Here is a 55834-nt window from a genome sequence, read left to right as displayed (position 1 = left end):
GTGACCCGGAGCATTCCCGGCCGGCCGGCCCGTTCGACGATCTCCGTGCCCCGGAACAGGGTGGGGTCGGCGGTGCGGCGCACGGCGTAGGGGATGGGTTCCTCGCGCACCTCGCGCATGCCGGTGACGCGCAGCACGGTGACGGTCTGCCCGTCGCGCGGGAAGCTGCCGGGCGGCACGGAGGTGGTGTCCTGGCCGCGCAGGGTGACTCCGGCCTCCTCCACCGCCCGCGCGACGGTCGGGGCGTTGGTGCGGATGGTGCGGGCGCGGCCGTCGGCCATGATCGTGACAGAGCGCTCGGTGCGCACGTCGAGCGTGATTCCGGCGTGCCCGATCCGACGGGAGCCGGGGACCGACAGATACGCGCCCTCGGCGCGCACTCCCCATTCCCGGAGCGCCTGCTCGACGGTGCGAGCCGTCGTCCACAGCGCGTGCCGCTGTCCGTCCAGGGTGAGCCGTACCGGGTGCCCGTGGCGGACCGCGATCGCGTCGCCGCTGGTGAGCGCCGCGCCCGGGGCGGGTGCCACCGTGTCGTGGGCCCCGACCCGTACGCCCTGCTCGGCCAGCAGTTCGGAGACGTCGTCCGCGAAGGTGTGCAGGGTGCGCGGGCTGCCGTCGACGCTCAGCTCGATCGCCTTGTCCTGGGCGACGAACGCGGTGGTGCCGCCCGCCAGGAACGCGACGACGAGCGCCTGCGGCAGCAGCCGCCGCACTCCTGTCTCCACGCCTTCCGGGGGGCGCGCCCCGCGCCGCCCGGCCCGCCGCGCCCCGCCGCGCCGCGTATGCCGTGGCCCGGACGGCTCCGGCCCACCGGTCTCACGGGTCCCGGCGGTCTCTTCGTACGTTGCGTACGGCGGGCCGCAGGGCTCGTACGGTCGGCGGTGCGTCTCGTACGGCGGGCTGCTCACGCAGGCACACTCCACAGGGCTGGGGTCCGAGGGTCGTGTCGGAGCCCCAGAACCTAGCGGAGCGGTCGTCACTCACCAAAGCGGCGCGACTACGGACGGTATCGAAGTGACCGTCAGTAGGCGAAGGCCCGGGCGGTGTTCGTGGCCAGGGCCGTCGCCAGCGCGTCCTCGTCGATGCCGCGCACGGCGGCCATCGCGCGCACCGTGACGGGGATCAGATACGGCGCGTTCGGCCGCCCCCGGTACGGCGCCGGCGTGAGGAAGGGCGCGTCGGTCTCCACCAGGACCAGCTCCAGCGGAGCGACGGCGAGGGCGTCCCGCAGGTTCTGGGCGTTCTTGAAGGTGACGTTGCCGGCGAAGGACATGAACCAGCCCTCGCGGGCGCAGATCCCGGCCATCTCGGCGTCGCCGGAGTAGCAGTGGAACACCGTCCGCTCCGGAGCGCCCTCCTCCTTCAGGACGCGCAGGACGTCGGCGTGGGCCTCGCGGTCGTGGATGACGAGAGCCTTGCCGTGCCGTTTGGCGATCTCGATGTGGGCGCGGAAGGACCTCTCCTGCGCCTCCTTGCCCTCGGGCCCGGTGCGGAAGTGATCCAGCCCCGTTTCGCCGACGCCCCTGACCTGAGGGAGCGCGGCCAGCCGGTCGATCTCGGCGAGTGCCTCGTCGAGGGCGGCGTCGCCACCGGGCCGCCGCGCGCCCTGCCGCGACCAGCCACCGTCGGGGTCGCCGTGGACGATGCGCGGCGCCTCGTTGGGGTGGAGGGCGACCGTCGCGTGGACGCTCCCGTACGCGGCGGCCGTCTCGGCGGCCCAGCGCGAACTGTTGATGTCGCAGCCGACCTGGACGACCGTGGTCACCCCCACGGACGCGGCCTTGGCCAGGCCTTCCTCGACCGTGCCGGACTGCATGTCGAGGTGGGTGTGGGAGTCGGCGACCGGTATCCGGAGGGGCTCCGGAAGCGGAGGCGCCGCGTTCTTGTCGGCATCGGAAGGCATGCCCCCGATCCTACGAAAGGGACCTGCCCTCACGGACCCGCCGACGCCGCCCGGCCCGGTGGCCGGGCGCGACCCGTCCGGGGGGCGGTCGTGCCGCGGGCCGACCGCCCGACCGGTCCGTCAGCGCCCGCCGGCCCGCCGGTCGGTCACCCCGCCTTGCGGTGGTGGAACGGGTGCAGCAGATCGGACAGGTGCCAGTGGTGCGGCTCCGGCCGCTCGGTCCCCGCCTCCTCCCCGGGCGCGGACTCGGGTGCCGGGTCCAGCACGGGACCTGCCGGGTGCTGACGCCGGTGCTCGCGTTCGTGCAGATGGCTCTGTGCCGAGGACACCCGGCCCGGCCGCATGATCCGCACGACGTGGTTGCCGCAGTTGCGGCAGCTGGGCCTGGACAGCGGCGACGGCACGACCCGGCCGTCCGAGACGTACAGCACGAAGTCGTTGCCGTCGGCGTCCGTGTGGTGCTCTATCTCGAACGACTGCTCCCAGCCGTGCCCGCATCGCATACAGGCGAAGGAGTACGACTCGTTGACGACGGCGGCGGCCGCGCCGCGGTGGCCGGCCTGCCCTGTGATCTCGCTCATGCCAGCTCCTCGCTTCCGCTGGACGAAGGGACGGTTCCGTCCCCGTCTCCAGTGGACGCCGCCGACGGCGTCCACGCAGCAGGCCTGTCGAGTGTTGGAGCCGATTTGGACCGCGCTTGCCCAAGGCTCACCTGAACGGCAGGTGCCGCTTTGCCATTCGAAAATGATCTTTGCAAGCCCATGGGGCGCCCGCTCAAGCGAGATACGCCCTGCTCACAGGGGGTGTGAGCGCCGCTTCGCACCCCGTGCGCGGCCTGTCCGCGTCAGCCCGCGTGCTTCGCCGCCACCACCGCGTCGAACACCTCGCGCTTGGGCACACCGGCCTCTGCGGCGACCGCCGCGATCGCCTCCTTGCGCCGCTCGCCGGCCCCCTCGCGGACCCGCACCCGCCGCACCAGCTCCTCGGCGCCGATCTCCTCCGGCCCCTTCTCCGGCGCTCCCTCGACCACCACGGTGATCTCGCCGCGCACCCCCTCCGCGGCCCACGCGGCCAGCTCGCCCAGCCCGCCGCGCCTGACCTCCTCGTAGGTCTTGGTCAGCTCGCGGCACACGGCGGCCCGCCGCCCGGGACCGAACACCTCCGCCATCGCCGCCAGGGTGTCGTCGAGGCGGTGCGGAGCCTCGAAGTAGACCAGGGTGCGCCGCTCGTCCGCGACCTCCCGCAGCCGGGAGCGCCGCTCACCCGCCTTGCGCGGCAGGAACCCCTCGAAGCAGAAGCGGTCGACCGGCAGGCCGGACAGCGCCAGCGCGGTGAGCACGGCGGACGGTCCGGGCACGGCGGTCACCCGCACGTCCTCGGCCACGGCCGCCGCGACCAGCCGGTAGCCGGGGTCGGACACCGACGGCATGCCCGCGTCCGTGACCAGCAGCACCCGCGCCCCGCCCCGCAGCTCCTCGACCAGCTCCGGCGTACGGGCGGACTCGTTGCCCTCGAAGTACGACACGATGCGCCCGCGCGGTGTCACGCCGAGTGCCTGCGCCAGCCGGCGCAGCCGCCGGGTGTCCTCGGCGGCGACCACGTCCGCGCCCGCCAGCTCCTCGGCGAGCCGGGGCGGCGCGTCCTGGACGTCGCCGATGGGGGTGCCGGCCAAAACAAGGGTTCCACTCACACCGCCCATCCTCTCAAGTTCCGCGTGCCGCCCCGCCCGGAACGTCCTCGCAAGGCCGATCAAGGGCCCGTGAGCAGACGCATACCCCCCGGTACCGCCCATGCACGGGACTCGCACAGCCCGGTTCCCTACCATGGCGCGGTGACCAGTACCGCGTCCTCCACGGACCCCCGGCAGGACCTGGCCCCCCACGACCAGCGGCCGTCGTGGCAGTGGCGGCTGCGCCGCTTCGGCTACGCGGCGGGCCCCGCCAGCGACGTACGCGACCGGCTGGTGCCGCCGTACACCCGGCCGAGCCCGCGGCTGTGGGCGGCCCTCGGTGTGCCGCACCCGCTCGCCGACCGCCTCCGGCGCTGGTCGGGCTGGGGCGGGCCGCTGCTGGTCACGCTGCTGGCGGGCGTGCTGCGGTTCTGGCACCTGGGCAGCCCGAAGGCGGTGATATTCGACGAGACGTACTACGCCAAGGACGCCTGGGCGATCGTCCACCGCGGCTTCGAGGTCAACTGGGACAAGAACGCCAACGACCTCGTCCTGAACTCCGGCGGTCACGTCACCCTGGCACCCGACGCGGCGTACGTGGTGCACCCGCCGGTCGGCAAGTACGTGATCGGCCTGGGCGAGCTGATGTTCGGGTTCAACCCGTTCGGCTGGCGTTTCATGACGGCGCTGCTCGGCACGCTCTCCGTGCTGATCCTGTGCCGGGTCGGCCGCCGGCTGTTCCGCTCCACCTTCCTCGGCTGCCTGGCGGGCACGCTGATGGCGGTGGACGGTCTGGCCTTCGTGATGAGCCGCACCTCGCTGCTCGACGGCGTGCTGATGTTCTTCGTGCTGGCCGCGTTCGCCTGTCTGCTCATCGACCGGGACCGGGCGCGCGCGAGACTCGCCGCCGCGCTCCCGGTCGACGCGGACGGCCGGGTGCGCCCGGACGCCCGTACGGCGGACACCTTCTGGCTGATGTGGCGCCCCTGGCGCTGGCTGGCCGGCCTGCTGCTGGGCCTGGCGATCGGCACCAAGTGGAACGGCCTGTTCTTCCTGGTGGCCTTCGGTGTGATGACCGTGCTGTGGGACGTCGGCACCCGCAAGGTGGCCGGCGCCCGCCGCCCGTACGTGGCGGTGCTCAAGTACGACGTGGGGTTCGCCTTCCTGGCCATGGTGCCGGTGGCGCTCCTCACCTACCTGCTGTCGTGGACCGGCTGGATCCTCTCCCCGGCGGACGGCACCGGCGGCTACTTCCGCGACTGGGCGGCGACCGCCGGCAGGGGCAGCCACTGGAGCTGGCTGATGCCCGACTGGTGGCGCAGCCTGTGGCACTACGAGCACGAGGTCTACAAGTTCAACGTGGGCCTGTCCTCGCCGCACACGTACCAGTCCAACCCGTGGAGCTGGATCGTCGACGCCCGCCCGGTGTCGTACTTCTACGAGTCCCCCTCCCCCGGCACGGCGGGCTGCCCGGCCGACGCCGGCGAGAAGTGCGCCCGCGAGGTCCTGGCGCTCGGCACGCCGGTGCTGTGGTGGGCGGCCTGCGCCGCGCTGGTGTACGTCCTGTGGCGCTGGTTCCTCCGCCGCGACTGGCGGGCCGGCGCGATCGCCTGCGGCGTCGCGGCCGGCTGGCTGCCCTGGTTCAACTACCAGGAGCGGACGATCTTCTTCTTCTACACGATCGTCTTCGTGCCGTTCCTGTGCCTGGCCGTCACCATGCTGATCGGCGCGATCATCGGCCCGCCCGGCGCCACGGACACCCGCCGCGTCGTCGGCACCACCGGCGCGGGCGTCCTGGTCCTGTTGATCGCCTGGAACTTCATCTACTTCTGGCCGCTGTACACGGGCACGGCCATCCCGATCGACTCGTGGCGGTCGCGGATGTGGCTCGATACCTGGGTCTAGCTGGGAAGATACGACATGAGGGCATGGCGGCACCCCAGGCCCTCATGGTCGTTGTTGGTCGTTAGCGGCCGTCGCTGGTCCCCCTCGGACGGCCCGGAGACGGCCCGGCTCTGCACGTCGGCAGATCTACAACCTGGCGTAACTAGCGCACGCACTTCGGCACTGACCTGCACAAACAACATGGTCAGCCGTTCGAATCTCCAGGTCGTCCACGCCTCGTCCAAGACAGGGAAGAGTCCGCCAGAAGAAGTCAACTCGCTCAACTAGGTGTAAAGTTCATCCGGCGTGTGTCGTTTGGTGACCTCAATTGCACACCTGGGGGACGTGGGGTGGGGGAAGAGCTACTACCGCGCAACCATCAATACAAGGTTGTGCGCGCAGCCCTTGAGGAGATCATGTCCGCTGGCGGCTGGTCACTCCGCAAGGCCGGGCACTGGGGCAGCCTCATATGTGACGCTGGCTGCCACAGCATCCCCGTCAGCGGCACGCCGCGAGTCCCGGAGCGGCACGCTCGCGATCTCCTGCGACTAGCGAGGACCTGCCCACTCCCCGATGATGATCCCCGGAGCAAGAAGCGATCCGTGGCTTGACATCGCGCTTGACGGCCCAGTACTGGGGTAGGTTACCGTTGACAGCCGTCAACAGGTCCATCGACCGGAGGGGGAGCGCCGATGACGACCTACGCACTGAGCTTTGAGGTACAGCCGCCGTGCGACGTAGCCGCTGTCGAGGCAGCGTTCTACGAGCACTTCGACGGAACAGTCGCTGAATCTTTCGGGCGCTCCCTCATCACTATGTACATGGACGGCCACGACAATGGAGTGAGCGCCGCTAAGCATGCGGCGATGGAGCTCCAGCGCAAGCTCGATGTCGTCGTCTGCCGCATGGATCGCGACCTGGTTGACGCCTCAGAGATCGCTCGCCGCACCGACCGCAGCAGGGAAAGCATTCGCCAAATTATTCACGGCGAGCGCCACAAGCGGGAAGCATTTCCAACACCACTGGGCGCCCCTAACGGAAAAAGAATTTGGGAATGGGGTGTTGTCAACGAATGGCTTCATCGGAACATTCCGGGAAGCGGCGACCCTGAGCGTTACCTCAGCCGGGACGAAATGGCCATCGTAGACGCTTGGCTCCTTCGATGGGGCACGATGCCGCAAGACCAGCATGTGCGCTCTGAGTTCTACGAGATCACAGCGGCGCAAACGGTGAGCACCGAGTTTCAGCATCACAAAGCATCTCATCGCCCGAGTATCGGCTGGGTTTCCTCCTGGAACGTGCGGCGCCAGACGCAGACTCAATCGCTGGCTTCGCGAACTGCTGGTTGAGGCGGAACATTATGCCCTTCGTTCTAGATGTAACCGAAGACGAGCAGAGGCAGGCACTCGGCGTTGCCAAACGAGCTCACCTCTCGGGCATTAGAGTTCTTGAGGCGCACGCGAAAGTGCTCGACGCAGAAGCTGCTGATGAACTCCAACCCCTAGAAGAGCTCTCGACGAAACTCACGGTGGGACGTTCGGAGGGCGGCGTGCTGTACCGCTTCGAACACGATCTCACCATCAAGGGCTCGGACGACAAGGACGCCCTGCAAATTAGCCTTCATGTGGGTGCCTTCTTCGAGTTTCCAGAGGAGGGCACCCCAGATGGAGATGCCAGCGATGAAGCGCTTGCCGCATTTGGGCGCACTACCGCACAAATGGCGGTTTACCCCTACGTGCGCGCAACAATTTCAGATCTGGCAGCCCGTTTGGGGTGCGGGCCTATCACGCTGGACCTTCTAGTCTTGCAATAGGTGGGGCGAATGAGCACTGCTGTCCTTCTGGCTCCTATACACGGGCACGACCATCCCCATAGACCACTGGCGGTCGCGGATATAGCTGGAACCCTAGGTCTAGCTGGACAGACACACTGCGACGGCGCGGCGGTCAGCCGCGCCCTCGTGGTCGTTGTCGGTCGGTGATGGTCGCTGCTGACCACCCTCGGAAGGCTCGGTCAAGGCACCACGGCGGATTTCCAGTGGGCTCTACCCACCTTCCGTGAGGTGCACTTTCCCTCACAGCGGGCACTACCGGGGGACGCCTGGGGGAACCGAGTCGGTGGGCGACCGCGGCCTTACATGTCCAAACCCACCTCGGCACCGTCGCAGTCCACTGCACAGACCGGTGCTGCACGTAACTTCCAGCTGCTACCGCAGACAAGCCCGCCTTGAGTTTGACAAGGCCGCCGAAGCGAGACGGGGCTGCTCGAGCGTGAAGCTCCAGAGCCCGCCGCCCCTCGACCTTCAGGTGCTCCGCGCACCATCCGGCGATCTGCCAGCCGAGCGTGTGCGCCGGCAACTTCCACCGACCGAATGCATCCTTCTGCCAGGTCGGCCCGTGGAACTCGGACTCCAGGGCCTCGATCTCTTCGAAGGTGAGGTCTGCCGATGCGGCCATGTCACCCCCTCGACGGGTTACAGTTCAAGACCTGCGGCGCAGCGCCTGAAGGTGTCGCGGTCGGTAAAGTGCAGCCATGCTTCGACAGTTGAGGTCTGGGGACTTCTTTGGCGCCAAGCCGAAACCGACCAAGATCAAGGAGATGATCGACGAGGTTGCGGCACGCTTCGGTGAGGCAGTGGAGGTCGAGTGCTCAACAACCGGACGCACTTACTTTGCGCAAGCTCGCAGCCTAGATGATCTTGTCGATGAACTTGATGCCTCTATTCGCACCATCGACAACCTGACAGTGACCATCAAAGCCGCAGCAACTCGGGCGGCCAGTGTGCGCATACAGTTTGGTGTAACCCGCGGCTCTTGGAAGATGCGTTGGCGGCTGTTCCCCTACACGACGCGCGGCGTGACCTTCTGGTCAGTCTCCCATCCTGACAGCACCACCGCGGACAAGATCGCGGAGAAAATCAGGCAGCATCTGGCGGCTATGGGAAAATCGTCGTGGCAATTCAGAAGTGGAATTTCAAAGGGTTGGTCTTTGACGTCACTCTTTCTGATCAGTGTCGGCGTGAACGGCCTTGTTAACCCCGAATTGGCGAACGCAGACCTCACGACACGGGGTCTTGCTGCCGCCATGATTGCAGTAGGCTGGCTTGTGCTGGTCCTTCTCTACCCCGGCGAGGAGATCCGGATCAGGCCATCAGCAATCCTTAGCGCATGGTCGTCATGGAACCCGAGTGCGGCAACCGTTGCTAGGAGCACTGTGCTTGCCACCGTCCTCGCCGTACCAGCGCTGATCCTGGCCTTCATCTCGATCTTCCAGGGGTGAGTCACTCCCTAAGCCCGAGATTCTTCTTGTAGTCGGCGATGGCGAGCACGGCAGCGGACTGCTCCTCCGGCTCGGGCCCGTGCACCTCGATGCGCACACGGCGCCGGCCGCCCTCTCTGCGAGGAGGAGCCGCAACTGACAGTGGTCTGGAGCATCTGCCCCGACCCGCTTCCCCGACTTCTTGTAGACGGAGAGGTCTTCGCACAGCGAGTAGGCGAGAGCCCAATCCGACGGCTGGTAGGAGTCGGCCTGCCCGGACTCCCTGAGGTAGTCCGGGCAGGCGCTTCGCGATCGGGTGCCACGTTGGCGGCGGCAGCCTAGTCAGGTTCGCTGCCCTGGGAGCTGCGCAAGCGTTCGAGTGTTTGGGAGATGTCCATGGGCGAATCCTTGAGGTCGTCCCAGCGACTCATGACCGCGGCGGACGCTTCAGCCAGATTGGCGGGCTTCTGGCCGCTGTACACGGGCACGGCCATCCCGATCGACTCGTGGCGGTCGCGGATGTGGCTCGATCTAGCTGGGCAGACACGTGCGCGCGTTCCCCGGGCCGCCGGGATCCGGTCAGCGGATCAGGCGGCGCTCCAGGAGCGCCTTGAGCTCCTCGCGCTGGCGCAGGAAGCTCGGCTCGTGCCACATCGATGTGTCCGACATGGAGTAGCCGTGGGGCGCGTCCGGATAGACCTCGTTGGTGTAGGTGGCACCGGCGGCGTCGAGTGCCTTGCCGAGGGCGGCGACATGCTCCGGGGTCATCGAGGCGTCGTTGTCGGCGTGCCCGAAGACGTACTCGGCGCCCGGGACGATCGCAGTGTGCGGCGAGGTCGGCTCGTCGGTGACCAGACCGCCGCCGTGGAAACCGCCGACAGCGACGACGCGGTCCGGGAGCAGGGCCGCGGTGCGGATCGCGAGCCGCGCGCCCATGCAGTAGCCGGTGGTGCCGAACTTCAGCCCAGGAGCGTACGCGTCGAGCACCTCCCCGTAGCACGGGACGTCGGCCTCGACCCGCTCAGGAGTCAGGTTGTCGAGCCGCTCCATGATCCCGGAGGCGAAGAACGCCTCGCGGGCCTCGGGCTCGCGCAGATCGCCCTTCGGAGCCAGGTCTGCGGCCCGGCCGTCGCGGTAGAACGCGTTCGGCGCCAGCACCGCATAACCCCAGCCGGCGATCTCCTCGACCATGTCGGCGATCCGCGGCCGCAGCCCGATCGCATCCATCCAGAACAGCACCCCTCCCCGTACGTCGCCGTCGGGCCGGGCGACGTACGCCTCGGCCGTGCCGTCAGGGGTCGTGATCTCGATCTGCTCAACCATGCTTCGACGTTATGCCCCCTGCTGTTGTGCACCGCCAACCGGGTGGGGGATACACGCATCTGTGCCGTCGGGCGTGAGCGGTAGCCGCGGATCGGGGACGACCGGGGTACGGCGCCTTCTGATCCGTAGCTCCACGGAGATCGGTCATGGAAGTCACGTTCCCGGGCCTGTACACGCCCTTCGATTCGCTGCTGTTCTTCGGCGACAACGGCGGGGGCGATCAGTTTGCCTTCGTGCCAACGCCTGAGCGTCCGGACATCTGCTTTGCCCCTGTCCACCGGCACCGCGATTCCCATGGATTAGTAGCGGTCGCGGATGTGGCTGGATACACGGGTATGGCACGGTTTGACTGGTCTCGCTTAGGAGAACTTCTGAAAACTACCGTCACAGCAGGCTCCTGCTCCGCATACAGTGCATGACGCACGCAGTCTTTGAACGCGTTCAATAAAATCCGCGGGCGAAGGCTTCACTGGGAGAGCACACGGGGAGGGGAGCGCTCTCATGCGCAAGGGGGCCAAGGCCGCCATAGTCAGCGGTGTCTGCGTCGTACTGCTGGGCGGCGCGGTGTACGGGGGATACAACTTCGTGTCCGCGCTGAACGGGAACACCGTCAGCGGGGGCGGGGCCGCGCCCGTGAAGACCGGGCCGCCGGACGGGGACGAGGTGAAGGAGGCGTCGGCGAAGTTCTTCACCGCGTGGGAGAAGGGCGACGCGGCGACGGCCGCCTCGTACACGAACTTCCCCGAGGCGGCCCGGGAGCTGCTGGCGTCCTACAGCGGTGACGCGCACATCACCCAGGTGAAGATCACACCCGGGCAGGCCACGGGCACCACCGTCCCCTTCTCGGTGAAGGCGACCGTCTCCTACGACGGGAAGTCCAAGCCGCTCGCCTACCGCGGCAGCCTGAACATCGTGCGCGGCGCCAGCACCCACCGACCGCTGGTCGACTGGCGGCCGGCCCTGGTGTACCCCGGGCTGGAGAAGGGAGACACGCTGGTCACGGGCGAGTCCTCCGCCCCGCCGATCGAGGCCGTCGACCGCAACGGGACCGTCCTGACGAAGGAGAAGTACCCCTCCCTCGGGCCGATCCTGGACGAGCTGCGCGCGAAGTACGGCGACAAGGCGGGCGGCACCCCCTCCGTCGAACTGCGCATCCGCCACGCGGACACCAACGCCGCCGAGACCCCGATCGTCACCCTCGCCAAGGGCCGGGCGGGCAAGCTGCCCACCACGCTCAGCGCGAGCGCGCAGGCGGCCGCCGAGCGGGCCGTGCGACGGTTCACCGAGTCGTCGGTCGTGGCGGTGAAGGCGTCCACGGGTGAGGTGCTGGCGGTGGCCAACCACCGCCAGGACGCGTTCAACGCGGCGTTCCTGGGGCGCCTGGCGCCCGGCTCCACGATGAAGGTCATCACCGCCGCCGCACTGATCGACAACGGGATCACCACGGCGAACGGGCCCGCCCCCTGCCCTCCGGACGCGGTGTGGCAGAGCCAGACCTTCCACAACCTCGAGGGCCTCAAGCCCAACGAGCAGGCCACCCTCTCGGAGAGCTTCGCGCGCTCCTGCAACACCGCCTTCGTCAAGCTCACCGACGACCTCGCGCACCGGGGCGGACCGGACGCCCTGACCAGGGAGGCTCAGGACCGCTTCGGGCTCGGCCGGGACAACTGGCAGAGCGGCATCCCCTCCTTCGACGGCTCGGTGCCCGCCGTCACGGGGCCGGACCAGGCGGCCAACATGATCGGGCAGGGCCAGGTGCAGATGAGCCCGCTGAACATGGCGTCGGTGACGGCCACCGCGATGACGGGCCGGTTCCGTCAGCCCGTCCTCGTCTCCCCGAAGCTCGACGGCCGCGAACTCGCCACGGCCCGGGGTCTTTCCGCGAGCACGGTCTCCCAGCTGCGGCAGATGATGAACCGCACCGCCACCAGCGGCACGGCGGCCCCCGCGATGTCCGGGCTGCGCGGCAGCATCGGGGCGAAGACCGGCTCCGCCGAGGTCGACGGGCAGGCGAAGTCCAACAGCTGGTTCGTCGGGTACCGCAACGACGTGGCCGCCGCGGCCATGACCCAGGAGGGCGGTCACGGCGGCGACGCGGCCGGCCCCATTGTGGTGGCGGTGCTGCGCGCGGCCGGCTGAGCCGGGCGGCCCGGCTTTGTCCCAGCTTGGCTACGGACCGGTGGCCGAGGTCACCCGCGCGGAGCGGGACTCTAGGGTGGGTGCCGTCGTTGGGTGCGTGGGGTGTGCCGACGGCGGCACGAGCAGCGCGGGCGTCGGGGGCCTGGGGATCGCAAAGGACGGAAGGCAGTGGGCAAGAGAAGGCGCGTCGCCGAGCGACGGAGGACGAGTCCGGCCGTGGCCGGCGGGGTGATCGCCGTGGTCGCCGTCGGCGCCGGCATCGGCGCGTACGCGCTGTACGGCGGCGGCGCCGCGGCCGAGGACCAGGCCCGGACCACGTCGGCGAGCGAGGACCGGAAGGTGCCCACCGGACCCCTGTCGGCGGCCGAGGTGCAGACCACGGCCGGGCGCTTTCTGTCGGCATGGCAGCAGGGCAGGCCGGCCGAGGCGGCCGCCGCGACCAGCGACTCCGCCGCGGCCGGCGCACTGCTCACCGGTTACGCCAAGGACGCGCATCTGAAGGACGTCACGCTGACCGAGGGCACGCCCAGCGGCGGCAAGGTTCCCTTCCACGTCAAGGCGACGGTGTCGTACAAGGGCCTGAGCAAGCCGCTGGCGTACGACAGCGCGCTGACCGTCGTGCGCCGTGCCGCCGACGGCGCACCGGTGGTCGACTGGCACGCCTCCGTCGTCCACCCCGACCTGAAGGACGGCGACAGGCTGGTGACCGGCGAGTCGGGCACCCCACCGGTGAAGGCCCTGGACCGCGACGGCGGCGAGCTGACCACCGCGAAGTACCCGTCGCTGGGCACGGTGCTGGACGGGCTGCGCGACAAGTACGGCAAAACCGCCGGCGGCAAGGCGGGCGTCGAACTGCGCGTGGTGCGCGGCGCCGCGTCGAAGAAGGCGGAGCTGTCCGACAAGACGCTGGCCGAGCTGAGCAAGGGCACACCGGGCACGGTGAAGACGACGCTGAGCCCCTCCCTCCAGGCCGCCGCCGAGGAGCAGGTGTCCCGGCAGAAGCGGGCGTCGGTGGTCGTGATGCGCGCGTCGACGGGTGAGATCCTCGCCGTGGCGAACACCGGCCACGGCTTCAACACCGCCTTCCAGGGCTCCCTGGCGCCCGGCTCCACGATGAAGATCGTGACGTCGACGATGCTGTTCGAGAAGGGGCTCGTCACCCCGGACGCCTCGCACCCCTGCCCCAAGACGTACAAGCTCGCCGGCTGGACGTTCCACAACGACGCCGACTCGGAGATCAAGAAGGGCAACTTCCGGCTGAGCTTCGGGGCCTCCTGCAACAACGCCTTCATCGACTTCGCGCCGAAGCTGTCCAACAGCGACCTGACGAAGGAGGCGCAGCAGGTCTACGGCCTCGGCCTGAACAACTGGGCCATCGGCGTGCCCTCGTTCGACGGCTCAGTCCCGGTGCAGAGCGGCGCGCAGATGGGCGCCTCGCTGATCGGGCAGGGCGGGGTGCGGATGAACCCGCTGAACATGGCGTCGGTGTCGGCGACGGTCCAGGCCGGCGTCTTCCACCAGCCGTACCTGGTGGACCCCTCGGTGGACCACCGCACACTGGCCAAGGCGGCGCGCACGATGTCGTCGAAGACCCGGGCCCAGCTGAAGGACGTCATGGCGTACACCGCGGCGTACGGCACCGCGGCCGAGGCGATGTCCGGGGTCGGCGGCGACGTCGGCGCCAAGACCGGTTCGGCGGAGGTCGACGGCCAGGAGAAGCCGAACGGCTGGTTCACCGCCTACCGCGGTGACCTCGCCGCGGCGGGCGTCGTCCAGGCGGGCGGCCACGGCGGTGACACGGCGGGCCCGATCGTGGCGGCCCTGCTGAAGGCGGGCGGCTGAGCGGTCCGGGTCCCCGCTCAGTGGTGGACCATGGCCCTGCTGGTGGCCGCCACGGCCGTGTAGGTGCGCTGCAGGAATCTCAGCAGCGTCCTGGTGTCGAACTGCACCACCGAGACGCCCTGCGACGAGTGGAACTCCACCACGGTCTGCACCCGGCCGCACGGCCAGACCCGTACCGGTCCGTCGACCGCCGGGGCGCGCAGCCCCTGTTCGAGCAGCGACCGGGAGAACCTCCACTCGTGCGGTCCGGGCAGTCCGATCCGCACCGAGCGCGGGTCGTCCTGCGGGTCGTAACGCAGGACGACGGGGACGGCACCGTGCTCGTCCAGGGAGTCGTCATCGGTGACTATGTGGGCTCGCGCGTACTGTTCGACTACAGACATCAGACGGCCCCTCACACTCGGTGACCCATCCGGCAACTGCTTAGTGGTTTCGTTACCAATGTCCCATATCTTCCGATTTACACATCTTGGCGGCCGTCCGCTCAGATGTGGCGACGACCATCTCGCTCTTGCAAGCGATTCGCAACAAGCCACTATCATCGAACGGTGCATGTGCCTGACGGATTCATCAACGCCCCCACGTCCGCCGCCGCCGGAGTGGTCGCCGCCGGTGCCCTCGCGGTGAGCCTGCGCGGCGCGCGCCGAGAACTCGACGAACGCACCGCCCCACTGGCCGGCCTGGTCGCCGCTTTCATCTTCGCGGTGCAGATGCTCAACTTCCCCGTCGCGGCCGGCACCAGCGGCCACCTCCTGGGCGGGGCGCTCGCCGCGATACTCGTGGGCCCCTGGACAGGGGTCCTGTGCGTCTCCGTCGTCCTGCTCATGCAGGGCGTCCTCTTCGCCGACGGAGGGCTGACCGCGCTCGGCGTCAACATCACCGACATGGCGATCACCACGACCGTCGTGGCGTACGCCGTCTTCCGCGGCCTGGTGCAGGTGCTGCCGCGCCGCCGCCGCTCGGTCACCGTGGCCTCCTTCGCCGCCGCACTCCTCTCCGTCCCGGCCGCCGCCGTCGTCTTCACGCTCATCTACGCGATCGGCGGCACCACCGACGTGTCCATCGGCAAGGTCGCCACCGCGATGATCGGCGTGCACGTCCTCATCGGCATCGGCGAGGCCGCGATCACCGCGCTGACCGTCGGCGCCGTCATCGCCGTACGGCCCGACCTGGTGTACGGCGCGCGCGGGCTGCGACAGCGGCTGAAGCTGCGGGTGAACGGCGAACTGGTCGACGCTCCCGCCGCCGAGCCCGCGCCCGTCCCGGCCGCAGCGAGCTCGCACCGCAGGCTGTGGATCACCGGCCTGGTCACCTCGCTCATCCTCGCCGGCTTCGTCAGCTTCTACGCCTCGTCCAGCCCCGACGGCCTGGAGAAGGTCGCCCACGACCACGGCATCGACAAGAAGGCGGAGCGGCACGACGCCGCCGGCTCCCCGCTCGCCGACTACGGCGTGAAGGACGTCTCCGACGCCCGGCTGTCCGGCGGGCTCGCGGGCGTGATCGGCGTCGGCTCCACCGTCGTCGTGGGCAGCACGGTCTTCTGGGTGGTGCGCAGGCGCCGCACGGCCGCCTCGTCCGGTCCCTCCGCTTCGCGGGCCGCCTGATGGGGGCGGGGCACTCCCACCGGCTGTACCGGCACGGGCACTCGCCCGTGCACACGCTGCCACCGCACACCAAGCTCGCCGCGGTCTTCGCGTTCGTCGTGGTCGTGGTGTCGACCCCGCGCGAGGCGATGTGGGCGTTCGCCCTGTACGCGGTGCTACTCGCGGCCGTCGCCTCCGTGGCCCGCGTGCCCGCACGATACCTGCTCGGACGGCTGCTGATCGAGATCCCGTTCGTCGCCTTCGCCGTGCTGATGCCTTTCGTGGCGGAGGGCGAACGCGTCGACGTGCTCGGCATCTCCCTGAGCGTGAGCGGCCTGTGGGGCGCCTGGAACGTGCTCGCCAAGGGCACCCTCGGGGTCGCCGCGTCCGTGCTGCTGGCGAGCACGACCGAGCTGCGCGAGCTGCTGCTCGGCCTCCAGCGCCTGAAGCTGCCCCCGCTGCTGGTCCAGATCGCCTCCTTCATGATCCGGTACGGCGACGTGATCACCGACGAGATGCGGCGCATGCGGATCGCCCGGGAGTCACGCGGCTTCGAGGCGCGCGGGATCCGGCACTGGGGGGTGCTCGCCAAGTCCGCGGGCGCGTTGTTCATCCGCTCCTACGAGCGCGGGGAGCGGGTCCACCTGGCCATGGTGAGCCGCGGCTACGCCGGTTCGATGCCGGTCATCGACGAGGTGACCGCGTCCCGGGCGCAGTGGTCGTACGCGCTGGCCCTCCCCTGCGCCGCGCTCGTCGTCTGTCTGCTGGGATGGTTCTTGTGACTGCGCCTTCTCTCGAGGTCTCCGGCCTCGCCTTCGCCTACCCCGACGGGCACCAGGCCCTCTTCGGCGTCGACTTCTCCATCGCCCGGGGGGAGCGGGTGGCGCTGCTCGGCCCGAACGGCGCCGGGAAGACGACCCTCGTCCTGCACCTCAACGGCATCCTCGGCGGCGGGACGGGCACGGTGACGGTGGCCGGGATGCCGGTCGGCAGACGGCACATGGCCCAGATCCGGCAGAAGGTCGGCATCGTCTTCCAGGACCCGGACGACCAGTTGTTCATGCCGACGGTGCGGGAGGACGTGGCGTTCGGACCGGCGGCGGCCGGCCTGAAGGGTTCGGCACTGGAGCAGCGGGTGCGTACGGCCCTGGAGCGGGTCGGCATGCAGGACTTCGCCGACCGCCCGCCGCACCACCTCTCCTTCGGACAGCGCCGCCGGGTGGCCGTGGCGACGGTCCTCGCCATGGAGCCGGAGATCCTGGTCCTGGACGAGCCCTCGTCCAACCTCGACCCGGCCTCGCGCCGTGAACTCGCCGACATCCTGCGCTCACTGGACGTGACCGTGCTCATGGTCACCCACGACCTGCCGTACGCGCTGGAGCTGTGCCCGCGCTCGCTGATCCTGAGCGACGGGGTGATCGCGGCGGACGGGCCGACGGGCGAGCTGCTCTCCGACGAGGCGCTGATGCGCGCCCACCGCCTCGAGCTGCCGTTCGGCTTCGACCCGCGCTCGGTGACGGCGAGCACCTGACCCCGAAGGAATCGCAGGCGGCACACCCGTGTTGCACTCACTGTCGCAGGTGAACGACGGATACGAGCGGCAAGTGGCGAACGACAGCGACAGGAGTGCGGACGTGGACGTGAGCGGTGCGGTGGCCGAGGGCTTCGAGCCGGTCAGGGACGCGTTCGCCGGGAACTTCACCGCGCGGGGCGAGCGGGGCGCGGCGGTCGTGGTGTACCGGGACGGGCACAAGGTCGTCGACCTGTGGGCCGGGACCCGGGACGTGGACGGGGCGGGCGACGGTACGGCGGGCGGCTCCGGCGGCCCGGCCGGCGGTGCGGCGCCCTGGGAGCGTGACACCGCGCAGGTCGTGCGCTCGGCGACCAAGGGCGTGGCCGCCGCCGTTCTCCTGCTGCTGCACCAGCGCGGCCAACTGGACCTGGACGCCCAGGTGGGCACCTACTGGCCGGAGTTCAAGGCGGCCGGCAAGGAGCGGACGCTGGTGTGGCACCTTCTGGCCCACCGTGCGGGTGTGCCCGTGCTGGAGCGGCCGCTCACGCCCGCGCAGGCCGCCGATCCGGTGCTCGGCGCGGAGGCGGTCGCGGCCCAGGCACCGGTGTGGGAGCCGGGCACGGACCACGGTTACCACGCGCAGACGTACAGCTGGCTGACGGGCGAGCTGGTGCTCAGGGTCACCGGCCGCACGATCGGCGAGTGGATCGCGGACGAGATCGCCGGGCCGCTCGCCGCGGACCTGTGGGTCGGCCTGCCGCCGGGTGAGGCGCCGCGTGTGGGCCGGGTGGGCCCCGTCGAGCCGCCGGCCGCCGAGAGCGGCGCACTGCGGACCCGCCCCCGGCGTGCGGTCGCCGAGGCCTACGCCGACCCGCACTCCCTCACCCGCCGCGCCTTCGGCGCGATCACCCCGCAGCCCGACGAGAACGACCCGGCGTACCGGGCGGCCGTCCTGCCCGCCTCCAACGGCATCGCCACGGCCGACGGCCTGGCCCGCTTCTACGCCTCGCTCATCGGGGAAGTGGACGGCGGGGTCCGCCTGTTCGCACCGGAGACGACGGCCCGCGCCCGTGCGGAGGCCTCGGCGGGCCCGGACCGCGTCCTCGTCGTCCCCACCCGCTTCGGCCTCGGCTACATGCTGCACGGCAGCGCGTCCCCGCTGCTCGCACCGGGGTCCTTCGGCCACCCGGGCCGCGGCGGCGCGCTCGGCTTCGCCGACCCGGAGTCGGGCGTCGCCTTCGGCTACGTGACCAACGGCTTCCGTACCAGCGTGACGGCGGACCCGAGGGCCCAGGCGCTGGTACGGGCCGTGCGGGCGTCACTGGCGTAGGCACCGCGCCGGGGCCGCGGCGGACGCCGAACGCAGTGCGCGGGACGCGGGGCGCGGGGCTTTTTCAGCAGTGCCTCAGCAGCGCCTCGGCGGGGGGTTCAGATGTGGATCGGCTGGGACGTGCGGCCCGACGCCTGGTCGATCTCCTCATGCGCTTTGGTGAGGAGTTCCATGGCCAGCTCGTTCAGGGCGCGTGCCCCGGCGATCTCCTCGCCGACGCGTGGCTGATGGGAATCCGTGCGGTGCCTGCTCGCCCGCCCGTGCGCCCGGATCTCGCTCCCGTCGGGCAGGCGCACCATCGCCGCCGCCCGCGTGTGCTGGTCGTCCTCCTGGAACTCGAGTTCGATGTGCCATCCCACAGCGGTCTTCATCATGACCATCACCTCCGGAACACCTCCTTCCAGGGTGCTCCTTCCGCCACCGGCACGCAGCATCAGCCCCAACCGGCAACCGGCCACCGGGCTCTGACGGCGGGCGTCGGCCGGCCTCAACCGGCGTGCAGCATCAGCCCGATGCCGACGACCAGCAGCCCGGCGGCCGCCAGGCGCGGGGCGCCGAAACGCTCCTTGAAGAAGAGGGCGCCGATGGCGGCGCCGACGAGGATGGAGGACTCCCGCAGCGCCGAGACGGGCGCCAGATCCGCCCTGGTCTGCGCCCACAGGACGAGGCCGTACGCCGTGACGGACAGGGCGGCGCCGAGCAGGCCGAGCGCGGCGTGGGGCCGCAGGGCGGCGGCCGGCCGGGGCCGCAGGCGGCGGACGGCGTACGCGGGGATGACCAGCCCCTGAACGGCCATCAGCCAGGCGATGTAGCCGAGGGGGGTGCCCGAGGCGCGCACGCCGAGGCCGTCCACCACCGTGTACGCCGCGATGGACAGGCCGGTGGCCAGCGCGGCCCCGACCGCCGCCCAGTTCGGCCGCCGCCCGCGCAGCCCCCACAGCGCGACGCCGGTCAGTCCCGCGCACGACAGCGCGATCCCGGCCGCCACCCAGCGGTCGGGCACCTCGTGTGCGAAGACGGCGGCCAGCACCGTGACCACGAGCGGGGCCGTGCCGCGCGCGATCGGATACGCCTGCCCGAAGTCACCGAGCCGGAACGACGTCATCAACAGCCCGTAGTACACGATGTGGATGGCGGCCGACGCGATGAGGTACGGCCAGGCGCCCGCCGCCGGCACGGCGGTGAACACGGCCAGCACGGCACCAATCAGCAGCCCGCCGCCGGAGATCAGGGTGAACCCGGCGAGCTTGTCCGGGATTTTGTGCGCGAGCGCGTTCCAGCAGGCGTGGGTGACCGCGGCCAGCAGCACGGCCGCCGTGACGAGCGGCGTCACGCAGTGCGCTCGCGCACGTCCACGAGCGTGCCGCCGGCGTGCGCGACGAGCTCCTTGGGCTCCATCGGGAAGACGGTGTACGGCGTGCCGGCCGCGGCCCAGACCACGTCGTGGCCGAGCAGCCCCCGGTCGGCGAGCACCCGCGTGCGGGTTTGGTGCCCGAAGGGCGGCACGCCCCCGATGGCGTATCCGGTGGTCTCCCGCACGACGTCGGCCTTGGCGCGGGAGACCCGGCCGGCGCCCAGTTCCTCGCGGACGCGCTCGACGTCCACCCGGGAGCCCCCGTCCACGAGCACCAGCACCGGTTCGCCGTCCACGTCGAAGACCAGTGACTTGCAGATCTGGCTCAGCTCGCACCCGACGGCAGCCGCGGCCTCGACGGCGGTCCGAGTGGCCTCGGGAAACCGGCGTACCGCACCGGCCAGCTCCCCGATCCCCATCTCCCGCAGCGCCTCGACGAACCTGGGGTGCGCTCCTGATCCTCCGGCGTCGGTGGTGGCAGTCGTCGTCATGGCGGCAGGCTAGCCCGCCGGGCGAGCGGGTCACGAGCCAATTGCCGCCGGAGAAGACGGTGATCGTGATCACCGCGGCCGCCGTGTCGACGGGTGCGCCGGGCCGGAAGCCGGTCGAACGGCACGAGTTGCTGCGCCGGATGGGCGGGCGAAGCATGGGGGAGGTGAGCTATCTGCGCCTGCCGCATCTCAGCGGCGATCTGCTGTGTTTCGTGGCCGAGGACGACCTCTGGCTGGCGCCGCTCGACGGAGCGGAGCGTGCCTGGCGGCTCACCGTGGACCGGACCAAGACGGGCCACCCCCGCTTCTCGCCCGACGGCCGCCACATCGCCTGCACGAGCTGGCGGAGCCTCGCGCCCGAGATCCACCTGGTGCCGGTGGACGGCGGTCCGAGCCGGCAGCTGTCGTACTGGGGCAGCACCGACACCCGGGTGTGCGGCTGGGACCCGCCCGACGAGCACGGCCACACCGAGATCCTCGCCGTCACCTCGCACGACGAGCCGTTCTCGTACTTCACCTGGGCGTACAAGGTCGACACCGACGGCTCCCCCGGCCGCAAACTGCCCTGGGGCCCGGTCTCCGACATCCAGGTCGCCGACCTCGACGGCGAACGCAGAAGCCTGCTGCTGACCGGCACCCCGCCGCACGAGCCGGTCTCCTGGAAGCGCTACCGGGGCGGCGCCACGGGCCGGCTGTGGCTGCACGGGCAGCGACTTCTGGCCGGCATCGACGGCCATCTGGCCTGCCCCATGTTCGTCGGCGGCCGAATCGCCTTCCTGTCCGACCACGAGGGCATCGGCAACCTCTACTCGTGCGCCTACGACGGCTCCGACCTGCGCCGCCATACCGACCACGACGCCTTCTACGCCCGGCACGCCGCCGGCGACGGACAGCGGGTGGTGTACCAGTGCGCCGGCGATCTGTGGATGGTCGACGACCTCTCCCCCGACTCGGTGCCGCACCGGCTCGACGTACGGCTGAGCGGGCCGCGGGCCGGCCGCCGCCGCTACCCGGTGCCCGCCGCCCAGAACCTGGACGGTCTCTCCGTCGACGAGACCGGCCGGGCCAGCGCCGTCGTCGTACGCGGCTCCCTGTACTGGCTGACCCATCGCGACGGCCCCGCCCGCACCCTCACCGACACCCCCGGCGTCCGCGTCCGCCTGCCGGAGATGCTCGGCGCGAGCGGCCGGATCGCCTACGTCACCGACGCCGACGGCCCGGACGCCGTCGAGATCACCTACCTGCCGCGCGCCACCGGCCCCCGCGCGCCGCGCCGGCTGGCCTCCGGGCAGCTGGGCCGGGTGCTGGAGATGGCCGCCGACTGCGAGGGCGAACGGCTGGCCCTGGCCTCGCACGACGGCCGGCTGCTGCTGCTCGACGTGCCCGGCGACGCCGAGAGCTCCGAGGACGGCGAGCACTCCGGCGGGACGGTCACCGAACTCGTCCGCTCCGACAACGGACCCGTGCGGGACCTCGCCTTCTCCCCCGACGGGGCGTGGCTGACCTGGTCGCACCCCGGCATCGGCCGCTCGCTGAGGCAGATCAAGGTGGCCCGGATCCAGGACCGTCTGATCGTGGACGTCACCGAAGGCCGCTTCGAGGACGAGAACCCCGTGTTCACCCGGGACGGCCGCTATCTGGCCTTCCTGTCCTGGCGCGGTTTCGACCCGGTGTACGACGTGCACACCGGCGACCTGTCCTTCCCGCTGGGCTGCAAGCCCTACCTGGTCCCGCTGTCCTCCGCCACCCCGTCCCCCTTCGCGCTGAACCCCGAGGGCCGTCCGGCGGCCGGCGGGCTGGATCCCGTGGAGGACGAGGAGAGCGGCGAGCCGGGCGCGGTGACCGTGGAGGTGGAGGGGCTGGCGAGCCGGGTCACGCCGTTCCCGGTGATCGCCTCCAAGTACTCGGCGCTCTGCCCGGTCGCGGGCGGCGGCCTGGTGTGGCTGCGCTGGCCGATCTCGGGCGCGCTGGGCGAGACGTTCGTGAACCCGGACGACATCACCGGCCGGCCGACGCTGGAGTTCTTCAACATCACCAAGGCGAAGAAGTCCGAACTCGTCGGCCATCTGGACTCGTTCGCGATCAGCGGTGACGGCACCCGGCTGGTCGTCGTCGACGAGGGCGACCTGCGCGCGGTGCCGTCCAGCGAGATCGGCGACAGCGACACCACGACCTGGATCGACCTGCGCCGGATCATGCACGTCGTGGACCCGGGCGCGGAGTGGCGCCAGTCCTACGAGGAGGCCGGCCGGCTGATCCGCGCCTACTACTGGGACCCGGACATGAGCGGCATCGACTGGGACGCCGTCCTCGCCCAGTACCGCCCGCTGGTCGAACGGGTCGCCTCCCCCGACGAGTTCGCCGACCTGCTCCGGGAGGTGCTCGGCGAGCTCGGCACCTCCCACGCCTACGTCGCCGCCGCCCGCCGCAACGAGGGCCCCGCGCACTACCAGCGCTGGCAGGGCCTGCTCGGCGCCAACCTGGTGCATCGCGACGCCGGCTGGGTGCTCAAGCGGATCCTGCCCGGCGACTCCTCGGACTCACGGGCCCGTTCACCGCTGGCCGGCGCCGGCATCCGCGAGGGCGCCGTGCTGACCCACGTCGACGGCCGCCCGGTGGACCCGGTGACGGGACCGTACCCGCTGCTGGCCGGCTCCGGCGGTACGACGGTGGAGCTGACCTTCGCGCCCCCCGACGGCAACGGCCCGCCGCGCCGGGTCGCCGTCGTCCCGCTGATCGACGACCGGCCGCTGCGCTACCAGGACTGGGTGGCCAAGCGGCGGGCGGTGGTGCGGGAGTTGAGCGGGGGCCGCTGCGGCTATCTGCACATCCCCGACCTGGGCGGTTCCGGCTGGGCGCAGTTCAACCGGGACGTGCGCATGGAGATCTCCCGGCCGGCGCTCATCGTCGACGTGCGCGGCAACGCGGGCGGCCACATCAGCGAACTGGTCATCGAGAAGCTGACCCGGACCATCCTCGGCTGGGACCTGACCCGCAACGCCCAGCCGGTGTCGTACACCTCCAACGCGCCCCGCGGACCGATAGTGGCCCTCGCGGACGAGGCGACCTCCTCCGACGGCGATATGATCACGGCGGCCTTCAAGCTGCTGAAGCTGGGGCCGGTGGTCGGGCAGCGCACCTGGGGCGGCGTGGTCGGCATCACCGGCCGACACCGCCTGGGCGACGGCACCGTCATCACGGTGCCGATGAACGCGGCCTGGCTCGACGCCTACGGCTGGTCCGTGGAGAACCACGGCGTCAGCCCGGACATCGAGTCCCTGCGCACCCCCATGGACTGGGCCGAGGGCCGCCACGTCGAGATGGACGACGCCATCGAACTGGCTCTGGACCTCCTGACCGCCAACCCTCCCGCGACCCCGCCCGGCTACGAGAACGTCCCCGACCACAGCCGCCCGAAACTGCCGCCGCGGCAGGGGTAGTCGAGCCCGCGAGCTCGGCCGGCGGCGGGCGCAACGTGGGGCGCCCCGGCACACAGGGCGCCCCACGCTCCCGGCCGAGGCCGAGCGCAGCACACGTCAGTGACTACCGACTACCGGTCGTAGTCCTGGTTGAGACGGTCCTCCATCTCGTCGCGGGTGTCGTCGGTGTGCTGACGCCCACGCTCACGCTGCTGGGACGAGCGCTGGCCGGCCTTCTCGCGGCCCTCCTGGGTGCGCTCCTTGCCCTGCTGCTGCCGCTGCTCGGCCTGGTCCTGGAACTTGTCCTTCATACCCATGCTGTTTCACTCCCGTGTGGGTGAGGGGGATCCCCAAGTGGGTGAGGGGATCGACCTCGACCAGATTCACACGGGCGGTCACGCTGCGCATGTCGATCAGTGACGCTGCGTCGCACCAGTGGCCCGGTGTTGTTCGTCGGCGGCGCCGCCCGCGCCCACCAGACCCGTGCGCATCCCCGTCAGCCGGTCCGCGAACCGCCGCATCTCCCGCTGCCCCACGGTCCCGATGATCCCCGGCAGGTACCCGCGCACGCCCTGCATCCCGCGCAGCCACCACTGCCCGTACACATGACTGGAGCGTCGCTCGACGCCGTCCACGATCCGGTCCACCGCCGGACCCAGCGGATACGTCTTGTTGGACGGCCACGGCAGCCGCTGCCTCAGCTCCCGCATGACGTCGTCCTGGTCGGCCCCCCGCACCATGTCGGTGTCGGTCCACGACAGGTAGGCCACGCCCACCCGCACGCCCCGGTGGCCGACTTCGGCGCGCAGGCTGTGCGCGTACGCCTCCACACCGGACTTGGACGCGCAGTACGCCGTCATCATCGGGGCGGGGGTGATCGCCGCCAGCGAGGCGATCTGCAGCAGATAGCCCCGGCTCTTCACGAGCGCGGGCAGGAACGCCCGGCCGGTGACCGCCGACCCGATCAGGTTGACCTCGATCACCCGCCGCCAGGACCCGGGGTCGGAGTCGGCGAACGGGCCGCCCGTCGCCACACCGGCGTTGGCGACCACGATGTCGACCTTGCCGAACCGCTCCCCGACCTCCGCCGCCACCCGCGTCATCGCCTCGTGGTCGGTGACGTCGGCGTACCAGTGGGCGCTCTCCCCGTGCAGCCGCTCCGAGACCTGCTTGAGCGCGTCCGGTTCCAGACCGACCAGCGCGACCTTCGCGCCGCGCGCGGACAGTTTGCGCGCGAGCAGTTCGCCGACGCCCCGCGCGGCGCCCGTGACGACCGCGACCTGCCCCTGAAGACTCACCCTGCTCATGCGCTCTCCTCGACCTCGACCTCGGCGTGTGCGTGTACGTGCGCGGCGACCAGCGCGCGGATCTTCCCCGTGACCAGGTCGGGCGCCTCCACGGGCGTCATGTGGCCGATCCCCGGCAGCTCGGTCAGGCCGGTGCACTCCGGCAGCGCGGCGGCCAGCTCCCGCACGTGCACCGGCGGCGTGAGCCGGTCGGCGGAGCCGGCGACGACCTCGGTGGGAACCCTCAACTTCCGTACCCCACCGTCGAGGTCGAGCGTCTCCAGCACCCGCGACCAGGCGTGACGGGCGGTGCGCGGGCAGGCGTGCACGATCCGCGCACACGCCTCGACCATGTCCGGCGCCGAAGCGGGGCCCATCGTGGCGTACTTGAGGATCCGCTGCGCGAGCGGCGTGACCGGGCCGAGCGGGGCCCGCGAGCCGAGGATGTGCTTCGTCAGCCACGTCCGCGGCCGCCCGGCCCGGATCGGCACCACTGTGGACCGCGCGACCAGGCGGGAACTGCCGGTGCTGCACAGCAGGACGGCCGCCGCGTGTTCGCGGAACGCCGGGCGCGCCGACGCCGCCATCACCGTCATGCCGCCCATGGAGTGCCCGGCGATCACCGCCTGCTCGCCGGGCGCGAGGGTGGCGTCCAGGACGGCTTCGAGGTCGTCGGCGAGGGCGTCGGTGCCGCATGTCGCGCTCGCCGGGCTGCGGCCGTGGCCGCGCTGGTCGTAGGCGATGACGCGGTGGTCGGCGGACAGCGCCCGGATCTGCGCCGCCCAGAACGCGGTCGAGCAGGTCCAGCCGTGCGCGAGGACGACGGCCGGCGCGTCCTCGGGGCCGTGCACCTCGGCATGCAGGCGGGCGCCGTCGGCGGAGGTGACGGTGAGGGTGCGGGCGGGAACGGGCGGGGCGTAGGGGCCGGAGGTGACATGGGCGAGGCGGCTCACGCGGTCACCTCCGTGGTCTCGTCGACCGGGGCGGTCTTCGCCGCCGGTGGCCGCAGGACGGCGTACTCCGCGAGATCCACCCGCCGCGTGGCGCGCCGGAACTCGGTCGTCGTGCCGGGCCAGATGGTGGTGTTGCGGCCGCTCGCGTCCAGGTACCAGCTGGTGCAGCCGCCGGTGTTCCACACGGTGCGCTTCATCCGCTCCTGCACCCTGCGGTTCCAGGCGTTCACGGCACTCGGGCGCGCGTCGAGGGCCACCCGGCCTCCCAGGACGTCCAACTGCCGCAGATAGTCGGCCATGTAGTTCAGCTGGGACTCGATCATCAGGATCATCGAGGAGTTGCCCAGGCCGGTGTTGGGGCCGATGAGTGTCATCCAGTTCGGGAACCCGGCCGCGGCCGCGCCGCGCAGCGCGGCCATGCCGCCCTTCCAGGCTTCGGCGAGCGTACGGCCGTCCGCGCCGACGACCCGCTCGGCGATCGGCATGTCGGTGACGTGGAAGCCCGTGCCGAAGATGATCGCGTCGACCTCGGCCTCGGTGCCGTCGGCGGCGACGACGGTGGACCCGCGGATCTCGCTGAGCCCGCTCGCGACGACGTCCACGTTGTCCTGCGCGAGTGCCGGGTAGTACGTGCTGGACAGCAGGATCCGCTTGCAGCCGATGCGGTAGTCCGGGGTGAGCTTGGCGCGCAGCGCCGGGTCCTTGATGGCGCGGGCCATGTTGCGCTTGGCCAGTTGCTCGACGAAGCCCAGTTCGCCGGGGTGCTTGGTGAACGCCTGGACCTGCAACTCCCGTATGCCCCACAGCACTCCGCGGCGCAGCCGGGTGGTCAGCGGCAGCGTGCGGTGCAGTGAGCGCTCCGCGCCACTGATGGCGCGGTCCACGCGAGGCATCACCCACGGCGGGGTGCGCTGGAAGACCGTGAGGCGGGACACCTCGGGCTGGATGGACGGCACGATCTGGATGGCGGAGGCGCCGGTGCCGACCATGGCGACCCGCTTGCCGGCGAGGTCGTAGTCGTGGTCCCAGCGGGCGGAGTGGAAGACCTTGCCGGGGAAGGAGTCCAGGCCCGGGATGTCCGGGACCTTGGGGTCGGACAACGGCCCGGTCGCGGAGACCACGACGTCGGCGGAGAGGTTCCCGGCGGTCGTCTCGATGTCCCAGCGCAGCAGCTCCGTGTTCCAGGTCATCTTCTTGACCTCGGAGTCGAAGCGGATGTGCGGGCGGAGCCGGAAGACGTCGGTGACGTGCTCCAGGTAGGCGCGGATGTGCTGCTGTCCGGAGAAGGTGCGCGGCCAGTCGGGGTGGGGGGCGAAGGAGAAGGAGTAGAGGTGGGAGGGCACGTCGCAGGCGCACCCCGGATAGCTGTTGTCGCGCCAGGTGCCGCCGACGCTGTCGGCCCGTTCCAGGACGATGAAGTCGGTGATCCCCTCCCGGCGCAGCCGCACGGCGGCGCCCAGCCCGCCGAAACCGGAGCCGATCACCGCCACCCGCACATGCTCGTGTTCGTGGGCCATCCCGAAGCCTCCGCGCATCACTCTTGGACTCTGCCAGTGAATACTGGCGCAATGGGAGAGTAGAGGAGCACCGTACTCATGGGTAGGGGGCGGTGAGCGAAAGTTACCCCGGGTACGACATAGGCTTCCCGTGTGGCAGACAAGCGCGAATACCGCATGGAGGAGCTGGCGGAGCTGGCCGGCATCACGGTGCGCACCCTGCGCTTCTACCGCGAACGCAAACTGATCCCGCCGCCCCGCCGCGAGGGCCGTATCGCCTGGTACGACGACCATCACCTGGCCCGGCTGCGCACCATCGCGGCCCTGCTGGAGCGCGGCCACACCCTGAACGGCATCGCGGAGCTCGCCGAGGCCCTCGACCACGGCCGCGACGTCGCCGACGTCCTCGGCGTCGCCCCGACCGAGGAGGAACCGGTCCGCCTCACCCCCGAGGAACTCGCGGCCCGCTTCGAGGGCGAGGTCACCCCCGAGAACCTCGCCGCCGCGCTGGAACTGGGCTACCTCGGCACCGACGGCGACGAGATCGTCCACATCAGCCGCCGCCTGCTCGACGTCTCCTCCGCCCTGGTCCGCGAGGGCATCCCGCTCGCCGAGGTGCTGGCGGCCGGCGCCCGCGTCCGCGAACACGCCGACACACTGGCCGAGTTGTTCGCCGACCTGATCCTGCGCCACGCCCCCGAGGAGGACCTCCACCGCCTGCGCCCGCTCGCCCGCAGCGTGGTGGAGGCGGAACTCTCCCTGGCACTGGACCGGCGGTTGCGCAAGCGCGACTAAGAGCCGTCCCGCACGAGTCGACGCGCCTCACATGGTGAAGACCACCGTCACCGGAGCGTGATCCGACCACCGCTCCTCATGGCTGGCCGCTCGCTCCACGACCGCCTTGACGGCGCGGTCGGCCAGCCCAGGGGTCGCGACGGCGAGGTCGATCCTCCAACCCGAGTCGTTGTCGAAGGCCCGCCCCCGGTAGGACCACCAGGTGTACGGTCCTTCGGTGGCCGGGTGCAGGGCGCGTACGACGTCGACGTAGCCACCCTCGGCGGGGTCGAAGACCCGGGTGAGCCACTCCCGTTCCTCGGGCAGGAAGCCCGAGTTCCTGGTGTTGCCGCGCCAGTTCTTCAAGTCGGCCTGCTGGTGGGCGATGTTCCAGTCGCCGCAGACGAGGACCTCGCGGCCGTCGGCGGCGGCACGCGCGCGCAGATCCTTGAGGTGGGCGAGGAACTCGCCCATGAAGCGGATCTTCTCGTCCTGGCGTTCGGTGCCGACCTCGCCGGAGGGGAGGTAGAGGGAGGCGACCGTCACACCCGGCAGGTCGGCCTCGACGTACCGCCCGCTGGTGTCGAACTCCGACGATCCGAAGCCCACCCGGACACGGTCGGGTTCGCGGCGGGTGTAGAGCGAGACCCCCGCGCGGCCCTTGGCGGCGGCGGGCGCGTGCACGACGTGCCAGCCGTCGGGTGTGCGCACGTGCTCGGGCAGCTGCTGCGGCTCGGCGCGCACCTCCTGGAGGCAGAGCACATCGGCCTCGGTCCCCGCGAGCCACTCCACGAAGCCCTTCTTCGCGGCGGCACGCAGTCCGTTCACATTGGCGGAGGTCACGGTCAGCACCCGGGCACTTTACCGGCACACTGGACGGGGTCCCGCAAGAGACCAGCGCGTACTCCCTGTCACCGGCCCCCGGCCGCCTGCATTGATATACGGTGTCCAACATGATTATCCGCCCTGTGCCCTTCGACCACCCGGACGCCGTCAAGCTGAACGACGAGGTCCAGGCCGAGTACCACGTGCGTTACGGCGACGGCGGCGACGCGACGCCCCTGGACCCGGACGACTTCCGGCCGCCGAACGGCGTGTACCTGATCGCCTACGACGAGGACGGCACCCCCGTCGCCACGGGCGGCTGGCGCAGCCAGGACAAGAACCCCGAGGGCAACGAGGACGGCGACGCCGAACTGAAGCGGATGTACGTCGTCGCGTCCATGCGCGGCCGGGGCCTGGCCCGCCGCATGCTCGCCGCGCTGGAGGCCGACGCCCGCGCCGCCGGCCGCGTCCGGATGGTCCTGGAGACCGGTGACGAGCAGCCGGAGGCCATCGCCCTGTACACCTCCAGCGGCTACGAGCCGTGCGCCAAGTTCGGCTACTACCGCGAGTACGAGTCGAGCATGTGCTTCGCCAAGCCGCTCCAGCCGCAGGACGCGGAGGACGCGGGAGACGCGGTCACGGGTGCCAGGTGCTGAGTCTGGCGAGGGCCTCGGCGCGGTCCTCGATCACCTTCATGCGGGCGCGTCGCTCGGTGTCGTGGTGGTGGGCGCTCTGCGCGGTGCTCTGCCCGGCCCACTTGCGGTAGAGCAGCCCGCACTCGTCGATGAACCATCCGGTGCTGACCGCGTTCAGCGCCATCAGCAGGCCGGTGTCCTCGGACGAGGGAAGGGCCATCCATCCGCCGAGCGCGGTCACGAGGTCGCGCCGGGCGCACAGGGTGGCCGGGTGGACCTGGGCCCGGTAGTCGTGCGTACGCCATCGTTCGAGGACGGCGCCGCGCGCGAGGGGGCCGGGCGGCGGGTCGCCGTCGAATCCGACGGTCGATCCGTCGGCGAGCAGGTCGAGCACGCGGGACGTCGTCCACGCGACGCCGTCGTGCCGGGTCAGGGTCGTGATGTCGCGGAGCAGCGCGCCGGGCGTGAGCATGTCGTCCGCGTCCAGGACCTTGACGAAGTCGCCCCGGGCTCGGGCGAGTGCCATGGTGCGGGCCATGCCGGCGCGCCCCTGCCTGCCCTGTTCGAAGCTGATGCGCGGGTCGTCGGGGACGTGCGGCCGTACGTCCCCGCTCCGGCCGTCCTCCTGGACGACCCACTCCCAGTCCCAGCCGGGCGGCATCTCCTGCCGGGCGAGCGAGGCGTGGGCGTCCGCGAGGTAGGGGGCGCTGGGCCCGTGCACCGCGGTGATCACCGACACGATGTGCGTCAAGCGACCGGTCACCACCTTTCCAACGGGGTCACGCACTTGACGGCGTAGCGGTCACCGGGCAGCACGACGTCCGCCACCTCCACGATCCGGCCGCCCATGTCGTGCAGAGTCTTGCGGACGTCCATCACCGCGACACCCGGCACCAGGCCGAGTTCCTCGGCCTCCTGAGCCGTGGGCGGGCGCGCGGTCACGAGTTCCTCGACGCGTCCTACCTCGATCCCCACCGTGAGGAGCTGGTGCATGGTCCCGCCGGGCCACGGTTCCAGGGTCTGGTCGAGCAGTTCGGGGTTCTTCCGCGCGATCTCGTACGGGAGGTAGGACCGGGCGATGTTCAGCGGTGTGCGCTCGCCGGCCCGGCGCGTGCGGTACGTCCGCCTGAGGACGGCGGCACCCGGCTCGATGCCCAGCGCCAGGGCGAGTTCCTCGGGTGCCTCGATCCGCTCGTAGTCGGCGTGGAACGCCAGTTGGCCGGTGCTCAGGCCGGTGTCCCGCTCGGTGGCACCCCTGGTGCCGCGCTCCTTCAAGTCGGCGCGCGCCCGGTCCTTCTCCCACTGGTGCCGGAGGTTGCACCGCTCGGCGCGCCGGAGCCGTCCGTGTGCGAACTCGACCTTCTCGTACCGCTTCGCCATCTGCGGCCTCCTCGGTCCACACATCTCAGTGTGCCGCGCTCACCGCTGTACGACATGTCAGAGCCCCGGTCGGTGATCACCGACCGGGGCTCCGAGCTGCGTGGACCTGAGGGGATTTGAACCCCTGGCCCCCTCGATGCGAACGAGGTGCGCTACCGGACTGCGCCACAGGCCCTTGCAACGAGTGAAACTCTAGCATCCCCGTCCGGGTGGTTGGAAATCCGTTCCCGGGCTGGTCAGCCGTGGGGCTCCCACGGGGTTCGGTGACTACTCGTTGGCCGCGCGCGGCCGCTCGCCGTCCTCGTACTGGTCGAACAGCGGGGTGCGGCCGCGCTCGCGGGAGCGGCGGCCCGAGGCGGCGGAGCTCCCCCCGCGCGAGCGGCCTCGCGCCTGGGGGCGGGCGTCGCCGCGGGTGGCGGCCGGACGGTCCTCGGACGCCGGGGACTCCTTCGCGCCGGTGGCCGCGTCCTCCTGCTCCGGCACCGCGGCCGACGACCGCGCCGAGCTCCAGGAGTCGGGTGCGCCCAGGTCCACGTCGGACCCGGCCCGCGGGGCGACGGGTGCGGTCACGTACGTCGGCAGCGGGACGGGCACCGGGTCCCAGCTGTCGCCGTGCCCGGGCCGCCGCCGGCGCTCGCGCTGCTGGTCCAGCCACTCCGCGTGGTCGGTCTGCTCGACCAGGGCGCGCCGGTCGGCGGCGAGTGCGGACATTCCCTGGTCCGCCTCCGGCTCGCCGGCGGCCTCCGGCTCGTCCGCGTCCTCGTCCAGCGGGGCGCGCCGGCGCTGCGGGTGCCGGCTCTCCCGCAACCGCTGCGCGGCGGCCTCGGCGCGGCGGCGGTCCATCTGGTACGCGAAGCGGCGGCGCTCCTGCACGCGCAGATAGGCGATGTAGGCGCTGAGCAGCACGGCGGGCGCTCCGGGCGCCCACAGGAAGGCGAGGCCTCCGACGGCGGCGACGATCGCGCCCAGGGTGAAGGCGAGGAAGAGGACGACGGTGGTGCGCCGACGGCGCGCGAGAACCTTCGTCCGCCGGGCGCGTGCCGCGTCCGCCTCCGCGCCGGGCGCACGCCGGGCCACGGGGACGCGCTTGCGCGCGCGTGCACCGGCGGCTTTCGATCCGGCCCCTGGCCCGGACGGGGAGGCGGGCGCGGATTCCGGTGTGCTCGCGGGCGCGGATTCGGACGTGGTGGCCGAGGCGGAGGGGTCCGCCGGTGACGTGGTCCGGGCCGCGGGCACGCCCGCACGGCCGCGACGGTCCCGCTCCGGGGCCTGCTCGGGCTGCTGCGCCCGGGTCGGGGGCATGGCGAAGGCCCGGACGTCCACCGAGCCGGTGACGGCGTCCGGTTCCGCGGCGCTGGACTCCCCCTCCTCGGCGGAGCGCGCCCTGAGGTCCCTGGCGTACCGACGCTCCATTCCCGCCCGTCCGGACAGCAGCCGGATGGCGGTGCTGAAGCGTTCCGTCGGACGGGCCTCGTTCAGCTCGTCCTGCCTACGGAGCCACATGGGCACCAAGTAGGCGGCCCAGGCCCCGACAATGACTGCGTAGATGAGGCCGCTGCTGCTCACGTCTCACACGGTAGAGGGGCCGGCGCGAGGCCATCCGCCAATTGGGCCGGTGTGTCGCACGATCTGGCTGATATTTCGAACTTTTTTTGTGACCGATACGGTCAGCAAGCCGTCAAGCCCGTGAATTCAATGCCACCCGCGCGGTCACCCGCCGATCATTTTCGAACATCTATTCAATTCACGGAGACCCCATGATGTTACTCACGGTTACATCGGTTCTACTCGCTGTTCTGCCGGGCGTTCTGCGGGTTGCGGGGGCGGGTCCGCCGCCAGCGGTTCAGCAGCCCTTCGGGCACCTCTTCCGCGGTGAGCGCGAAGACCAGGTGATCGCGCCAGGCCCCGTCGATGTGCAGATAACGCGGCCTGAGGCCCTCCTCGCGGAATCCGAGTTTCTCCACCACCCGGCGGCTCGGCCCGTTCTCGGGGCGAATGCAGACCTCGATGCGGTGCAGTCCGACGGTACGGAAACAGTGGTCCACGACGAGTGCCACCGCCGTCGGCACCACCCCGCGCCCGGCCACCGTCTCGTCCACCCAGTAGCCGATGTGACCCGAGCACATGGAACCCCAGGTGATTCCGGCGACCGTCAACTGCCCGACCAGACGCCCCTGGTACTCGATGACGAACGGCAGCATCCGCCCCGCGTTCGCCTCGGACCGCAGATGCCGCACCATCTGGCGATAGGTCGGCCGGTGCGTTATCGGCCCGCTGGGCGTGGGCGGCGGAATGGTCGCCTCCCATGGCCGGAGCCAGTCCCGGTTGCGCCGGTTCACCTCGCGCCAGGCCCGCTGGTCGCGCAGCTTTATCGGCCGGAGGACGACATCGCCCTCCGCGAGCACGACGGGCCAGGATGGGCTGTTCAGCTCGCACCCCCACGGCCGGCCCCGGGCCCGGGATGGTCGCCGCCCCGCAGTTGGTCGACCGCGTGCGTCAACAGCGGCTCCAGAACGGCCAGTCCGTCCCTCACCCCGCCGGAAGACCCCGGCAGGTTGACGATCAGGGTCCGCCCGGCCACCCCCGCCAGCCCCCGGGAGAGCGCCGCCGTCGGCACCTTCTGCCGTCCGAACGCCCGGATGGCCTCCGCGATGCCCGGCACCTCGTGGTCGATCACCCGGCGGGTGGCCTCGGGGGTGCGGTCGGTGGGCGAGATGCCCGTGCCGCCGGTGGTGACGACGACGTCGTAGCCGGCCTCGACGGCGGCGCGCAGCTCGACCTCCACCGGGTCGCCGTCCGGCACGATCCGGGGGCCGTCCACGGCGAAGCCGAAGCGCCTGAGGCCGTCGGCGATCAGCGGGCCGCCCTTGTCCTCGTAGACCCCGGCTGCGGCCCGGTTGGAGGCCGTGACCACGACAGCGCGGTACGGCGCGGTCCGCGCGCCCCCGGCCGCTGCGTCCCACGTCATGACCGGCTCCAGTCGCCCGACTTGCCGCCCGTCTTCTGCTCCACCCGCACGTCCGTGATGACCGCCCCCTTGTCGACCGCCTTGACCATGTCGATCACGGTGAGTGCGGCGACCGAGACCGCGGTGAGCGCCTCCATCTCCACGCCCGTGCGGTCGGTCGTCTTCACGGTGGCCGTGATCTCCACGGCGTCGTCCGCGACCGACAGGTCCAGTTTCACACCCGACACCGACAACGGGTGGCAGAGCGGGATGAGGTCCGGGGTGCGCTTGGCGCCCATGATCCCGGCGATCCGCGCGGTGGCGAGGGCGTCGCCCTTGGGCACCCCCTCGCCGCGCAGCAGCTCCACCACGCGCGGCGAGACGAGGACACGGCCGCTGGCGCGGGCGGTGCGCGCGGTCACCTCCTTGCCGGACACGTCGACCATGCGGGCGGCGCCCGCGTCGTCGATGTGCGTCAGTCGGTCCTGCGCGGGTTCCTCGGCGTGGTCCTGCGTGGTGTCTCGCACGCGGTCCGGCGCGACGTCGTGTGCGCGGCCGTGCGCGGAGGGTCCGGGGGTCTCCCCCCGGGAAGGCGTAGTCATGCTCTGTGGCGCTCCCGGTTGGGGCCCGGCGCGGTGCGGCGCGCGGGCCTGCTGTGCGCGACACGGTACCGCCAACCAGCGCCGGTCAGCCGAGGAGGACCACCTCGACCTCGTCGCCGGGCGCCACCGACTCGACGTCCTCGGGCACGACGACGAGGGCGTCGGCCTGCGCCAGGGCGGCGATCAGATGGGAGCCGCTGCCCCCGACCGGGGTGACCTCGCCGTCGGCGTACGTCGCGCGCAGGAACTGCCTGCGGCCCTTCGGGGAGCTCAGCGCCTTGTCCGCCGTCAGCGTCGCCCGGGTCCGCGGCCGGTGCACGTCCCGAAGGCCCATCAGGGTGCGGATGGCGGGCCGGACGAACAGCTCGAAGGACACGTACGACGACACCGGGTTGCCGGGCAGCGCCAGCAGCGGGATGTGCTCATGGCCGATGGTGCCGAAGCCCTGCGGCTTGCCCGGCTGCATGGCGAGCTTGCGGAACTCCACGCCGCCGCCCGGCTCGTCCTCGTCGGCGACGTGCGACAGCGCCTCCTTGACCACGTCGTACGCCCCGACGCTCACCCCGCCGGTGGTGACCATCAGGTCGGCGCGGACGAGTTGGTCCTCGATGGTGGACCGCAGGTCGTCGACGTCGTCGGCGACGGCGCCCACCCGGTAGGCGATGGCACCGGCGTCCCGGGCCGCGGCGGTCAGGGCGAAGCTGTTGGAGTCGTAGATCTGGCCGCTGCGCAGCTGCTCGTCGGGCTGGACGAGCTCGCTGCCGGTGGACAGCACCACCACGCGCGGGCGCGGGCGCACCCGGACCGTGCCCCGGCCGATCGCGGCGAGCAGCGCGATCTGCGGCGGCCCGAGGACCGTGCCGGCCTCCAGGGCGAGATCGCCGGTCTTCACGTCGCTGCCCTTGGCGCGCACGTGCGCGCGTGCCTCGGCCGGCCGGTACACGCGTACCTGGCCGGCGGCGCCCTCCGGGGAGAGGCTGCGGGCGCGCATCCCACCGACCGGGCCCTCGCCGAGCCCGCCGTCGGTCCACTCCACGGGCACGACCGTCTCGGCGCCGGGCGGCAGCGGGGCGCCGGTCATGATGCGGGCGGCCTGACCCGGGCCCACGTCGACCGGGTCGCCCGCACCCGCGGCGACGTCCCCGACGACCTCCAGCGCGGCCGGGAACTCCTCGCTCGCGCCCGAGACGTCCGCGACGCGCACCGCGTACCCGTCCATGGAGCTGTTGTCGAACGGCGGCAGCGACAGCGGCACCATGACGTCCTCCACGAGGACGCAGCCCTGGGCGTCGAGCAGTTGCAGCTCGATGGGGTCCAGGGGGCGGACGGTGGTGAGGACGTCGTCCAGGTGCTCGTCCACCGACCACAGACGGTCCGGTTCCGTGGTGTGGTGCCCGCCGCTGCTCAACTCGTCACATCTCCTCGGCCACGTAACGCTTCAGCCAGGCCCTGAAGTCGGGACCCAGGTCCTCACGTTCGCACGCGAGCCGGACAATGGCACGCAGGTAGTCGCCACGGTCGCCGGTGTCGTAGCGGCGGCCCTTGAAGACGACGCCGTGCACCGGGCCGCCGGCGCTGCCCGCGGCGGTGGCCGCCGTCGAATGCGACGCGGCGAGCTTCTGCAGGGCGTCGGTGATCTGGATCTCACCACCGCGGCCCGGCTCCGTCTCGCGCAGTATGTCGAAGATGTGCGGGTCGAGGACGTAACGGCCGATGATCGCGTAGTTCGAGGGGGCCTCGGCCGGACTCGGCTTCTCGACCAGACCGGTCACCTGGACGACGTCGCTGTCCTGGGTGGCCGCCACGGCCGCGCAGCCGTAGAGGTGGATCTGCTCGGGTGCGACCTCCATGAGGGCGACGACGCTGCCGCCGTAGATCTCCTGCACCTCGATCATCCGCTGGAGCAGCGGGTCGCGCGGGTCGATCAGGTCGTCGCCGAGCAGCACGGCGAACGGCTCGTGACCGACGTGCGGGGCGGCGCAGAGGACCGCGTGGCCCAGGCCCTTGGGGTCGCCCTGGCGGACGTAGTGCATCGTCGCGAGGTCGCTGGACTCCTGGACCTTGGTCAGCCGCTCGGCGTCGCCCTTCTTCTCCAGGGCGGATTCCAGCTCGTAGTTGCGGTCGAAGTGGTCCTCGAGCGGGCGCTTGTTGCGGCCCGTCACCATGAGGACGTCGTCGAGGCCCGCGGAGACGGCCTCCTCGACCACGTACTGGATCGCCGGCTTGTCCACGACCGGCAGCATCTCCTTGGGCGTGGCCTTGGTGGCCGGCAGGAAACGGGTGCCCAGGCCTGCTGCGGGGATGACGGCCTTGCTGATCCGGGGAGGCGACTGACTCATGCCCGCCACCTTATCCGCCGCTCCGACCGCCTTTGCGCAAGGCTCCGGTTCGTCGGCTCGCGCATGAACGGGACACATGCGCCGCGCAGGGAGACAGGGACGCACGGGACACTTGGACGGGTGCCCTCCGGGGCGCCCCGGAGGGCACGCGGAGCCCCACAGGCGCGCTCCGCAAGGCACGGGTGGTCGCACGCGCAGGACTCGGGAAAGGTGCGGAAGCGGTCTTGGCTGAGATCGGACGGTCGACGGGGCCCGCCAAACGGACGGTGCGGCAGGAGTTCCTCGCCGCGAGGGACGGGCTGGCGGCGGACGAGCTGCGCCGGGCGGCGTCGGCGCTGGCCCGGTGCGCGCTGGAACTGCCCGAGCTGGCGCGGGCGCGCACGGTGGCCGCGTACGTCTCCGTGGGCACCGAGCCGGGCACCCTGGCGCTGCTCGACGCGCTGCGCGCGCGGGACGTACGCGTCCTGCTGCCCGCCCTGCTGCCCGACAACGACCTGGACTGGGGCGTCTACGCCGGGGCGGACTCCCTCGCGCGCGTGCGCCACGGTGGCAAGATGGCGCTGTGGGAACCGGCCGGTGAACGCCTCGGCCCGGACGCCGTGACGGCCGCCGACGTCGTCCTGCTGCCGGGCCTGGCCGTCGACACGCGCGGGATGCGGCTGGGGCGCGGCGGCGGCTCCTACGACCGTGTCCTGGCTCGTCTGGAGCGGGCCGGCGTACAGCCCGCGCTCGTGGTTCTGCTGTACGACTTCGAGGTCGTCGCCCGTGTGCCGGCGGAGCCGCACGACCGGCCGGTGCAGGCCGTGGTGACGCCGTCGGGGGTGCGCCGCTTCGTCTGACCCGAAGCCGTACGGGCCGGCACCTGTGGTCACGCGGGGGGCGCCTCGACGGCCTTACGGACGGCGAAGGCCCTCCACGCGCGCGTGGAGGGCCTTCGCCGGTCTGCGGGCCGAGGGTCACGGCTTGAGTACCAGCGTGTCCCTCGTGTCCTTGTCGACCGCGTCCGCCGAGAACGACCACGGCAGCAGTTCGCCCTTGGCCCACATGCCCGTCTGGTCGGTGTAGTGGGCGCTGAAGGCGTGGCCGGAGGCGCCGGTGAGGTTGATCCACTTGGACTTGTCGAGGTCGGCGAGGTTGACCACCATCCGCATGGACGGCACCCACACCACGTTGTAGCCGCCGGCCGCGTTCCATCCGGAGGCGTTGACCGCCGCCTCGCCGCCGCTGAGCTTCCAGGGGCCCCGGTTCAGGACGTACTTCAGGAACCCGGGTCCCTCGGTGCCCAGGGTCTGGTTCTTCAGGAACAGGCGGTGCAGCCGGCCCCAGCTCCAGGTGTCGATGTCCTTGCCGAGCTTGGCGGTCAGCTCCCAGCGGGCGTCGATCATGGCGCGCTCGAACAGCTCGTCGCGGTTGTCGGCCTTGGGGCGGCCGTAGCCCGACGCGGGAGCCTTCCACCAGTCGCTGTTCGTGTCGTCCACGAGGTTGCGGACCACCTCGAACCAGCGGTCGCCGCCGTCCGGCTGCGCCTGGTCGGCGTCCCGCTCGCCGCACTCGCGGACCTTGGTGGTCTCGTCGACCGGGCCGGTGTTGTCGGCCGGTTCCACCCACAGGCACTGCCCCTTGACCCGCAGCTCCTTGGGCAGCTTGTTGCCGAAAGCGAGCTTGAGGACGTTGCGCCAGACCGCGTTGAAGTAGGCGGACGCCGCCGAGTCGGCGTCCTGGGTGTAGTCCCAGCCCTCCAGGAGCTTCTGCGCCTGGCGGACGTCCTTGTCGCCGATGTCGATCTTCAGCAGCATGGGCACCAGCAGCTTGGCGATCTCGCTGCTGTCGTCCGTCTGCATCTGCCGCATGTCGTCGGTGGAGATCTTGCCGCCACCGTCGATCTTCGACTGGATCAGGTCGGTGATGCGCTGGCTGCGGGCGCCGTAGCCCCAGTCCGTGGTGAGCGTGTACGGGTAGTCGTCCGGGTCGACGACGGCCTGGTTGGCGGTGACGATGTAGCCGCGCTTGGGGTTGTACTCGTAGGGCAGCTCGTCCTGCTTCAGGTATCCGGTCCAGTCGTACCCGGAGTCCCAGCCCGGCGCGGGGACGGAGCCGTCGTCGTTCTTCGCGCGCGTGGGGATGCGGCCGGGCAGCGTGTAACCGATGTTGTTCTTGGTGTCCGCGTAGATCAGGTTCTGCGAGGGCACGTCGAACAGGGTCGCCGCCGACCGGAAGCCGGCGAAGTCCTTGGCACGGTCGATGGCGAAGACGGCGTCCATGGTGGTGCCCGGCTGCAGCGCGGTCCACTTCAGGGCCACGGCGTAACCGTCGCCGCGGTCCGGTGCCGCCGTGTCGACCTGGGCCTTCTTGCCGACCTTGACCAGTTCGTCGTCCCGGTCGGACAGCAGTGGCATGCCGTCCTCGGTCTGGCGGACCACGATCTTCTTGGACGCGCCGCCGGCGACCTTGATGATCTCCTCACGGCTGCGGAAGGGCACCGTCTTGTCGTCGCGCAGGTAGCCGTCGCCGCTGAGCTTCTCCAGGTACAGGTCGGTGACGTCGACACCGGAGTTGGTCATGCCCCAGGCGATGTTCTGGTTGTGGCCGATGATCACACCGGGCATGCCCGCGAAGGTGTACCCGGTGACGTCGTACGGGCACGCGGCGGACACCGAGCGGCAGTGCAGGCCCATCTGGTACCAGACGCCCGGCAGCGAGGGCGACAGGTGCGGGTCGTTGGCGAGCAGCGGCTTGCCGGTGATGGTGTACTTGCCGGACACCACCCAGGAGTTCGAGCCGATGCCGTCGCCGTTCACGCCGACGGCGGTCGGCAGGTTCTGCATGACGTTGCGCAGGCCCATGAGCTGGCTCTGCAGGCCCGAGGTGCCGGAGCCGGAGGACCCGCCCGTCGTGGCCTGTGTGCCGCCCGTGGAACCGGTGGTGCCGGCCGTCGTCCCGTCGGTGCCGGTACCCGTGGAGCCCGTGGAGTTGCCGGTGGTCCCCGTCGTCGTGCCGGTGGCGCCGCTCGTGCCGCCGCTGCCGCTCGCCTCGAACGCCTCCGCGAGGTCGTCGTACTGGCCCTGCGTGACGATCGGCTTGTTCCGGCGGTACGGGTAGTCCGGGTAGAGGTCCTTGATCTGCTTGGGGCCCAGACGGCTGGTCATCAGGGCGCGGTCGATCTCGTCCTGCATGTTGCCGCGCAGGTCCCAGGCCATCGCCTTCAGCCAGGCGACCGAGTCGACCGGGGTCCACTTCCCGGGCTTGTAGTCGTTGGTGAAGCCCAGCGCCGCGTACTCCAGGGAGATGTCCTTGGCGTTGCGGCCGTCGAGGTAGGCGTTGACACCCTGGGAGTACGCCTGGAGGTACTTCTTGGTGGAGGCCGACAGCTTCTTGTCGTACTCCTCCTCGGCGACCCGGTCCCAGCCCAGGGTGCGCAGGAACGCGTCGTTGTCGACCTGGCTCTTGCCGAACATCTCCGACAGGCGCCCGGAGGTCATGTGCCGGCGCACGTCCATCTCGTAGAACCGGTCCTGAGCCTGGACGTAGCCCTGCGCCATGAACAGGTCCTCGGCCGAGGAGGCGTAGATCTGCGGGATGCCGTAGCCGTCCCGCTTGACGTCGACCGGGCCCGACAGGCCCTCGAGCGTGATCGAGCCCTTGGTCTGCGGGAAGGAGGCCCGGACGGTGCTGATGGACCAGTAGGCCCCGTAGGCGATGCCGCCGATGATGGCCAGCACCAGGACGAGCACGACGAGTCGGGCTTTTCGCCCCTTCTTCCTGCCGGACTTGCCGGGCTTGTCACCCGTTGAGGCGGTGGTGTTGGGGGGCATCGCTGTCCTTGCTGTCCTAACGCGAGCGGCAGGCGGTACTGGAGTGCTGGAGCAACCATAGGCGCAGGGGCCGGAACCACTTGACGCGGAGTCGCGACCAAGCGCGGACGAACGTTCGATCTCGGCCCGTCGAGCGTCAAGAAAGCGTCAAGAGTTAGGTAAGGTAACGAAGTAATCAAGCTCGCAGTGCCGAAGCACCGCAGCGTTGGAAAGCCTGGGAGTCAGAAGCGACACAAGCCGGAAGACCCGAGAGGCCCCGATCGGAGAGCCCGGAACCGCGGGGAAGGAAGCGCCACTGACTGTTCACCACCTCAACCAGCTCCTGCTCGTCTGCTCCCTCGTCCTGCTCGTCGCCGTGGCAGCGGTACGGATCTCCTCCCGCAGCGGGCTCCCCAGCCTGCTCGTCTACCTGGGGATCGGCATCGGCATGGGCGCCGACGGCGTCGGCCACATCCGCTTCGACAACGCCCAGCTGACCCAGGTCATCGGCTACGCGGCCCTCGTCGTGATCCTCGCCGAGGGCGGCCTGGGCACGAAGTGGAAGGAGATCCGGCCGGTCCTGCCGTCCGCCTGCGTGCTCGCGACGCTCGGGGTCGCCACCAGCGTCGCCGTCACCGCCGCCGGCGCGCACTACCTGGTCGGCCTGGACTGGCACCAGGCACTCATCATCGGTGCGGTGGTGTCCTCCACGGACGCGGCGGCCGTCTTCTCCGTCCTGCGGCGCATCCCCCTGCCGGCGCGCGTGAAGGGCACGCTCGAGGCCGAGTCCGGCTTCAACGACGCGCCCGTGGTCATCCTGGTCGTCGCCTTCTCCACCTCAGGGCCGATCGAACACTGGTACACCCTGCTGGGCGAGATAGCCCTGGAGCTGGCCATCGGCGCGGTCGTCGGCCTCGCGGTGGGCTGGCTCGGCTCCTGGACCCTCAAGCACGTCGCCCTGCCCGCCTCCGGCCTGTACCCGATCGCCGTGATGGCGATCGCGGTCGCGGCCTACGCCGCCGGGGCCCTGGCGCACGGCAGCGGCTTCCTCGCCGTCTACCTGGCGGCGATGCTGCTCGGCAACGCCAAGCTGCCGCACTGGCCGGCCACGCGCGGCTTCGCCGAAGGGGTCGGCTGGCTCGCCCAGATCGGCATGTTCGTCCTGCTCGGCCTGCTGGTCACGCCGCACGAACTGGGCGACGACGTGGTGCCCGCCCTGCTCATCGGTCTGGTGCTGACGATGGTCGCGCGACCGCTGAGCGTCGTGGTCAGTCTGCTGCCGTTCCGCGTGCCGTGGGCGGAGCAGACCCTGATGTCCTGGGCCGGGCTGCGCGGCGCCGTGCCCGTCATCCTGGCCACCATCCCCATGGTGAACGGCGTCGACACCACCCACCGCATCTTCAACATCGTCTTCGTCCTGGTCGTGGTCTACACCCTCGTCCAGGGGCCGACCCTGCCCTGGCTGGCCGCCCGGCTGCGCCTCGGCGAACCCCAGGAAGCCGCCGACCTCGGCATCGAGTCGGCGCCCCTGGAACGGCTGCGCGGCCACCTGCTGTCCGTCGCCATCCCGGAGGGGTCGCGGATGCACGGCGTGGAGGTCAACGAGCTGCGGCTGCCCACCGGGTCGGCGGTCACCCTGGTGGTCCGCGACGGCAAGTCGTTCGTACCGCTGCCCTCCACGGTCCTGCAGCACGGCGACGAACTCCTCGTGGTCACCACCGACCCCGTCCGCGAGTCCGCGGAACGCCGGCTGCGCGCGGTCGGCCGTCGCGGCAAGCTGGCGGACTGGCTGGGCCCCGACGGCCCCGAGGAGGGCCGCCGAGGCGGCCGCGGCCGGTGAGGGAACCCTGCTTGTGCGTGGCCTCCGTCGAGCACTCCGTAACCCAGGCGGACACCGGCCATGGTGCTCACTTTCACAGGGGCACAAGCCCATCACCCCTGTACGATGAAGGCGCACCTTGATCGAACCAACTCTGCCTGACGCAGAGCTGGCGCGACCGTATGGCGGCCGGGCCACCCCCTGAGCGGGCGCCGGCATCTACCGCAGTCCGCGCAAGAGGACAGCTCTCGGCGCGCCCGCACACGGGGCCGCGCTACCAGGCGGCAGAAAGGCACGGGCCGTGGGATCCGCGGTCACCAGCACCGACCCCGCGACGACCTCGCCGGCATCCTCCCGCCCGGGATACGGGCAACTGCTGCGCACCCGCGGCGCCTGGACGTTCCTGCTCCCCGGCTTCGCGGCCCGCCAGCCGTTCGCGATGCTGACCATCTCCATCGTGCTGCTGGTGCAGCACACCACCGGCTCCTACGGCTCGGCGGGCGCCGCCGCGGCCGTCACCGGCGTCTCCATGGCGCTGTTCGCGCCGTACAGCGGCCGCCTCGCCGACCGCTACGGACAGCGCGCCGTGCTGATTCCCGGGGTCGTGGCGCACGCCCTGGCCGGGCTGACGCTGACCGGTCTCGCCCTGGCGCACGCACCCCTGTGGGCGCTGTTCGCGGCGGCGGTGCCGACCGGCGCCTCGGTGCCGCAGATCGGGCCCATGGTGCGGTCCCGCTGGGGAGTGGCCCTGAAGGACTCCCCGCTGATGACCACGGCGGCGGCCTTCGAGTCGGTCACCGACGAGCTCACCTTCGTCCTCGGGCCCCTGCTGGCCACCGCGCTGTGCACGGCCGTCGCCCCGGCGGCGGGCCTGGTCACCGAGGCCACGCTGACCCTGGTGGGCGGTCTGCTGTTCGCCGCGCAGCGGCGCACCCAGCCACCCGTGGGCGCCGACGACGGGCACGCGCGCGTGGAGCACTCCTCCGCCCTGCGCGTCCCCGGTGTGCGCGTGCTGGTCGTGGCCTTCCTCGGCATCGGCACCGTCTTCGGCGGCATGCAGGTCTCGTTGACCGCGTTCACCGAGTCGATCGGCGAGCCCGGCCTCAACGGCGTGCTGTACGGGACGTTCGCCGCGGGCAACATGCTCTCCGGCATCGTCTGCGGCGCCCTGGCCTGGAAGTCGGCCCCGCGGCACCGCCTGGTCATCGGCTACACCGCCCTGGCGGTGGCCGCGTCCGCGCTGTGGACCGCCCACTCGGTGCTCCTGCTGGCCGCGCTCGGCCTCCTGGTGGGCATGTGCATCGCGCCCGCGCTGATCACCGGCTACACCCTGGTCGAGGGGCTGGTCCCGGCCGGCGCCCGCACCGAGGCGTTCACCTGGCTCACCGGCGCGGTCGCCCTCGGCCAGGCGGCCGCCGTCACCGTCGCCGGACAGCTGGAGGACCGCCTGTGGGTCGGCGCCGGATTCCTGGTGCCGATGACCGGCACGGTGCTCGCCCTGCTGACCCTCGTGACCCTGCGGTCGCGGCTCGCCACCCGGGCCCACAGCCGCACCGTGGCGCGTGGCATCGGTCACCGCGCCCCCGCCACAGTGGACTGATCCCACGGAATACGTCAGTATGGATGCTCGTTAGCACTCATTGAGTGAGAGTGCCAGGAGGAAGACAGTGCCCACCTACCAGTACCAGTGCACCGAGTGCGGCGAGGGCCTCGAGGCGGTGCAGAAGTTCACCGACGACGCGCTCACCGAGTGCCCCAACTGCGGTGGCCGCCTGAAGAAGGTGTTCTCCGCGGTCGGCATTGTCTTCAAGGGCTCGGGCTTCTACCGCAACGACAGCCGCGGCTCCTCGTCGAGCAGCAGCCCGGCGTCGTCGAAGTCGTCGAGCGGCTCCGACGCCTCGTCGTCCGGCACCGGCTCGTCGTCCTCTTCGTCGTCCTCGTCTTCCTCGTCGTCCTCGTCGACGGGTTCGGCGAGCAGCTCCGCCGCCTGACCTCACCACTTCACCGGACCCCGCCGTCACCGGACGGCGGGGTCCTGGTCGTTCCCGCGGACGGTTTAGGGTGCTGCTCATGGCGAACGCAGAGATCGGTGTCATCGGCGGGTCCGGCTTCTACTCGTTCCTGGACGACGTGACCGAGGTCCAGGTGAACACGCCGTACGGGGCACCCAGCGACTCCCTCTTCCTCGGCGAGATCGCCGGCCGGCGGGTGGCCTTCCTGCCCCGGCACGGCCGCGGCCACCACCTTCCGCCGCACCGCATCAACTACCGGGCCAACCTGTGGGCGCTGCGCTCGGTGGGCGTGCGCCAGGTCCTCGGCCCCTGCGCGGTGGGCGGTCTGCGGCCCGAGTACGGGCCGGGGACGCTGCTCGTTCCGGACCAGTTCGTCGACCGTACGAAGTCGCGGGAGCAGACCTACTTCGACGGGCTTCCGCTGGCCGACGGCTCGCTGCCGAACGTGGTGCACGTCTCCCTGGCCGACCCCTACTGCCCCACCGGCCGCGCGGCCGCGCTGAAGGCGGCGCGTGGGCGGGACTGGGACGCGATCGACGGCGGCACGCTGGTCGTGGTGGAGGGGCCGCGCTTCTCCACCCGCGCCGAATCGCTGTGGCATCAGGCGCAGGGCTGGTCGGTGGTAGGCATGACCGGCCATCCCGAGGCGGCGCTCGCCCGGGAACTGGAGCTCTGCTACACCTCGCTGACGCTGGTCACCGACCTCGACGCGGGTGCCGAGACCGGCGAGGGCGTCTCCCACGAGGAGGTGCTGCGGGTGTTCGCCGGCAACGTGGAGCGACTGCGGAGCGTGCTGTTCGACACGGTGGCCGCGCTGCCCGCCGCCGGGGAACGGGACTGCGCGTGCGCGACCGCGCTGGGCGGGATGGACCCGGGGTTCACGCTGCCGTAGCGGCTTCACACTGCCGTAGCGGCTTCACACTGCCGTGACGGCTTCACGCTGTCGTGGCAGTCTGTCGGCCTGCATCGGGCACGGGAACGTGGCGGAGCGCCACGTTCGGGTGGCGGGGTTGTCCACAACCTGTGAGTAGCGCACGGGCTCCGGCGGGCGGCGGGGCGATGCCTCATCGTGGGCGTCGCAAACCGTTCCGCCGATCCCGCACCGCAGGTGGTGGTCTCTCATGTCCGTGCAGTCGCCGACGCCCTCGCCGTCCTGGGCGCGTCGTCAGTCCGAGTCGGTCGGGGTGCCGGGGGCTCGTTCGTCGCTCCCCTCGCTCCCGTTCGCCTCCTCTGCCCGCACTTCGCCGTTTCCGCCCGGCACGGAGGTGCCGGCCACGTGCGAGGTGCCGCAGTTCGCGCCGGTGCGCGTACGGGGCGGGCGGTGCGGGCCGTTCCGGCTCGTACGGCCCCGGCGGCGGGCCGTGGCCGCCGGGCTGGCGGTCACGGCGGCCGCGCTGGTCGCGGTGGGTCCGCGGGCCGCGTCGGATCCCGCGCGCGGCGGACCGGCCCGCGGGCATCCGGTGCGGGCGGCCGACACCTCGTCGCACGGGCCCGCCACCCGGGGCGGGAACGCGGGGCGGACGGTGACCGTGCCCGTGCGCCTCGCCGACGCGGCCACGGTCCGGCTGCTGCGGCCAGGTGACCGCGTGGACGTGATCGCCGCGGAGGACCCGGCGGTGGGCGGCCGGGTCCGGACGGTCGCGCGCGGGGCGCGGGTGGCGAGGGTGCCCGAGCCCGTGCCGGACCCCGCGGCGGCGGGCGCGGGCGGAAGCGGCGGCGGGAGCGGGGACGGCGGGAGCGGGGCACTTGTCGTCCTGTCGGTGCCGCGTTCCGCCGCGGCACGCCTGGCGGGGGCGAATGCGACCACCCGATTGGCGGTGACCCTGTGGTGAGCCGTAGGTTGCGGAGCTGTTTGTTCTACAACCCGCTTGTCCGAGGAGGGGCCGCAGGTGAGCGCGAAGAGGGACCCGAGCGTCTGGCAGGGCTTCAAGGCCTTTCTGATGCGCGGGAACGTGGTCGATCTGGCCGTCGCGGTGGTCGTCGGCGCCGCCTTCACCAACATCGTCAACGCCGTGGTGAAGGGCGTCATCAATCCGGTGGTCGGGGCGATCGGCACCCAGAACCTCGATCACTACAGCTCGTGCCTGAGCACGAAGTGCCAGGGCGACCGCGGCATCCGGATCATGTGGGGCTCGGTCCTCGGCTCCACACTCCAGTTCCTGATCACCGCGGCGGTGGTCTACTTCCTGATGGTGCTGCCCATGGCGAAGTTCCTGGCCCGGCAGGAGGCGCGCAAGAAGGCCCGGGAGGGCGCGCACGAGGTCGTCGAGGTGACCGAGCTTCAGGTGCTCAAGGAGATCCGCGACGAGCTGGTCGCCCAGCGCGGCCACGCCCCGGCCGGGTACCAGCGGCGTTAGCGCCGATCCTGGCAGCGGGGGCGGTCGGACGGGCCGGCCGCTCGCGGACCGAGCGACATGGCCGGTTCCGGCGGCCGGTCCGGCGGTTCCGGCGGCCGGTCCGGCGGTTCCGGCGGCCGGTCCGGCGGTTCCGGCGGCCGGTCCGGCGGTGTCAGAGGTGGTGGGGCGGCTTCTCGTCGAGGAAGCGCCTGAGGTCGGCGGCGGCGTCACCGTCCGCGCGCTCGCCCCAGCCCCGGTCGGTGTCGTCCGTGGACTGCTCGCTCAGCGGATCGTCGAAGATCAGCGCGTTCTTCGGGTCGCGCGGCTCGGAGGCGGTGCTCATGCCTCCAGGGTACGGTGACCGGCGCGGACGCCAGGCTCGGGCTATTCCGGTCGCTTTCTGCTGTGCTGGGAGCCATGACGTCCAGCTCCGACTCCCATCCGGAAACCGCCCCCACCACCCCTTCCGACGCCCGCCGTCCACTGCGTCCGCTGACCGCGCGCGAACGCCACGAGGCGCACCGGGTCTCCACCGTGCTGGAGCTCTTCTTCGACCTGTGTTTCGTGGTGGCCGTCGCGCAGGCGGGCGTGCAGCTGGTGCACGCCGTGGCCGAGGGCCGGGCCGGCCACGGCATCCTGAACTACGCCATGGCGTTCTTCGCCATCTGGTGGGCCTGGATGAACTTCTCGTGGTTCGCCTCCGCCTACGACAACGACGACGTGCTCTACCGGATCGTGACCCTGGTGCAGATCGCCGGTGTGCTGGTGCTGGCCGCGGGAATCTCACGGGCGTTCACGCGCCACGACTTCTTCCTGGTGTGGCTCGGCTATGTGATCATGCGGCTGGCGATGGCCTCCCAATGGCTGCGAGCCTCCCGGTGGGCCGGCGGTGCGGAGCGGTGCATGGCACGGCGGTACGCGGTCGGGGTGCTGCTGTGCCAGGTCGGCTGGCTGGGACTGGTGCTGTTGCCCGGTCCTGCCCGGCCGTGGGTGTTCCTGGTGATGGTGATCGCGGAGCTGTCCGTGCCGGTGATCGCGGAGAGGGCGTACGGCACCTCCTGGCATCCGCACCACATCGCCGAGCGGTTCGGACTGTTCACCATCATCGTGCTGGGCGAGACCGTCGCGGCGGCGACCGTCGCGGTGAAGTCGGCCGCGGACGAGCACGAGGCGCTGGGCGAGCTGCTGCCGATCGCGGCGGGCGGTCTGATGATCGTCTTCTCCGCCTGGTGGATCTACTTCGTGGTGCCGATCCACGGGCATCTGCGCTCCAACCGGGAGTCGTTCCTGTGGGGTTACGGCCACTATGTGATCCTCGCCTCGGCGGCGGCGATCGGCGCGGGTCTGGAGGTCGCCGTCGAGCAGGCGGTCGGCAAGACCCATCTGTCGGCCCTGGCGGCGTCGGCGGCCGTCACGCTCCCGACGGCCCTGTATCTGCTCACCGTGTGGGCGCTGCACGCGCGGTACTTCAAGGTCGGCATCGCCCAGCAGACGGTGCTGCCCAGCACGGCGCTGCTGGTGATCTGCTGCACGTTCCTGCGTGACTGGGCGGTCTTCGCCGCGGGCGTCGTCTCGGTGCTCTCGGTCGCCACGGGTGTGGTCCTGACGAGCCGAAAGACCGCGGGAAGGGGCGCGGGCCGTTCGGCGGAACGGACGGCATGACGACCCGCCAGGTCCGGGGAGACTGACCCCCATGACGGCTGACGCATTGACAGATGTCCCCGGCCTGCGGGTGGGTCACGCCACGCGCAGGGGTGGCGGGTGGCTCACCGGCACCACGGTCGTGCTGGCACCGGAGGGTGGTGCCGTCGCCGCGGTGGACGTGCGCGGCGGCGGGCCGGGCACCAAGGAGACCGACGCCCTCGATCCGCGCAACCTGGTGCGGAGGGTGGAGGCGGTCGTGCTGACCGGCGGCAGCGCGTACGGGCTGGACGCGGCTTCGGGGGTGATGGCCTGGCTGGAGGAGCGGGGCCGTGGGGTGCGGGTGGGACCGGATCCCTCCCACGTCGTTCCGGTCGTGCCCGCCGCCTGCGTGTTCGACCTGGGCCGGGGCGGCGACTTCCGGGCCCGGCCGGACGCGGCCACCGGGCGCGAGGCGGTGGAGGCCGCCGCCGCGAGCGAGCCGGGCGGGCCCGTGCCGGAGGGATGCGTCGGCGCCGGCACGGGCGCGACCGTGGGACCCGTCAAGGGCGGGGTCGGCACGGCGAGCACGGTGCTCGCCTCGGGCGTCACGGTGGCGGCACTGGTGGTGGCCAACGCGGCCGGTTCCGCCGTGGACCCGGAAACGGGGGTGCTGTACGGGGACTTGTTCCAGGGCCGGGTCGCGTACCCGGACGCCGGTGTGCACGAGGCGGCGCGCCGGCGGCTGGCCGAGGCCGCCGCGCGGAACGCGCCACCCCCGCTGAACACGACGCTCGCGGTGGTCGCCACCGACGCGGACCTGTCCAAGGCGCAGGCGCAGAAGCTCGCCGGCACCGCCCATGACGGCATAGCCCGTGCGGTGCGACCGGTGCACCTGCTCAACGACGGCGACACGGTGTTCGCCCTGTCCACCGGTGCCCGCCCACTCGCACCCGACCAGCCCCTCGCCCTCAACGACGTCCTCGCCGCCGGTGCGGACACCGTCACCCGGGCGATCGTACGAGCCGTGCGGGCGGCCGAGCCGGTCCACACCGCGGCCGGGGAGTGGCCGTCCTACGGCGAGCTGTACGCCACCACCCGCTGAGGGCGCGGGTCGTGATTGTCGCGGTTTCGTCACCGTGAGGCTTTTCGAGCGGGCAGCGGGAACCCCGTGACGGCCCGTCGGCCTCTTCACCGACGCACTGCAACGGAACAACGCAGACGACACCAACCTGGAGCAGCCCGTGACAAGGCCGGACATGACAGCGCGGCGCGTACTGGGGGCCTGTGCCGCACTGATGGTCGGCACCCTCACCCTCACCGGATGCGGCGGCGACGCCAAGGCCAGCGACGACGGCCGCGGCAACGGCGGCGGCAAGGACGAGCCGAAGACCTCCGCCGCGAGGATCAGCATCTCGGCGCGGGACGGTTCGACCGGCGCGTCGATCAACACCACCGGGGTCAAGGTCAGCGGTGGGAGGCTGGCCGAGGTGAGGATGACCGTGGCGGGGTCGGGGCAGGCCGTGCCCGGTGTGATCTCCGCCGACGGCACCGGCTGGAAGCCGAAGGAGCAGCTGGAGCGCGGGACGAAGTACCAGATCTCGGCGACCGCGAAGGACGCGGACGGCCGTACGGCCGCCGCCAACTCCATCTTCACCACCGTCACCACGGCCAACAGCTTCATCGGCACCTACACGCCGGACAACGGCACCACGGTCGGCGTCGGCATGCCCGTGAAGTTCGTCTTCGACAAGCCGATCACCGACAGGAAGACCGTGCAGTCGCACATCACGGTCACCTCCAGCAGCGGCCAGCGGGTGGTCGGCCACTGGTTCGGCTCGCAGCGGCTCGACTTCCGTCCCGAGGACTACTGGAAGGCCGGCTCCAAGGTCACCATGAAGATCGACCTGGACGGCGTGCAGGGCACGAACGGCGTCTACGGCGTGCAGAGGAAGACCGTGACCTTCACCGTCGGCCGCTCGCAGATCTCCACGGTGGACGCGAACACGCAGACCATGACGGTGGTCCGGGACGGCCGGACCGTCAGGACGATCCCGGTGTCCACCGGCAGCCCGGAGCACACCACGTACAACGGCAAGATGGTGATCTCGGAGAAGTTCCTCCAGACGCGCATGGACAGCCGGACGGTCGACCTGGGCGGCGAGTACAACATCCCGGATGTGCCGCACGCCATGCGCCTGACGGACAGCGGCACCTTCATCCATGGGAACTACTGGTACAACCGGGGCAATCCACCCTTCGGCCGGGAGGGCACCAGTCACGGCTGCGTCGGGATGGCGGACGTGCAGGGCGGACAGGGCGACACCACCGCCAAGTGGTTCTACGACAACTCGCTCATCGGTGACGTCGTGATCGTGCGGAACTCCCCCGACAAGACCGTCACCCCGGACAACGGCCTCAACGGCTGGAACATGTCCTGGAGCGAGTGGACCGCCGGCAGCGCTCTCTGACCGATGGCCCGGCGGCCCACTCCGAACCCGTCAACGGGCCTGTGATCAGCACATTCTGACGGCACGACGGACCGCGTGGGAACTTCTCGCGCGGCCCGGCCGTTTTTCCGCCGTACGTTTTCTCGGTTCCCGGACATGATGTCCGACCGAGGGGCTACGGTATGCACCCACAAGGTGACATGCAGCGACGCCGGGAGAAACCTTGAGCGTTCCGTACGAGACGACAGCGTACGAACCACGCGAGTCGCCGGAGTCCTTGGAGCAGCATCTCGCGCGGCTCCTCGGCCGGGCACTGAACTCCTTCGAGCTGCCCGACGAGACGATACGGCACCTGGACCACGCGCTGGCGTACGACGGCTCGCTGCACTGCGCGCACCACAGCGCGGGGCTGCACCGCGAGACGTACCGGCACACCTGGCTGCTGGCCGACGGCTCGGCGCTCACCCTCTGGGAGCTGGTCCACAACACCACGCCCCACAGCGAACCTCTGCACGAGCTGTACGTCGACGAGGAGGAACTGCGCACGGCCACCGCCCGGCTGCCCTTCCCCCCGGACACCCCGGAGCTGGACCTGCCGGTGCTGGTGCAGTTCTCGCCGCTGCCCACGGCCCGGCACGCGTACGCCCGGGAGGACTCGGCCGACCACGCGCGCCGCCTGCTGCGGCGCGCGGAGAACGCGGACCGGCCGGGGAAGGACGTCGCCGCCCGCCTGACCACGGCGTCCGGGCACCGGATCACGCAGGCGTTCGGCCGCCCCTCCCGCATGTGCCGCGCCGGACTGTGCTTCTCGCTCTACGAACACGCGTTCCTGCTGAGCGACGGCGCGGAGATCTCCCTGTGGGAGGTCGAGCACACGGCGACATCCGACGGCCGGCACAGGTGCGAGGTGTACGTGACGGAGGACGCCGCCCGCGAGGCGATGGAGCGCCTGGCGGCGCAAGTGCCCTAGTGCTGTGGCCCGAGGCGGGACGGCGGCGGCGCGGGTGCCGTCGGCGGGCCCTGGCGTCGTCAGCGGCCGTCGCCGAGTTGCCGCATCAGGCCGGCGAAGGCGGCCCGTTCGGCCGGAGTCAGCTCGACGTACTCCCGGTGGGGGCCCGAGCCACGCTGCGCCGGGAGGGTCGACAGGCCCCGGACGCCAGGCCGTCGGCGAATCTCGAACTGCAGGCCGAAGCGGTAGCCGGCGAGGCCGATGGCGCAGACGATGACCAGCACGGCGGGCAGAACCACACCGAACCAGATCAGGATCGAGACGTGCTCAGGCATGTCTCCAAGTGAACACCACGGTCCGGGGCGTGGACCCCGGACCGTGACGCATCTCGCAAGTGACCTGAACTACTCACAGCACCTAAAAGGGGCGGCGGACACGCCGGCCGTCAGGCCGCGACCGGCTGCTCGCGCCCGGCCGACGCTGCCTGCGCACCCCCGCCGGCTTCCTCGCCGCCCGCCCCGGCCGCCGCACCCGGCGCCGGCGTGCGCAGTGTTTTGAGGACGACCACCAGCGCGGTCGTCACACACATGCCCGCCGCGATGGCGATCAGGTACAGGAACGGATTGCCGATCAGCGGGACCACGAAGATGCCGCCGTGCGGGGCGCGCAGCGTCGCGCCGAAAGCCATCGACAAGGCGCCGGTGAGCGCGCCGCCGGCCATCGAGGCGGGGATGACACGCAGCGGGTCGGCCGCCGCGAACGGGATCGCGCCCTCGGAGATGAAGGAGGCGCCCAGAACCCAGGCGGCCTTGCCGTTCTCCCGCTCGGCCCGGGTGAAGAGCCGGCCGCGCACGGTGGTGGCCAGGGCCATGCCCAGCGGCGGCACCATGCCCGCCGCCATCACCGCGGCCATGATCTTCATCGCGGAGTCGCTCGGCTCGGCGACCGCGATTCCCGAGGTGGCGAACGCGTAGGCGACCTTGTTGACCGGGCCGCCGAGGTCGAAGCACATCATCAGGCCGAGCAGCGCGCCGAGCAGGACGGCGTTGGTTCCGGTGAGGCCGTTGAGCCAGTCGGTCATCGCCTTCTGCCCGGTGGCGATGGGCTTGCCGATGACCACGAACATCAGGAGCCCGACCACCGCCGAGGAGACCAGCGGGATCACCACCACCGGCATGATGCCCCGCAGCGGCGCCGGGATGCGCACCTTCTGAATGGCCATCACCACACCACCGGCGATCAGACCGGCCACCAGGCCGCCGAGGAAGCCCGCGTTGACGGTGAGGGCGATCGAGCCGCCGACGAAGCCGGGGACCAGCCCGGGGCGGTCGGCCATGCCGTAGGCGATGTAGCCGGCCAGGACCGGAACGAGGAAGGCGAAGGCCACGCCGCCGATCTGGAACAGAAGGGCGGCCCAGCTGTCGGACTGCGTCCACACGAAGTGGTCCATCACCGAGGGCGCCGACTTGATCTCGTAGCCGCCGATCGCGAAGCCCAGGGCGATCAGCAGGCCGCCCGCCGCGACGAACGGCACCATGTAGCTGACGCCCGACATGAGCCATTTGCGCAGCTTCGTGCCGTAGCCCTCGTCCGCCTCACCGGCCCGTTCGACCGGCGTGCCGCCGGGCACCGCCGCTTGGGTCACCTCGCCCCGCGCGGCTTTCTCCCGGACCTCGCCGATCAGGTCGCCGGGCCGGCTGATGCCCGCCTTGACGCCGACGTCGACGGTCGGCTTCCCGGCGAAGCGGTCCTTGTCCCGTACGGGGACGTCGTGCGCGAAGATCACGCCGTCCGCCGCCGCGATCACGCCCGGGTCGAGCCGGGTGAAGCCGGCCGAGCCCTGGGTCTCCACGACCACCTCGACCCCCGCCTCACGCCCGGCGTTCTCCAGCGACTCGGCGGCCATGTAGGTGTGCGCGATACCGGTGGGGCACGAGGTGACGGCGACGATCCGGAACGGCCGCTCTCCGGCGGCGGGCGCGGTGGCGTCCGGCGCCGGGGGTGCCGCCGGTGTGATGGTGCCCGCCGCGGCGTCGGGGGAGGCCGCCCCCGGCACCGCGACGGTGTCCTCGCGGGTGCCGGACGTGTCCGCCCGCACCTGTGCGCGCTCGTCCCGGACGGGCGCCTCCGCGGGAGTCTCGTCGCCGCGGATCAGCGCCGCCGCCGTCGCCGCGTCGCCCACCGACCGCAGCGCGCCGGTGAACTCCGCGTTCATCAACTGCCGGGCCAGCGAGGACAGGATCGTCAGATGGGCGTCGTCGGCACCGGCCGGAGCGGCGATCAGGAAGATCAGGTCGGCGGGCCCGTCCGGCGCGCCGAAGTCGATCCCGGCGGCGCTGCGCCCGAAGGCGAGCGTCGGCTCGGTGACGTGGGTGCTGCGGCAGTGCGGGATGCCGATGCCGCCGTCCAGACCGGTCGGCATCTGCGCCTCGCGGGCGGCCACGTCGGCGAGGAAGCCCTCCAGATCGGTCACCCGGCCATGGGCCACCATCCGTTCGGCGAGCGCGCGCGCCGCGGCTTCCTTCGTGTCGGCGGACAGGTCGAGGTCGACCAGATCCGCGGTGATCATCTCGCTCATCGCGGGCTCCTTAGCACGCGTATCGCCCGGTGGGCGGGGCGGGCGGGGTGGGGACGGGAGAGGGAACGGGACGTGGGGACGGGGGTGGAGGCGCCGCCGGTGAGGGGCGCGCGTGGGGTGCGGCGCCGGGAAGCGGGAGCGGTGGCGCGGCAGGGATCGGAGGCGGGGGCGGTCATGACGGCGGCTTCGTCAGGGTGCGGTCGACCGGCACCTCGGCCGTGACCGTGACCGCCGCCGGGTCCAGGTCGTCAGGGGTCGGCATCACGCTGCCGGGCAGCCGTACGGCGGCGGCGCCGTGGCCGACGGCGCAGGCCAGGGCGTCGGGGCCGGTGCCGCCCGCGATCAGGAAGCCGGCCAGCGAGGAGTCGCCGGCGCCGACGTTGCTGCGGACGGCGTCGACGCGCGCGCTGCCGTACCAGGCGCCCGAGCCGTCCACGAGCAGTTGCCCGTCGGCGCCCAGGCTGGCCAGCACGGCACGGGCGCCCAGCCCACGCAGTTCCTCGGCTGCCTTCAGCGCGTCGCCCACGGTGGCCAGGGGGCGTCCGACGGCCTCGGCGAGTTCCTCGGCGTTCGGCTTGACCACGTCCGGGCTCTCGCGCAGCGCGTGCAGCAGGGCGGGTCCGGAGGTGTCCAGGGCGATGCGTACGCCGGCGGCGTGCGCCCGCGCGACCAGGTCGGCGTACCAGGAGGGGGCGAGTCCACGCGGCAGGCTGCCGCAGCAGGCGATCCAGTCGGCGCCGCGCGACTGCCGCCGCACGGTCTCCAGGAGCAGTTCCTGCTCCTCGGCCGACAGCAGCGGGCCGGGTGCGTTGATCTTCGTCAGGACGCCGTCGGACTCGGCGAGCGCGATGTTGGAGCGGGTGGCCCCGGCGACGGGGACCGGGGCGACCTCGATGCCCTGTGCGTCGAGCAGGTCGGCGACGAGGGCGCCCGGCGCACCGCCCAGGGGCAGTACGGCCACCGTGCGCCGCCCGGCGGCCGCGACGGCACGCGAGACGTTCACGCCCTTGCCTCCCGGGTCCACCCGCTCGCCGGTGGCCCGGACGACCTCGCCCCGGTCGAGGGAGGGCACCTCGTAGGTGCGGTCCAGCGACGGGTTGGGGGTGACGGTGACGATCATGCGCGTACTACTTCCGTACCGCCGCGCTCGATGACGGCGGCGTCCTCGGGGCTCAGTCCGCTGTCGGTGATCAGCAGGTCCACGTCGCCCAGCTCACCGAAGCGGGCGAAGTGCTCCTGGCCGTGCTTGGTGGAGTCGGCGAGCAGCACCACACGGCGGGCGGCGGCGATCGCCGCGCGCTTCACCGCGGCCTCGGCGAGGTCGGGGGTGGTCA

Annotated in this window: 52 protein-coding genes, 1 tRNA gene and 1 pseudogene (2 of these 54 only partly in view); 25 read left to right on the top strand and 29 right to left on the bottom strand. The window is 71.5% G+C overall.

Translation table 11 applies throughout. From position 1 onward, the window contains the following. From ACWDUZ_RS05965 to rsmI, 4 genes and pseudogenes are all read right to left on the bottom strand, one after another. A pseudogene (locus ACWDUZ_RS05965) lies at window positions 1-923 on the bottom strand (ubiquitin-like domain-containing protein); its annotated part reaches 367 nt to the left of the window's first position; the annotation flags it as partial. Between the two features lie 98 nt (window positions 924-1021). Continuing rightward, complete coding sequence (locus ACWDUZ_RS05960) at window positions 1022-1903, bottom strand: TatD family hydrolase (protein ID WP_451630567.1); 882 nt, start codon at window positions 1901-1903, stop codon at window positions 1022-1024. Between the two features lie 146 nt (window positions 1904-2049). Further along, window positions 2050-2484: a hypothetical protein gene (locus tag ACWDUZ_RS05955; RefSeq protein WP_451630566.1), complete on the bottom strand. Its 435-nt coding sequence runs from the start codon at window positions 2482-2484 to the stop codon at window positions 2050-2052. A 263-nt stretch (window positions 2485-2747) separates the two neighbouring features. After that, a complete protein-coding gene (gene rsmI / locus ACWDUZ_RS05950) occupies window positions 2748-3593 on the bottom strand; it encodes a 16S rRNA (cytidine(1402)-2'-O)-methyltransferase (RefSeq protein ID WP_451630565.1) in 846 nt (281 codons plus the stop codon). A gap of 141 nt (window positions 3594-3734) precedes the next feature. On the opposite strand from rsmI, the gene ACWDUZ_RS05945 reads away from it, so the two are divergent. The 4 genes from ACWDUZ_RS05945 (at window position 3735) to ACWDUZ_RS05930 (ending at window position 8735) form a co-directional block, all read left to right on the top strand. Next, window positions 3735-5477, top strand: a complete 1743-nt coding sequence (locus ACWDUZ_RS05945) for a dolichyl-phosphate-mannose--protein mannosyltransferase (RefSeq protein ID WP_451630564.1) — start codon at window positions 3735-3737, stop codon at window positions 5475-5477. 671 nt (window positions 5478-6148) lie between these two features. Further along, window positions 6149-6805 (top strand): hypothetical protein, encoded by a 657-nt coding sequence (locus ACWDUZ_RS05940; protein ID WP_451630563.1) that lies wholly within the window; start codon window positions 6149-6151, stop codon window positions 6803-6805. An 11-nt stretch (window positions 6806-6816) separates the two neighbouring features. Then, complete coding sequence (locus ACWDUZ_RS05935; RefSeq protein WP_451630562.1) at window positions 6817-7269, top strand: hypothetical protein; 453 nt, start codon at window positions 6817-6819, stop codon at window positions 7267-7269. A 719-nt stretch (window positions 7270-7988) separates the two neighbouring features. Next, entirely contained in the window at window positions 7989-8735 is a 747-nt protein-coding gene (locus tag ACWDUZ_RS05930) for a hypothetical protein (RefSeq protein WP_451630561.1), read from the top strand. 558 nt (window positions 8736-9293) lie between these two features. Here the strand turns inward: ACWDUZ_RS05930 and ACWDUZ_RS05925 are convergent. Next, window positions 9294-10037, bottom strand: a complete 744-nt coding sequence (locus ACWDUZ_RS05925) for a dienelactone hydrolase family protein (RefSeq protein WP_451630560.1) — start codon at window positions 10035-10037, stop codon at window positions 9294-9296. A 146-nt stretch (window positions 10038-10183) separates the two neighbouring features. Between ACWDUZ_RS05925 and ACWDUZ_RS05920 the strand changes: the two genes are divergently transcribed. The 3 genes from ACWDUZ_RS05920 (at window position 10184) to ACWDUZ_RS05910 (ending at window position 14018) form a co-directional block, all read left to right on the top strand. After that, on the top strand, window positions 10184-10456 hold the full coding sequence (locus tag ACWDUZ_RS05920) for a hypothetical protein (RefSeq protein ID WP_451630559.1): 273 nt from the start codon (window positions 10184-10186) through the stop codon (window positions 10454-10456). A gap of 82 nt (window positions 10457-10538) precedes the next feature. Next, the gene (locus ACWDUZ_RS05915; RefSeq protein WP_451630558.1) at window positions 10539-12176 is read left to right on the top strand and encodes a penicillin-binding transpeptidase domain-containing protein; all 1638 of its coding nucleotides are present in this window, start codon (window positions 10539-10541) and stop codon (window positions 12174-12176) included. Window positions 12177-12344: 168 nt separating this feature from the next. Beyond that, window positions 12345-14018, top strand: a complete 1674-nt coding sequence (locus ACWDUZ_RS05910) for a penicillin-binding transpeptidase domain-containing protein (RefSeq protein WP_451630557.1) — start codon at window positions 12345-12347, stop codon at window positions 14016-14018. Window positions 14019-14035: 17 nt separating this feature from the next. Here the strand turns inward: ACWDUZ_RS05910 and ACWDUZ_RS05905 are convergent, their stop codons facing one another. Beyond that, entirely contained in the window at window positions 14036-14401 is a 366-nt protein-coding gene (locus tag ACWDUZ_RS05905) for an SsgA family sporulation/cell division regulator (protein WP_451630556.1), read from the bottom strand. A gap of 165 nt (window positions 14402-14566) precedes the next feature. On the opposite strand from ACWDUZ_RS05905, the gene ACWDUZ_RS05900 reads away from it, so the two are divergent. The 4 genes from ACWDUZ_RS05900 to ACWDUZ_RS05885 all read left to right on the top strand — a co-directional run bounded on the left by ACWDUZ_RS05900 (window position 14567) and on the right by ACWDUZ_RS05885 (window position 18444). Next, window positions 14567-15622 (top strand): energy-coupling factor ABC transporter permease, encoded by a 1056-nt coding sequence (locus ACWDUZ_RS05900; protein ID WP_451630555.1) that lies wholly within the window; start codon window positions 14567-14569, stop codon window positions 15620-15622. Next, window positions 15622-16383: a cobalt ECF transporter T component CbiQ gene (gene cbiQ, locus ACWDUZ_RS05895; protein WP_451630554.1), complete on the top strand. Its 762-nt coding sequence runs from the start codon at window positions 15622-15624 to the stop codon at window positions 16381-16383. The genes ACWDUZ_RS05900 and cbiQ overlap by 1 nt, the downstream gene beginning before the upstream one ends. Further along, window positions 16371-17132, top strand: coding sequence for an energy-coupling factor ABC transporter ATP-binding protein (locus ACWDUZ_RS05890; RefSeq protein WP_451630553.1), 762 nt, complete (start codon window positions 16371-16373; stop codon window positions 17130-17132). Before cbiQ ends, ACWDUZ_RS05890 begins: the two co-directional genes overlap by 13 nt. A gap of 103 nt (window positions 17133-17235) precedes the next feature. After that, the gene (locus tag ACWDUZ_RS05885; protein ID WP_451630700.1) at window positions 17236-18444 is read left to right on the top strand and encodes a serine hydrolase domain-containing protein; all 1209 of its coding nucleotides are present in this window, start codon (window positions 17236-17238) and stop codon (window positions 18442-18444) included. Window positions 18445-18542: 98 nt separating this feature from the next. Here the strand turns inward: ACWDUZ_RS05885 and ACWDUZ_RS05880 are convergent, their stop codons facing one another. The 3 genes from ACWDUZ_RS05880 to ACWDUZ_RS05870 form a co-directional block, all read right to left on the bottom strand. Beyond that, window positions 18543-18818 (bottom strand): DUF1876 domain-containing protein, encoded by a 276-nt coding sequence (locus ACWDUZ_RS05880; RefSeq protein WP_451630552.1) that lies wholly within the window; start codon window positions 18816-18818, stop codon window positions 18543-18545. 113 nt (window positions 18819-18931) lie between these two features. Then, entirely contained in the window at window positions 18932-19777 is an 846-nt protein-coding gene (locus ACWDUZ_RS05875) for an EamA family transporter (RefSeq protein ID WP_451630551.1), read from the bottom strand. Further along, window positions 19774-20289: a YbaK/EbsC family protein gene (locus tag ACWDUZ_RS05870; RefSeq protein ID WP_451630550.1), complete on the bottom strand. Its 516-nt coding sequence runs from the start codon at window positions 20287-20289 to the stop codon at window positions 19774-19776. Before ACWDUZ_RS05870 ends, ACWDUZ_RS05875 begins: the two co-directional genes overlap by 4 nt. Before the next feature lie 164 nt (window positions 20290-20453). On the opposite strand from ACWDUZ_RS05870, the gene ACWDUZ_RS05865 reads away from it, so the two are divergent. After that, the gene (locus tag ACWDUZ_RS05865) at window positions 20454-23729 is read left to right on the top strand and encodes a S41 family peptidase (protein WP_451630699.1); all 3276 of its coding nucleotides are present in this window, start codon (window positions 20454-20456) and stop codon (window positions 23727-23729) included. A 110-nt stretch (window positions 23730-23839) separates the two neighbouring features. On the opposite strand, the gene ACWDUZ_RS05860 is transcribed toward ACWDUZ_RS05865, so the two are convergent. The 4 genes from ACWDUZ_RS05860 to ACWDUZ_RS05845 form a co-directional block, all read right to left on the bottom strand. Beyond that, entirely contained in the window at window positions 23840-24025 is a 186-nt protein-coding gene (locus ACWDUZ_RS05860; protein ID WP_451630549.1) for a hypothetical protein, read from the bottom strand. Between the two features lie 96 nt (window positions 24026-24121). Further along, window positions 24122-25015 carry an SDR family oxidoreductase gene (locus ACWDUZ_RS05855; RefSeq protein ID WP_451630548.1) on the bottom strand — a complete coding sequence of 298 codons (894 nt, stop codon included), beginning with the start codon at window positions 25013-25015 and terminating at the stop codon, window positions 24122-24124. Further along, a complete protein-coding gene (locus ACWDUZ_RS05850; protein WP_451630547.1) occupies window positions 25012-25947 on the bottom strand; it encodes an alpha/beta fold hydrolase in 936 nt (311 codons plus the stop codon). The genes ACWDUZ_RS05855 and ACWDUZ_RS05850 overlap by 4 nt, the downstream gene beginning before the upstream one ends. Next, entirely contained in the window at window positions 25944-27464 is a 1521-nt protein-coding gene (locus tag ACWDUZ_RS05845; RefSeq protein WP_451630546.1) for a flavin-containing monooxygenase, read from the bottom strand. Before ACWDUZ_RS05845 ends, ACWDUZ_RS05850 begins: the two co-directional genes overlap by 4 nt. A 132-nt stretch (window positions 27465-27596) precedes the next feature. On the opposite strand from ACWDUZ_RS05845, the gene ACWDUZ_RS05840 reads away from it, so the two are divergent. After that, a complete protein-coding gene (locus ACWDUZ_RS05840) occupies window positions 27597-28238 on the top strand; it encodes a MerR family transcriptional regulator (protein ID WP_451630545.1) in 642 nt (213 codons plus the stop codon). Window positions 28239-28265: 27 nt separating this feature from the next. On the opposite strand, the gene ACWDUZ_RS05835 is transcribed toward ACWDUZ_RS05840, so the two are convergent. Further along, a complete protein-coding gene (locus ACWDUZ_RS05835) occupies window positions 28266-29069 on the bottom strand; it encodes an exodeoxyribonuclease III (protein ID WP_451630544.1) in 804 nt (267 codons plus the stop codon). Window positions 29070-29170: 101 nt separating this feature from the next. Between ACWDUZ_RS05835 and ACWDUZ_RS05830 the strand changes: the two genes are divergently transcribed. Next, a complete protein-coding gene (locus ACWDUZ_RS05830) occupies window positions 29171-29698 on the top strand; it encodes a GNAT family N-acetyltransferase (RefSeq protein WP_451630543.1) in 528 nt (175 codons plus the stop codon). On the opposite strand, the gene ACWDUZ_RS05825 is transcribed toward ACWDUZ_RS05830, so the two are convergent. The 9 genes from ACWDUZ_RS05825 to galU all read right to left on the bottom strand — a co-directional run bounded on the left by ACWDUZ_RS05825 (window position 29679) and on the right by galU (window position 36945). Continuing rightward, complete coding sequence (locus tag ACWDUZ_RS05825) at window positions 29679-30428, bottom strand: glycosyltransferase family 2 protein (RefSeq protein WP_451630542.1); 750 nt, start codon at window positions 30426-30428, stop codon at window positions 29679-29681. The two genes, ACWDUZ_RS05830 and ACWDUZ_RS05825, sit on opposite strands and share 20 nt — an antisense overlap. 8 nt (window positions 30429-30436) lie before the next feature. Further along, window positions 30437-31057, bottom strand: a complete 621-nt coding sequence (locus ACWDUZ_RS05820; RefSeq protein WP_451630541.1) for a UTRA domain-containing protein — start codon at window positions 31055-31057, stop codon at window positions 30437-30439. A gap of 101 nt (window positions 31058-31158) precedes the next feature. Beyond that, window positions 31159-31232, bottom strand: a tRNA-Ala gene (locus ACWDUZ_RS05815). Window positions 31233-31324: 92 nt separating this feature from the next. After that, window positions 31325-32623 (bottom strand): hypothetical protein, encoded by a 1299-nt coding sequence (locus tag ACWDUZ_RS05810; RefSeq protein ID WP_451630540.1) that lies wholly within the window; start codon window positions 32621-32623, stop codon window positions 31325-31327. A 218-nt stretch (window positions 32624-32841) separates the two neighbouring features. Continuing rightward, on the bottom strand, window positions 32842-33462 hold the full coding sequence (locus ACWDUZ_RS05805) for a GNAT family N-acetyltransferase (protein ID WP_451630539.1): 621 nt from the start codon (window positions 33460-33462) through the stop codon (window positions 32842-32844). A gap of 20 nt (window positions 33463-33482) precedes the next feature. After that, a complete protein-coding gene (locus tag ACWDUZ_RS05800) occupies window positions 33483-34025 on the bottom strand; it encodes a MogA/MoaB family molybdenum cofactor biosynthesis protein (RefSeq protein WP_451630538.1) in 543 nt (180 codons plus the stop codon). Then, window positions 34022-34606, bottom strand: coding sequence for a cyclic pyranopterin monophosphate synthase MoaC (gene moaC, locus ACWDUZ_RS05795; RefSeq protein ID WP_451630537.1), 585 nt, complete (start codon window positions 34604-34606; stop codon window positions 34022-34024). Before moaC ends, ACWDUZ_RS05800 begins: the two co-directional genes overlap by 4 nt. An 85-nt stretch (window positions 34607-34691) precedes the next feature. After that, entirely contained in the window at window positions 34692-36014 is a 1323-nt protein-coding gene (gene glp, locus ACWDUZ_RS05790) for a molybdotransferase-like divisome protein Glp (protein WP_451630536.1), read from the bottom strand. A 4-nt stretch (window positions 36015-36018) separates the two neighbouring features. Beyond that, window positions 36019-36945, bottom strand: a complete 927-nt coding sequence (gene galU / locus ACWDUZ_RS05785; protein ID WP_451630535.1) for a UTP--glucose-1-phosphate uridylyltransferase GalU — start codon at window positions 36943-36945, stop codon at window positions 36019-36021. A gap of 224 nt (window positions 36946-37169) precedes the next feature. Here galU and ACWDUZ_RS05780 point away from each other — a divergent pair, with 224 nt between their 5' ends. Continuing rightward, window positions 37170-37784 carry a 5-formyltetrahydrofolate cyclo-ligase gene (locus tag ACWDUZ_RS05780; RefSeq protein WP_451630534.1) on the top strand — a complete coding sequence of 205 codons (615 nt, stop codon included), beginning with the start codon at window positions 37170-37172 and terminating at the stop codon, window positions 37782-37784. 117 nt (window positions 37785-37901) lie between these two features. Here the strand turns inward: ACWDUZ_RS05780 and ACWDUZ_RS05775 are convergent, their stop codons facing one another. Beyond that, window positions 37902-40757, bottom strand: a complete 2856-nt coding sequence (locus tag ACWDUZ_RS05775) for a penicillin acylase family protein (RefSeq protein ID WP_451630533.1) — start codon at window positions 40755-40757, stop codon at window positions 37902-37904. Window positions 40758-41016: 259 nt separating this feature from the next. Between ACWDUZ_RS05775 and ACWDUZ_RS05770 the strand changes: the two genes are divergently transcribed. From ACWDUZ_RS05770 to mscL, 6 genes are all read left to right on the top strand, one after another. Beyond that, the gene (locus tag ACWDUZ_RS05770; RefSeq protein ID WP_451630698.1) at window positions 41017-42576 is read left to right on the top strand and encodes a potassium/proton antiporter; all 1560 of its coding nucleotides are present in this window, start codon (window positions 41017-41019) and stop codon (window positions 42574-42576) included. A gap of 280 nt (window positions 42577-42856) precedes the next feature. Then, window positions 42857-44155: an MFS transporter gene (locus tag ACWDUZ_RS05765; protein ID WP_451630532.1), complete on the top strand. Its 1299-nt coding sequence runs from the start codon at window positions 42857-42859 to the stop codon at window positions 44153-44155. Window positions 44156-44222: 67 nt separating this feature from the next. Further along, on the top strand, window positions 44223-44546 hold the full coding sequence (locus ACWDUZ_RS05760; RefSeq protein WP_451630531.1) for an FmdB family zinc ribbon protein: 324 nt from the start codon (window positions 44223-44225) through the stop codon (window positions 44544-44546). 79 nt (window positions 44547-44625) lie between these two features. Further along, window positions 44626-45459: an S-methyl-5'-thioadenosine phosphorylase gene (locus ACWDUZ_RS05755; protein WP_451630530.1), complete on the top strand. Its 834-nt coding sequence runs from the start codon at window positions 44626-44628 to the stop codon at window positions 45457-45459. 229 nt (window positions 45460-45688) lie between these two features. Beyond that, window positions 45689-46399 (top strand): RcpC/CpaB family pilus assembly protein, encoded by a 711-nt coding sequence (locus tag ACWDUZ_RS05750; protein ID WP_451630529.1) that lies wholly within the window; start codon window positions 45689-45691, stop codon window positions 46397-46399. A 57-nt stretch (window positions 46400-46456) separates the two neighbouring features. Continuing rightward, on the top strand, window positions 46457-46924 hold the full coding sequence (gene mscL, locus ACWDUZ_RS05745; RefSeq protein WP_451630528.1) for a large conductance mechanosensitive channel protein MscL: 468 nt from the start codon (window positions 46457-46459) through the stop codon (window positions 46922-46924). A 151-nt stretch (window positions 46925-47075) separates the two neighbouring features. Here the strand turns inward: mscL and ACWDUZ_RS05740 are convergent, their stop codons facing one another. Continuing rightward, on the bottom strand, window positions 47076-47246 hold the full coding sequence (locus tag ACWDUZ_RS05740) for a hypothetical protein (RefSeq protein WP_451630527.1): 171 nt from the start codon (window positions 47244-47246) through the stop codon (window positions 47076-47078). Window positions 47247-47320: 74 nt separating this feature from the next. Here ACWDUZ_RS05740 and ACWDUZ_RS05735 point away from each other — a divergent pair, with 74 nt between their 5' ends. The 4 genes from ACWDUZ_RS05735 to ACWDUZ_RS05720 all read left to right on the top strand — a co-directional run bounded on the left by ACWDUZ_RS05735 (window position 47321) and on the right by ACWDUZ_RS05720 (window position 51943). Then, a complete protein-coding gene (locus tag ACWDUZ_RS05735; protein WP_451630526.1) occupies window positions 47321-48565 on the top strand; it encodes a low temperature requirement protein A in 1245 nt (414 codons plus the stop codon). Between the two features lie 31 nt (window positions 48566-48596). Next, window positions 48597-49628: a P1 family peptidase gene (locus tag ACWDUZ_RS05730; protein WP_451630525.1), complete on the top strand. Its 1032-nt coding sequence runs from the start codon at window positions 48597-48599 to the stop codon at window positions 49626-49628. A 154-nt stretch (window positions 49629-49782) separates the two neighbouring features. Further along, entirely contained in the window at window positions 49783-50994 is a 1212-nt protein-coding gene (locus ACWDUZ_RS05725; protein ID WP_451630524.1) for a L,D-transpeptidase, read from the top strand. 202 nt (window positions 50995-51196) lie between these two features. Next, on the top strand, window positions 51197-51943 hold the full coding sequence (locus tag ACWDUZ_RS05720; protein WP_451630523.1) for a DUF6227 family protein: 747 nt from the start codon (window positions 51197-51199) through the stop codon (window positions 51941-51943). Window positions 51944-52002: 59 nt separating this feature from the next. Here ACWDUZ_RS05720 and ACWDUZ_RS05715 read toward each other — a convergent pair whose 3' ends face one another. From ACWDUZ_RS05715 to ACWDUZ_RS05700, 4 genes are all read right to left on the bottom strand, one after another. After that, window positions 52003-52257 (bottom strand): hypothetical protein, encoded by a 255-nt coding sequence (locus ACWDUZ_RS05715; protein WP_451630522.1) that lies wholly within the window; start codon window positions 52255-52257, stop codon window positions 52003-52005. Between the two features lie 110 nt (window positions 52258-52367). Continuing rightward, window positions 52368-54500 carry a PTS fructose transporter subunit IIABC gene (locus tag ACWDUZ_RS05710; protein WP_451630521.1) on the bottom strand — a complete coding sequence of 711 codons (2133 nt, stop codon included), beginning with the start codon at window positions 54498-54500 and terminating at the stop codon, window positions 52368-52370. A 172-nt stretch (window positions 54501-54672) separates the two neighbouring features. After that, on the bottom strand, window positions 54673-55620 hold the full coding sequence (gene pfkB / locus ACWDUZ_RS05705; protein ID WP_451630520.1) for a 1-phosphofructokinase: 948 nt from the start codon (window positions 55618-55620) through the stop codon (window positions 54673-54675). Beyond that, window positions 55617-55834: the 3' end of a DeoR/GlpR family DNA-binding transcription regulator gene (locus tag ACWDUZ_RS05700; protein WP_451630519.1), read on the bottom strand. It continues 544 nt past the right edge of the window; 218 of the gene's 762 nt are visible here — the last part of the coding sequence; its start codon lies beyond the right edge, outside the window — the gene reads right to left on this strand; its stop codon occupies window positions 55617-55619. The genes pfkB and ACWDUZ_RS05700 overlap by 4 nt, the downstream gene beginning before the upstream one ends.

This window comes from Streptomyces sp. NPDC003393, assembly GCF_053589015.1.
This window is presented reverse-complemented; position numbering and strand designations above follow the sequence as displayed.

Bases quoted from the DNA above. Each gene is read 5' to 3' on its own strand.
- ACWDUZ_RS05960 (WP_451630567.1), bottom strand. From the start codon at position 1,903: ATGCCTTCCGATGCCGACAAGAACGCGGCGCCTCCGCTTCCGGAGCCC.
- ACWDUZ_RS05940 (WP_451630563.1), top strand. From the start codon at position 6,149: ATGACGACCTACGCACTGAGCTTTGAGGTACAGCCGCCGTGCGACGTA.
- ACWDUZ_RS05925 (WP_451630560.1), bottom strand. From the start codon at position 10,037: ATGGTTGAGCAGATCGAGATCACGACCCCTGACGGCACGGCCGAGGCG.
- ACWDUZ_RS05860 (WP_451630549.1), bottom strand. From the start codon at position 24,025: ATGGGTATGAAGGACAAGTTCCAGGACCAGGCCGAGCAGCGGCAGCAG.
- ACWDUZ_RS05845 (WP_451630546.1), bottom strand. From the start codon at position 27,464: ATGGCCCACGAACACGAGCATGTGCGGGTGGCGGTGATCGGCTCCGGT.
- ACWDUZ_RS05735 (WP_451630526.1), top strand. From the start codon at position 47,321: ATGACGTCCAGCTCCGACTCCCATCCGGAAACCGCCCCCACCACCCCT.
- ACWDUZ_RS05915 (WP_451630558.1), top strand. From the start codon at position 10,539: ATGCGCAAGGGGGCCAAGGCCGCCATAGTCAGCGGTGTCTGCGTCGTA.
- ACWDUZ_RS05800 (WP_451630538.1), bottom strand. From the start codon at position 34,025: ATGACGTGGGACGCAGCGGCCGGGGGCGCGCGGACCGCGCCGTACCGC.
- ACWDUZ_RS05870 (WP_451630550.1), bottom strand. From the start codon at position 20,289: ATGACGACGACTGCCACCACCGACGCCGGAGGATCAGGAGCGCACCCC.
- ACWDUZ_RS05710 (WP_451630521.1), bottom strand. From the start codon at position 54,500: ATGAGCGAGATGATCACCGCGGATCTGGTCGACCTCGACCTGTCCGCC.
- ACWDUZ_RS05775 (WP_451630533.1), bottom strand. From the start codon at position 40,757: ATGCCCCCCAACACCACCGCCTCAACGGGTGACAAGCCCGGCAAGTCC.
- ACWDUZ_RS05750 (WP_451630529.1), top strand. From the start codon at position 45,689: ATGTCCGTGCAGTCGCCGACGCCCTCGCCGTCCTGGGCGCGTCGTCAG.
- cbiQ (WP_451630554.1), top strand. From the start codon at position 15,622: ATGGGGGCGGGGCACTCCCACCGGCTGTACCGGCACGGGCACTCGCCC.
- ACWDUZ_RS05725 (WP_451630524.1), top strand. From the start codon at position 49,783: ATGACAGCGCGGCGCGTACTGGGGGCCTGTGCCGCACTGATGGTCGGC.
- pfkB (WP_451630520.1), bottom strand. From the start codon at position 55,620: ATGATCGTCACCGTCACCCCCAACCCGTCGCTGGACCGCACCTACGAG.
- moaC (WP_451630537.1), bottom strand. From the start codon at position 34,606: ATGACTACGCCTTCCCGGGGGGAGACCCCCGGACCCTCCGCGCACGGC.
- ACWDUZ_RS05920 (WP_451630559.1), top strand. From the start codon at position 10,184: ATGGAAGTCACGTTCCCGGGCCTGTACACGCCCTTCGATTCGCTGCTG.
- ACWDUZ_RS05740 (WP_451630527.1), bottom strand. From the start codon at position 47,246: ATGAGCACCGCCTCCGAGCCGCGCGACCCGAAGAACGCGCTGATCTTC.
- ACWDUZ_RS05890 (WP_451630553.1), top strand. From the start codon at position 16,371: ATGGTTCTTGTGACTGCGCCTTCTCTCGAGGTCTCCGGCCTCGCCTTC.
- ACWDUZ_RS05880 (WP_451630552.1), bottom strand. From the start codon at position 18,818: ATGATGAAGACCGCTGTGGGATGGCACATCGAACTCGAGTTCCAGGAG.
- ACWDUZ_RS05715 (WP_451630522.1), bottom strand. From the start codon at position 52,257: ATGCCTGAGCACGTCTCGATCCTGATCTGGTTCGGTGTGGTTCTGCCC.
- galU (WP_451630535.1), bottom strand. From the start codon at position 36,945: ATGAGTCAGTCGCCTCCCCGGATCAGCAAGGCCGTCATCCCCGCAGCA.
- ACWDUZ_RS05930 (WP_451630561.1), top strand. From the start codon at position 7,989: ATGCTTCGACAGTTGAGGTCTGGGGACTTCTTTGGCGCCAAGCCGAAA.
- ACWDUZ_RS05820 (WP_451630541.1), bottom strand. From the start codon at position 31,057: ATGGCGAAGCGGTACGAGAAGGTCGAGTTCGCACACGGACGGCTCCGG.
- ACWDUZ_RS05935 (WP_451630562.1), top strand. From the start codon at position 6,817: ATGCCCTTCGTTCTAGATGTAACCGAAGACGAGCAGAGGCAGGCACTC.
- ACWDUZ_RS05855 (WP_451630548.1), bottom strand. From the start codon at position 25,015: ATGAGCAGGGTGAGTCTTCAGGGGCAGGTCGCGGTCGTCACGGGCGCC.
- ACWDUZ_RS05905 (WP_451630556.1), bottom strand. From the start codon at position 14,401: ATGTCTGTAGTCGAACAGTACGCGCGAGCCCACATAGTCACCGATGAC.
- ACWDUZ_RS05755 (WP_451630530.1), top strand. From the start codon at position 44,626: ATGGCGAACGCAGAGATCGGTGTCATCGGCGGGTCCGGCTTCTACTCG.
- ACWDUZ_RS05955 (WP_451630566.1), bottom strand. From the start codon at position 2,484: ATGAGCGAGATCACAGGGCAGGCCGGCCACCGCGGCGCGGCCGCCGCC.
- ACWDUZ_RS05730 (WP_451630525.1), top strand. From the start codon at position 48,597: ATGACGGCTGACGCATTGACAGATGTCCCCGGCCTGCGGGTGGGTCAC.
- ACWDUZ_RS05830 (WP_451630543.1), top strand. From the start codon at position 29,171: ATGATTATCCGCCCTGTGCCCTTCGACCACCCGGACGCCGTCAAGCTG.